Annotated in this window: 52 protein-coding genes (2 of these 52 cut by a window edge); 25 read left to right on the forward strand and 27 right to left on the reverse strand. The window is 64.7% G+C overall.

Translation table 11 applies throughout. The features are described 5' to 3' along the window. The 4 genes in view from ACKWRH_RS01575 to ACKWRH_RS01590 are tightly spaced (at most 8 nt apart) and all read left to right on the forward strand, a layout consistent with a single transcriptional unit that may run on beyond the window. Nucleotides 1-608, forward strand: the 3' portion of a protein-coding gene (locus ACKWRH_RS01575; RefSeq protein ID WP_445219042.1) for an alpha/beta hydrolase family protein. 292 nt of this gene lie to the left of the window's left edge; only the last 608 of its 900 coding nucleotides appear in the window; the start codon falls outside the window, past its left edge; its stop codon occupies nucleotides 606-608. After that, a complete protein-coding gene (locus ACKWRH_RS01580) occupies nucleotides 605-1,072 on the forward strand; it encodes a DUF2269 family protein (RefSeq protein ID WP_445219043.1) in 468 nt (155 codons plus the stop codon). The genes ACKWRH_RS01575 and ACKWRH_RS01580 overlap by 4 nt, the downstream gene beginning before the upstream one ends. 8 nt (nucleotides 1,073-1,080) lie before the next feature. Beyond that, on the forward strand, nucleotides 1,081-2,400 hold the full coding sequence (locus ACKWRH_RS01585; RefSeq protein WP_445219044.1) for an SDR family oxidoreductase: 1,320 nt from the start codon (nucleotides 1,081-1,083) through the stop codon (nucleotides 2,398-2,400). Further along, nucleotides 2,400-2,807 carry a thiol-disulfide oxidoreductase DCC family protein gene (locus tag ACKWRH_RS01590; protein WP_445219045.1) on the forward strand — a complete coding sequence of 136 codons (408 nt, stop codon included), beginning with the start codon at nucleotides 2,400-2,402 and terminating at the stop codon, nucleotides 2,805-2,807. The genes ACKWRH_RS01585 and ACKWRH_RS01590 overlap by 1 nt, the downstream gene beginning before the upstream one ends. Nucleotides 2,808-2,911: 104 nt before the next feature. Here ACKWRH_RS01590 and ACKWRH_RS01595 read toward each other — a convergent pair whose 3' ends face one another. From ACKWRH_RS01595 to ACKWRH_RS01605, 3 genes are all read right to left on the reverse strand, one after another. After that, nucleotides 2,912-4,159: a flavin monoamine oxidase family protein gene (locus tag ACKWRH_RS01595; protein WP_445219046.1), complete on the reverse strand. Its 1,248-nt coding sequence runs from the start codon at nucleotides 4,157-4,159 to the stop codon at nucleotides 2,912-2,914. Between the two features lie 172 nt (nucleotides 4,160-4,331). Further along, nucleotides 4,332-6,158, reverse strand: a complete 1,827-nt coding sequence (gene typA / locus ACKWRH_RS01600; protein WP_282521818.1) for a translational GTPase TypA — start codon at nucleotides 6,156-6,158, stop codon at nucleotides 4,332-4,334. A gap of 288 nt (nucleotides 6,159-6,446) precedes the next feature. Next, complete coding sequence (locus tag ACKWRH_RS01605; RefSeq protein WP_445219047.1) at nucleotides 6,447-7,223, reverse strand: Crp/Fnr family transcriptional regulator; 777 nt, start codon at nucleotides 7,221-7,223, stop codon at nucleotides 6,447-6,449. A 136-nt stretch (nucleotides 7,224-7,359) separates the two neighbouring features. On the opposite strand from ACKWRH_RS01605, the gene ACKWRH_RS01610 reads away from it, so the two are divergent. Beyond that, complete coding sequence (locus tag ACKWRH_RS01610) at nucleotides 7,360-7,794, forward strand: response regulator (protein WP_445219048.1); 435 nt, start codon at nucleotides 7,360-7,362, stop codon at nucleotides 7,792-7,794. A 24-nt stretch (nucleotides 7,795-7,818) separates the two neighbouring features. Here the strand turns inward: ACKWRH_RS01610 and ACKWRH_RS01615 are convergent, their stop codons facing one another. Continuing rightward, nucleotides 7,819-9,360: an alkaline phosphatase D family protein gene (locus ACKWRH_RS01615; protein WP_445219049.1), complete on the reverse strand. Its 1,542-nt coding sequence runs from the start codon at nucleotides 9,358-9,360 to the stop codon at nucleotides 7,819-7,821. Nucleotides 9,361-9,525: 165 nt separating this feature from the next. Next, a complete protein-coding gene (locus ACKWRH_RS01620; protein WP_445219050.1) occupies nucleotides 9,526-10,971 on the reverse strand; it encodes a TAXI family TRAP transporter solute-binding subunit in 1,446 nt (481 codons plus the stop codon). 151 nt (nucleotides 10,972-11,122) lie between these two features. Between ACKWRH_RS01620 and ACKWRH_RS01625 the strand changes: the two genes are divergently transcribed. Continuing rightward, nucleotides 11,123-11,425, forward strand: coding sequence for a 4a-hydroxytetrahydrobiopterin dehydratase (locus ACKWRH_RS01625; protein WP_445219051.1), 303 nt, complete (start codon nucleotides 11,123-11,125; stop codon nucleotides 11,423-11,425). Between the two features lie 91 nt (nucleotides 11,426-11,516). Continuing rightward, entirely contained in the window at nucleotides 11,517-11,888 is a 372-nt protein-coding gene (locus ACKWRH_RS01630; protein ID WP_445219052.1) for a YkvA family protein, read from the forward strand. Between the two features lie 221 nt (nucleotides 11,889-12,109). On the opposite strand, the gene ACKWRH_RS01635 is transcribed toward ACKWRH_RS01630, so the two are convergent. The 3 genes from ACKWRH_RS01635 to ACKWRH_RS01645 all read right to left on the reverse strand — a co-directional run bounded on the left by ACKWRH_RS01635 (nucleotide 12,110) and on the right by ACKWRH_RS01645 (nucleotide 15,519). Next, nucleotides 12,110-13,276 carry a TAXI family TRAP transporter solute-binding subunit gene (locus ACKWRH_RS01635; protein ID WP_445219053.1) on the reverse strand — a complete coding sequence of 389 codons (1,167 nt, stop codon included), beginning with the start codon at nucleotides 13,274-13,276 and terminating at the stop codon, nucleotides 12,110-12,112. 18 nt (nucleotides 13,277-13,294) lie between these two features. Beyond that, nucleotides 13,295-14,149, reverse strand: coding sequence for a hypothetical protein (locus ACKWRH_RS01640; protein ID WP_445219054.1), 855 nt, complete (start codon nucleotides 14,147-14,149; stop codon nucleotides 13,295-13,297). Nucleotides 14,150-14,544: 395 nt separating this feature from the next. Next, on the reverse strand, nucleotides 14,545-15,519 hold the full coding sequence (locus ACKWRH_RS01645) for an NADPH:quinone oxidoreductase family protein (protein WP_354241370.1): 975 nt from the start codon (nucleotides 15,517-15,519) through the stop codon (nucleotides 14,545-14,547). A gap of 241 nt (nucleotides 15,520-15,760) precedes the next feature. Here ACKWRH_RS01645 and ACKWRH_RS01650 point away from each other — a divergent pair, with 241 nt between their 5' ends. The 8 genes from ACKWRH_RS01650 to ACKWRH_RS01685 all read left to right on the forward strand — a co-directional run bounded on the left by ACKWRH_RS01650 (nucleotide 15,761) and on the right by ACKWRH_RS01685 (nucleotide 24,651). Then, nucleotides 15,761-16,600, forward strand: a complete 840-nt coding sequence (locus ACKWRH_RS01650) for an SDR family oxidoreductase (protein ID WP_445219055.1) — start codon at nucleotides 15,761-15,763, stop codon at nucleotides 16,598-16,600. Between the two features lie 105 nt (nucleotides 16,601-16,705). Further along, nucleotides 16,706-17,353, forward strand: a complete 648-nt coding sequence (locus tag ACKWRH_RS01655; RefSeq protein ID WP_445219056.1) for an invasion associated locus B family protein — start codon at nucleotides 16,706-16,708, stop codon at nucleotides 17,351-17,353. Nucleotides 17,354-17,571: 218 nt separating this feature from the next. After that, the gene (rlmN, locus tag ACKWRH_RS01660; protein ID WP_071908693.1) at nucleotides 17,572-18,774 is read left to right on the forward strand and encodes a 23S rRNA (adenine(2503)-C(2))-methyltransferase RlmN; all 1,203 of its coding nucleotides are present in this window, start codon (nucleotides 17,572-17,574) and stop codon (nucleotides 18,772-18,774) included. Nucleotides 18,775-18,908: 134 nt separating this feature from the next. Next, entirely contained in the window at nucleotides 18,909-19,403 is a 495-nt protein-coding gene (locus ACKWRH_RS01665) for a hypothetical protein (protein WP_445219057.1), read from the forward strand. A gap of 54 nt (nucleotides 19,404-19,457) precedes the next feature. Next, on the forward strand, nucleotides 19,458-20,234 hold the full coding sequence (locus tag ACKWRH_RS01670) for a phosphatase PAP2 family protein (protein WP_445219058.1): 777 nt from the start codon (nucleotides 19,458-19,460) through the stop codon (nucleotides 20,232-20,234). Between the two features lie 94 nt (nucleotides 20,235-20,328). Then, nucleotides 20,329-21,666 (forward strand): argininosuccinate synthase, encoded by a 1,338-nt coding sequence (argG, locus tag ACKWRH_RS01675; RefSeq protein WP_445219059.1) that lies wholly within the window; start codon nucleotides 20,329-20,331, stop codon nucleotides 21,664-21,666. 166 nt (nucleotides 21,667-21,832) lie between these two features. Further along, nucleotides 21,833-23,590: an alkaline phosphatase gene (locus ACKWRH_RS01680; protein WP_445219060.1), complete on the forward strand. Its 1,758-nt coding sequence runs from the start codon at nucleotides 21,833-21,835 to the stop codon at nucleotides 23,588-23,590. A gap of 104 nt (nucleotides 23,591-23,694) precedes the next feature. Continuing rightward, nucleotides 23,695-24,651: a homocysteine S-methyltransferase family protein gene (locus tag ACKWRH_RS01685; RefSeq protein WP_445219061.1), complete on the forward strand. Its 957-nt coding sequence runs from the start codon at nucleotides 23,695-23,697 to the stop codon at nucleotides 24,649-24,651. Between the two features lie 54 nt (nucleotides 24,652-24,705). On the opposite strand, the gene ACKWRH_RS01690 is transcribed toward ACKWRH_RS01685, so the two are convergent. From ACKWRH_RS01690 to sdhC, 10 genes are all read right to left on the reverse strand, one after another. After that, nucleotides 24,706-26,865 carry an OmpA family protein gene (locus tag ACKWRH_RS01690; protein ID WP_445219062.1) on the reverse strand — a complete coding sequence of 720 codons (2,160 nt, stop codon included), beginning with the start codon at nucleotides 26,863-26,865 and terminating at the stop codon, nucleotides 24,706-24,708. A 186-nt stretch (nucleotides 26,866-27,051) separates the two neighbouring features. After that, entirely contained in the window at nucleotides 27,052-27,294 is a 243-nt protein-coding gene (locus ACKWRH_RS01695; RefSeq protein ID WP_445219063.1) for a hypothetical protein, read from the reverse strand. Between the two features lie 84 nt (nucleotides 27,295-27,378). Continuing rightward, entirely contained in the window at nucleotides 27,379-27,765 is a 387-nt protein-coding gene (locus ACKWRH_RS01700) for a VOC family protein (protein ID WP_445219064.1), read from the reverse strand. Nucleotides 27,766-27,788: 23 nt separating this feature from the next. Further along, nucleotides 27,789-28,613, reverse strand: a complete 825-nt coding sequence (locus tag ACKWRH_RS01705) for an FkbM family methyltransferase (protein ID WP_445219065.1) — start codon at nucleotides 28,611-28,613, stop codon at nucleotides 27,789-27,791. Between the two features lie 228 nt (nucleotides 28,614-28,841). Then, on the reverse strand, nucleotides 28,842-30,797 hold the full coding sequence (locus ACKWRH_RS01710) for an ABC transporter ATP-binding protein/permease (protein WP_445219066.1): 1,956 nt from the start codon (nucleotides 30,795-30,797) through the stop codon (nucleotides 28,842-28,844). A gap of 51 nt (nucleotides 30,798-30,848) precedes the next feature. Then, on the reverse strand, nucleotides 30,849-33,005 hold the full coding sequence (locus ACKWRH_RS01715) for an ATP-binding protein (protein ID WP_445219067.1): 2,157 nt from the start codon (nucleotides 33,003-33,005) through the stop codon (nucleotides 30,849-30,851). A gap of 193 nt (nucleotides 33,006-33,198) precedes the next feature. After that, a complete protein-coding gene (locus ACKWRH_RS01720; protein WP_014490683.1) occupies nucleotides 33,199-33,981 on the reverse strand; it encodes a succinate dehydrogenase iron-sulfur subunit in 783 nt (260 codons plus the stop codon). Between the two features lie 43 nt (nucleotides 33,982-34,024). Then, a complete protein-coding gene (sdhA, locus tag ACKWRH_RS01725) occupies nucleotides 34,025-35,860 on the reverse strand; it encodes a succinate dehydrogenase flavoprotein subunit (protein WP_445219068.1) in 1,836 nt (611 codons plus the stop codon). Between the two features lie 3 nt (nucleotides 35,861-35,863). Continuing rightward, nucleotides 35,864-36,268, reverse strand: coding sequence for a succinate dehydrogenase, hydrophobic membrane anchor protein (gene sdhD / locus ACKWRH_RS01730; protein WP_014490681.1), 405 nt, complete (start codon nucleotides 36,266-36,268; stop codon nucleotides 35,864-35,866). After that, nucleotides 36,265-36,663: a succinate dehydrogenase, cytochrome b556 subunit gene (gene sdhC, locus ACKWRH_RS01735; protein ID WP_014490680.1), complete on the reverse strand. Its 399-nt coding sequence runs from the start codon at nucleotides 36,661-36,663 to the stop codon at nucleotides 36,265-36,267. The genes sdhD and sdhC overlap by 4 nt, the downstream gene beginning before the upstream one ends. 508 nt (nucleotides 36,664-37,171) lie before the next feature. On the opposite strand from sdhC, the gene ACKWRH_RS01740 reads away from it, so the two are divergent. Next, nucleotides 37,172-38,032 (forward strand): sulfite exporter TauE/SafE family protein, encoded by an 861-nt coding sequence (locus ACKWRH_RS01740; protein ID WP_445219069.1) that lies wholly within the window; start codon nucleotides 37,172-37,174, stop codon nucleotides 38,030-38,032. Nucleotides 38,033-38,148: 116 nt separating this feature from the next. On the opposite strand, the gene ACKWRH_RS01745 is transcribed toward ACKWRH_RS01740, so the two are convergent. Continuing rightward, complete coding sequence (locus tag ACKWRH_RS01745) at nucleotides 38,149-39,678, reverse strand: malonate--CoA ligase (protein WP_445219070.1); 1,530 nt, start codon at nucleotides 39,676-39,678, stop codon at nucleotides 38,149-38,151. Nucleotides 39,679-39,773: 95 nt separating this feature from the next. Here ACKWRH_RS01745 and ACKWRH_RS01750 point away from each other — a divergent pair, with 95 nt between their 5' ends. The 4 genes from ACKWRH_RS01750 (at nucleotide 39,774) to ACKWRH_RS01765 (ending at nucleotide 42,999) form a co-directional block, all read left to right on the forward strand. Continuing rightward, entirely contained in the window at nucleotides 39,774-40,535 is a 762-nt protein-coding gene (locus ACKWRH_RS01750; RefSeq protein ID WP_445219071.1) for an SDR family oxidoreductase, read from the forward strand. Nucleotides 40,536-40,836: 301 nt separating this feature from the next. Further along, nucleotides 40,837-41,391, forward strand: a complete 555-nt coding sequence (locus ACKWRH_RS01755; RefSeq protein WP_014490676.1) for a fasciclin domain-containing protein — start codon at nucleotides 40,837-40,839, stop codon at nucleotides 41,389-41,391. 181 nt (nucleotides 41,392-41,572) lie between these two features. Next, nucleotides 41,573-42,202: a cytochrome b/b6 domain-containing protein gene (locus ACKWRH_RS01760; RefSeq protein WP_445219072.1), complete on the forward strand. Its 630-nt coding sequence runs from the start codon at nucleotides 41,573-41,575 to the stop codon at nucleotides 42,200-42,202. A 14-nt stretch (nucleotides 42,203-42,216) separates the two neighbouring features. Further along, complete coding sequence (locus ACKWRH_RS01765) at nucleotides 42,217-42,999, forward strand: molybdopterin-dependent oxidoreductase (protein ID WP_445219073.1); 783 nt, start codon at nucleotides 42,217-42,219, stop codon at nucleotides 42,997-42,999. A gap of 121 nt (nucleotides 43,000-43,120) precedes the next feature. Here ACKWRH_RS01765 and ACKWRH_RS01770 read toward each other — a convergent pair whose 3' ends face one another. Beyond that, nucleotides 43,121-44,341, reverse strand: a complete 1,221-nt coding sequence (locus ACKWRH_RS01770; RefSeq protein ID WP_445219074.1) for a YbfB/YjiJ family MFS transporter — start codon at nucleotides 44,339-44,341, stop codon at nucleotides 43,121-43,123. A gap of 131 nt (nucleotides 44,342-44,472) precedes the next feature. Between ACKWRH_RS01770 and leuB the strand changes: the two genes are divergently transcribed. After that, complete coding sequence (leuB, locus tag ACKWRH_RS01775) at nucleotides 44,473-45,585, forward strand: 3-isopropylmalate dehydrogenase (protein WP_445219075.1); 1,113 nt, start codon at nucleotides 44,473-44,475, stop codon at nucleotides 45,583-45,585. A 133-nt stretch (nucleotides 45,586-45,718) separates the two neighbouring features. Further along, complete coding sequence (locus tag ACKWRH_RS01780) at nucleotides 45,719-46,357, forward strand: DapH/DapD/GlmU-related protein (RefSeq protein WP_445219076.1); 639 nt, start codon at nucleotides 45,719-45,721, stop codon at nucleotides 46,355-46,357. Between the two features lie 73 nt (nucleotides 46,358-46,430). Here the strand turns inward: ACKWRH_RS01780 and ACKWRH_RS01785 are convergent, their stop codons facing one another. Then, on the reverse strand, nucleotides 46,431-46,817 hold the full coding sequence (locus ACKWRH_RS01785) for a hypothetical protein (protein ID WP_028158592.1): 387 nt from the start codon (nucleotides 46,815-46,817) through the stop codon (nucleotides 46,431-46,433). Between the two features lie 157 nt (nucleotides 46,818-46,974). Then, nucleotides 46,975-47,763, reverse strand: a complete 789-nt coding sequence (locus tag ACKWRH_RS01790; protein ID WP_445219077.1) for a hypothetical protein — start codon at nucleotides 47,761-47,763, stop codon at nucleotides 46,975-46,977. Between the two features lie 116 nt (nucleotides 47,764-47,879). On the opposite strand from ACKWRH_RS01790, the gene ACKWRH_RS01795 reads away from it, so the two are divergent. Next, nucleotides 47,880-48,914 carry an aspartate-semialdehyde dehydrogenase gene (locus ACKWRH_RS01795; protein WP_445219078.1) on the forward strand — a complete coding sequence of 345 codons (1,035 nt, stop codon included), beginning with the start codon at nucleotides 47,880-47,882 and terminating at the stop codon, nucleotides 48,912-48,914. A 109-nt stretch (nucleotides 48,915-49,023) separates the two neighbouring features. Here ACKWRH_RS01795 and ACKWRH_RS01800 read toward each other — a convergent pair whose 3' ends face one another. Then, a complete protein-coding gene (locus ACKWRH_RS01800; protein WP_445219079.1) occupies nucleotides 49,024-49,668 on the reverse strand; it encodes a carbonic anhydrase in 645 nt (214 codons plus the stop codon). Nucleotides 49,669-49,837: 169 nt separating this feature from the next. Here ACKWRH_RS01800 and ACKWRH_RS01805 point away from each other — a divergent pair, with 169 nt between their 5' ends. After that, nucleotides 49,838-50,719: an HpcH/HpaI aldolase/citrate lyase family protein gene (locus tag ACKWRH_RS01805; RefSeq protein ID WP_445219080.1), complete on the forward strand. Its 882-nt coding sequence runs from the start codon at nucleotides 49,838-49,840 to the stop codon at nucleotides 50,717-50,719. Between the two features lie 115 nt (nucleotides 50,720-50,834). Here the strand turns inward: ACKWRH_RS01805 and ACKWRH_RS01810 are convergent, their stop codons facing one another. Further along, complete coding sequence (locus tag ACKWRH_RS01810) at nucleotides 50,835-51,695, reverse strand: Crp/Fnr family transcriptional regulator (RefSeq protein WP_445219081.1); 861 nt, start codon at nucleotides 51,693-51,695, stop codon at nucleotides 50,835-50,837. 368 nt (nucleotides 51,696-52,063) lie between these two features. Here ACKWRH_RS01810 and ACKWRH_RS01815 point away from each other — a divergent pair, with 368 nt between their 5' ends. Continuing rightward, complete coding sequence (locus ACKWRH_RS01815; RefSeq protein ID WP_445219082.1) at nucleotides 52,064-53,755, forward strand: caspase family protein; 1,692 nt, start codon at nucleotides 52,064-52,066, stop codon at nucleotides 53,753-53,755. A gap of 62 nt (nucleotides 53,756-53,817) precedes the next feature. Here ACKWRH_RS01815 and ACKWRH_RS01820 read toward each other — a convergent pair whose 3' ends face one another. The 3 genes from ACKWRH_RS01820 to leuD form a co-directional block, all read right to left on the reverse strand. Beyond that, the gene (locus tag ACKWRH_RS01820) at nucleotides 53,818-54,237 is read right to left on the reverse strand and encodes a hypothetical protein (protein WP_445219083.1); all 420 of its coding nucleotides are present in this window, start codon (nucleotides 54,235-54,237) and stop codon (nucleotides 53,818-53,820) included. 291 nt (nucleotides 54,238-54,528) lie between these two features. Next, the gene (locus tag ACKWRH_RS01825) at nucleotides 54,529-55,314 is read right to left on the reverse strand and encodes a hypothetical protein (RefSeq protein ID WP_445219084.1); all 786 of its coding nucleotides are present in this window, start codon (nucleotides 55,312-55,314) and stop codon (nucleotides 54,529-54,531) included. Between the two features lie 80 nt (nucleotides 55,315-55,394). After that, nucleotides 55,395-55,681, reverse strand: partial view of a 3-isopropylmalate dehydratase small subunit gene (leuD, locus tag ACKWRH_RS01830; protein WP_106945535.1) — the final stretch only. The gene runs 319 nt beyond the window's last position; the window shows 287 of its 606 coding nt (coding positions 320-606); the start codon falls outside the window, past its right edge; it ends in the stop codon at nucleotides 55,395-55,397.

Below are 55,681 nucleotides of genomic sequence, written 5' to 3' on the forward strand. Positions count from 1 at the left end.
TCGCACGCGGCTTCGCCGTGCTGGTGCCGGAGCGGCTCGGCCATGGAGCGACCGGCGGCCGCTATGTCGAGGACCAGGGCGGCTGCGACGAGGCGGATTACGCGCGTTCAGGTCGCACGACGGCCGCCGAAATTTCGCTCGCGCTGGATTTTTTGCGAAAGCAGGATTTTGTTCGTCAAGACACGGCGGTCGTGCTCGGCCATTCCGCCGGCGGTTGGGGGGCGTTGGCGCTCGCGAACGCCGATCCGAACGCGATCTCCGCGATCATTGCGCTTGCGCCGGGGCGCGGTGGCCACGCCAATGATGAACCGAACCGGATCTGCGCGCCGCAGACGCTTCTCGCCGCGGCGGTCGAGTTCGGAAAGGCGGCGCGCATTCCCGTCACATGGCTCGTGGCGACCAATGACAGCTATTTCGCGCCGGCGTTCTCGCGGCAATTGGCCGATGCGTTTCGCGGCGGAGGCGGCAAGGTGGACTTCCGCACCTTGCCGGCCGTCGGCAGCGAGGGACATTGGATGATCGAGAGCGAAGCCGGCGTCAAAGCCGCCAGCCGCGAACTCGGGCTTGCGCTGAACCAGTCCAAACCGGCGGCGGCCAAGAAGCCATGACGCTGTATCTCCTGGTCAAATACCTCCATGTGCTGGGCGCCATCGTCATTCTCGGCACCGGCACCGGCATCGCCTTCTTCATGCTGATGGCGCATCGCACGAACGACGCCGAATTCATCGCGCGCACCGCTTCGGTGGTGGTGATTGCGGACGCGATCTTCACGCTGTCGGCCGTGATCCTGCAGCCGGTGACGGGCGGCCTGCTGATGATGCTTTCGGCCATGCCGATCACGGAACGCTGGCTGCTGGCCTCGCTTGGGCTCTACGTCTTTGCGGGCCTGTTCTGGGTCCCCGTCGTCTTCATGCAGATCGAGATGCGCGATCTCGCGCGCAAGGCGGCCGAGCACCGCCGCGCTCTGCCTGAACGCTACTACGTGCTCTACCGCCGCTGGTTCGCGTTCGGTTTCCCCGGCTTCGGCGCGACGATGTTGATCCTGTGGCTGATGATCGCGAAACCGTTTTGAGAGATGCGATGACCCAGCGAACCGTTTTGGTGCTCGGCGCCTCCGGCCTGATCGGGCGCTTCGTCACCGACGATCTGCGCGTGCGGGGATTTCGCGTGGTCGGCGTTGCACGCAGCCTGTCGCCCGCACAGAAGATGAGCGCGCTGGACATCGAGCAGCCGATCCTGTCGCTCGATGCAGCCGCGCTGATGCGCCTCTTCAGCGAGCACGCCGTCGACGTCGTCGTGAACTGTCTCGGCGTGCTGCAGGACGGTCCCGGCAGCGACACGAGCGCGGTGCATCGCGATTTCGTCGCGCGTCTGCTTCAGGCGATCGCCGACAGCGGCCGCGCGATCCGGCTGGTGCACATCTCGATCCCCGGGACCGCGGAGGCGGATCGCACCGCCTTCGCGACGACCAAGCGCGAGGCCGAACGCCTGATTGCGGCCTCCGGCATTCCCCACGCGATTCTGCGGCCCGGCTTCGTCGTCGCTCCGTCAGCCTATGGCGGCAGCGCCATGCTGCGTGCGCTCGCCGCCTTCCCGCTCGACCTGCCGCAGAAGGCGATGTCGACGCCATTCCAGTCCGTCGCAGTCGACGACATTTCGGCCACCATCGCCTGGCTTGCCGCGCGCGATATCGACGACGCCTCAGTCAAAGCCGTGACGTGGGACCTGATGCAGGCCGAGGCAGTCACCATGGCTGGCGTCATCAAACAGTTCCGCCACGCCTTCGGCACGGCCGGCTGGCCGCGCCTCGTGATGCCATCCATCATGCTCGATCTCGGCGCGAAGATCGGCGATCTCGCCAATTATCTCGGCTGGATGCCGCCGATGCGTTCCACCGCCATCGCCGAGCTGCGCCGCGGCGTGACCGGCGATCCCTCGCCGTGGGTCGCCGCCACGGGCATCGCGCCGAAGACGTTGGCTGATGCGATCGGGCGCCATCCCGCCACCATCCAGGACAAATGGTTCGCGCGGCTGTTCCTGATCAAGGCGCTGATTTTCGCCAGCCTGGTCGCGTTCTGGTTCGTCTCCGGCCTCATCGCACTGTTCGTCTCCTACCGCGCCGCCGCCGGAATTTTGAGTGCGCACAACTTCCCGTCCGCGCTGGTCGATCCAATCACCATCGGCACCAGCCTGATGGACATGAGCATCGGCATGCTGATCGCCTTCCGCCGCACCGCGCCGATCGGGCTTATTGCAGGCATCATTGCCTCGCTCGGCTATATGCTCGGCGCAGCGATCCTGACGCCAGATCTCTGGATCGAGCCGCTCGGCGCGCTGGTGAAGACCGGGCCTGCGATCGTGCTAATGCTGGTAGCATTGCTCATGCTGGATAACCGCTGATGCCCAAATGGCCCGACGACGACGTGATCCTGTTCGACGGCGTCTGCATCTTCTGCTCGCGCTGGGTCCGCTTCGTGGCCGCGCGCGACACGGCGAAGCGGTTTCGCTTCACGCCGATCCAGTCGGATTATGGGGCGCGGCTTGCACGTACGTTTGGCATCGATCCGGACGATCCCGACACCAATGCCGTGGTCCATGACGGCGAGGTCTTTATGAAGTCCGACGCCGCGCTGACCGTGCTGTCGCATCTACCGGGATGGAGTTGGGTGCGCGCGTTGTTCGCCGTGCCAAAGCCGCTGCGGGACCCCGTCTACAGCCTCATCGCGCGCAACCGCTATCGCATCTTCGGGAAGTATGACGCCTGCTTTGTACCCGATGCCGATTTGCGGGCGCGGGTGATCGAGTAGCTTCTCTCGTCATTGCGAGGAGCTAAGCGATGAAGCAATCCAGACTGCCTCCACGGAAAGATTCTGGATTGCTTCGCTGCGCTCGCAATGACGGAGTTTGCGGTTTACGGCTTGCCTGAAGCCGCCAGCACTTCGTCTGCCGCGCGCTCCCCGCTGTCCCTGGCGCCATGCGCCGTCGTGAAGAAGCTTGGTGACGTCGCTTCGCCCGCGAAGAACAGCCGTCCATCCACCGGTGCTGCGAGCACTGCGCGGTCTCCAGCGTGCCCCGGCAGTGCGTGTGAATACGATCCTCTCGCGAAGGGGTCGTGCGCCCAGCGCGACTCGTACAGCGGCTTCAGCTTGCGCCTGATGTCGTTGCCGAGAAAGCCTGCGATCTCGTCGATGCTGTGCGCGGCGATGGCGCCGTCGCCGGCGTCTTCCAGCCCGCGAGCAAAGCTGCCGCCGAAAAAGCCTTCGATGCAGGGCTGGCCGAACGGGCGGATGTGGTAGGTGCCCATCTCGGTGCGCATGGTGGCGCCGCGCAGATTGCCCTCTTTCGGGAAGGCCTCTGCATCGTCGAGCGCCAGCGTCACCTTGTCGTCGACGCCGAGCGGCAGGCCGGCCGCCGCATCGACCTTGGCGGGCAGCGGCGGTGTGAAGCGGATCGCCTCATCGGCGATGAGATTGGTCGGAACGGTGACGATCGCCTTGTCGGCGGTCAGCGTACCCTGCGACGTCTCGATGCGGAGGCGCTGGCCGGAATGATCGATCAGCGTGACATTGCAGCCCAGGGCCACCGGGCAGGGGGCGCCATAGGCCGTGATCAATGCGCCATAGCCACGGCGGACGCGCCAGTTGAGGTCGCTGTCCTCATAGGCGTCCCAATCCAGTGTCGACATGTCCTTCAGTTCGCACCCGTTGATGTAGGTCGAGACCGCGTCGATCATGGGATTCCAGCGATTGCCCGGATCGAGGCTCAGGCTCGCGGGTTCGTCCTTGCCCTTTTGCGCGGCCTGCCACAGCCGTTCGTAGAATGCGTCCATCGCGCGCATGAAATCGTCGCGCAGACCTTGTGGAAACGCGTTGCCGAAGGCGCGCTCGCGCCAGGGCGGCAGGTCCTTGTTGACCTCGAAGCCGAGCTGCTTGGCGATTTTGACGAAGGAATTCTTGTCGGCCGAGTGCAGCCAGCCGCAGCCGACGTCGAAGGTCACCTCAGGCGAGGCCTGCACGGTCCAGGCGCGTCCGCCGATCCGGTCGCGCGCCTCCAGCACGATCACGGAGAGGCCGGAGCCAGCCAGCGCATGCGCCGCGCCGAGGCCGGCTGCGCCGGCGCCGATGATCGCGACGTTGACGGAGGAGGGCAGGGAAGTCATGAGCGGGCTCTAGCACGTTCGCGAAGAGCGCTGAAGCCGCCACGCGCACAGCTGTCATCACCCGCGAAGGCGGGTGATCCAGTATCCCAGAGGCAGATATTATGGAGCCGAGAAGCTGCGGCGTACTGGATGCCCCGCCTTCGCGGGGCATGATAGTGAGCAAGAGCGTAGCTTACGCCACCGCTTCCTTGGACTTTTCCGCGCGCTTGCGCTCGTTCGGGTCGAGATGCTTCTTGCGCAGGCGGATCGACTTCGGGGTGACCTCGACGAGCTCGTCGTCCTCGATATAGGCGAGCGCCTTTTCCAGCGTCATGCGGATCGGCGGGGTCAGGCGCACCGCTTCGTCCTTCGACGTCGTGCGGATGTTGGTGAGCTGCTTGCCCTTGAGCACGTTGATCTCGAGATCGTTGTCGCGGGTGTGCTCGCCGACGATCATGCCCTTGTAGACCTTCCAGCCCGGCTCGATCATCATCGGGCCGCGATCCTCCAGCTTGAACATCGCGTAGGCCACCGCGTCGCCCTGGTCGTTGGAGATCAAGACGCCGTTGCGGCGGCCCTGGATCTCGCCCTTGTACGGGGCATAGCCGTGGAACAGGCGGTTCATGATCGCTGTGCCGCGGGTGTCGGTGAGCAGTTCGCCCTGATAGCCGATCAGGCCGCGGGTCGGCGCGTAGAACACCAGGCGCTGGCGGTTACCGCCCGAGGGCTTCATCTCGATCAGCTCGGACTTGCGCTCGCTCATCTTCTGCACGACGACGCCGGAATGCTCCTCGTCGACGTCGATCACGACTTCCTCGATCGGCTCCATGGTGGCGCCGGTCGCTTCATCCTTCTGGAACACGACGCGCGGGCGCGACACCGAGAGCTCAAAGCCTTCGCGGCGCATGGTCTCGATCAGGATCGCGAGCTGCAATTCGCCGCGGCCGGACACTTCCATCGCATCCTTGTCGGCGGCCTCGACGACGCGCAGCGCGACGTTGCCTTCGGCCTCGCGCAGCAGACGGTCGCGGATCATCCGGCTCGTCACCTTGTCGCCTTCAGTGCCGGCGAGCGGGGAGTTGTTGACGATGAACGACATCGACACGGTCGGCGGGTCGATCGGCTGCGCCGGCAGCGGCACCTCGACGGTCGGATCGCAGAAGGTGTCGGCGACGGTGCCCTTGGTCAGGCCGGCAATGGCGACGATGTCGCCGGCTTCGGCTTCATCGAGCGGCGTGCGCTCGAGACCACGGAATGCCAGGATCTTGGTGATGCGCCCGGACTCGACCAGCTTGCCGTCGGCATGCAGCACCTTGACCTGCTGGTTCGGCTTGAGCACGCCGGACGAGATGCGGCCGGTGATGATGCGGCCGAGATAGGGGTTGGCCTCCAGGATGGTACCGATCATCCGGAACGGCCCTTCCTCGACCGTCGGCGGCGCGACGTGGCGCAGGATCAGGTCGAACAGCGGCTCCATGCCCTTGTCCTGCGGACCTTCGGGGCTTTCGGCCATCCAGCCCTGCTTGGCCGACCCGTACAGGATCGGGAAGTCGAGCTGCTCCTCGCTGGCGTCGAGCGCCGCGAACAGGTCGAACACCTCGTTGATGACTTCGGTCGGGCGCGCGTCGGGGCGGTCGACCTTGTTGATGACGACGATCGGCTTGAGGCCGACCTTGAGCGCCTTGGAGACCACGAATTTGGTCTGCGGCAGCGGGCCTTCGGCGGCGTCGACCAGCACCAGGGCCCCGTCCACCATGTTCAGGATGCGCTCGACCTCACCACCGAAATCGGCATGGCCGGGGGTATCGACGATGTTGACGCGGGTGTCCTTCCACTGCACCGAGGCCGCCTTGGCCAGGATGGTGATGCCGCGCTCACGCTCCAGATCGTTGGAGTCCATGGCGCGATCCGTCACCTTCTGGTTCTCGCGGAACGTACCGGATTGCTGGAGGAGTTTGTCGACCAGGGTCGTCTTGCCGTGGTCGACGTGGGCGATGATGGCGACGTTACGAAGGTTCATGAGTGAGCTTCTTTGCGGTCGGACAATGGGTTAAGCGCGATCTCGCCGGTCGGACCGGGACCTCTTCTCGAAACAACGCTGGAAGACTGGAAACGGGCGCTTTCCGCCCAAAAAGGGCCGCCCGGCCATCTCGACCAGGCACCCTACGCGTTGCGGCGCAATATATGCAAAAACCGCCAAAAAACAATGTGTTCTTTGCTGGTTGGTTGACTGAATTTTGTCCGGGAATCTCCGGGGGTTAGGTAAATCCAGTACCAAACCGGCCTTTGCTCGGGGACGGGGCCTCGATCAGCCCTGCGCCGATCCGGGGCTGGTCTCCTCGGTCGGATAGACCCCGCGCAGCACCTCCTCGAAGTGCATCTTCACCGCGTCGTTGCACAGGCAGGCGCGCAGGCGCAAGCCGTCGAGATTGCGGACCAGGATCGCGCCGCGCCGGGTATCGAGCACGCCCTCGGCCTTGAACGACTGGAGCACGCGGCTCGCATAGCTGCGGCCGACCCCGAGCAGCGTCGCGAGCTGCTCATGCGTCAGCGGCACGCTGCTCTCGTCGCCGGTCCGCTCCATCGCCGCAATGATCCATTTTGCCGTCCGCTGTTCGATGGAGTGGATGGCGTTGCAGGCGGTGGACTGGAAGATCTGCGCCAGCATGCAATCGGCATAGCGGGCGAAGATGTTGCGCAGCGAGGCCGAGCGCATCTTGGCAGCTTCCAGCTTGGCGACGTGAATGCGCGCAAATGGTCCGCCGAATTTTACGCAGATACGGGTATAGGCCGGCAAAAATCCCTCGCTGACGATGCCGCCCACTGCGCCTTCGCGGCCGACCAGGATGGTCTCGACGTCGCGGCCGTCCTCATTGGGAACGAGAAATGTCGCGAGCGACGGCCCGCAGGGGAAGTGCACGACCTGGACATCGTCGCCGGGACTGTAGAGCAGCTCGTTGGCCCCGGCGGTGTCCAGGGTGACGTGCGGTGCGAGCAGCGCGTAGTCGGCCGGACTCAAGCGTCGCAACAGATTGTTGGCCGGTCGGCTACCGACTTCGGTTGTCTTGCTGATACGCGCGTCCATCGTAAATCCCCTGCTCTCCTTTCAACACTAGCGAGGTCCGATCATGGGCTATGTGCACAAGTGGACAGACGTGAAAACTGTTCTGTGGTGAGTTTCGTTCCTGGAACCCTCCGATGCGCTGGGCGCAGGCGTCGGGATGAGGCTGTCCTCGATCGGTAAGAACATGCAGCCCTCGATATCCAACATCATGATACCTGCTCCCTCGGACGGCTCGACCGGCATGCCCGCCGATGTTCTGATCGTTGAGGACGATCCGATCATTGCGATCGATTTCGAGGATCGCCTGCTCGGATTTGGCGTGAGGAGCGTGCGCACCGTGGGGTCGGTGGCGCAGGCGCTGGCGGCGATCGCAGCGCGCGCGCCGAATTTCGCGCTGCTCGACGTCGAGCTCGGCCGCGAGAAAAGCTTTGCCGTCGCCGACCGGCTGGCGGCTGCGCAGATTCCCTTTGTCTTCGTGACGGGCTACGGTGCCGAGGCTCGGATCGCTCCCGAATTCAAGGCGCGGCCGCGGCTGCAAAAGCCCTGCTCGAGCGAAGCGCTGGAGGCCGCGCTGCGCTCGCGCGGCGCCTGATCGCCCGTCTGCGTTCTCCCGGCTTCAGGCAAATTTCGGATCGAGCGTGGTCGACCACAGCGCGACGTCGGCGCGGTCGCGCAAGGTCACCGTCATCTGGCCGGATGCGCCGTCGATCTTGACATGACCAAAGAATTGCATGCCCGCGGACGGCGGCAGGTTCTGGTTATCCTTGCCCGGCGCTTTGACGAAACGCACCTCGGGCCCAAAGGTGTTGTCAAGGGCGTTCGGACCGAAGGTGCCCGCATGCAGCGGGCCCGAGACGAATTCCCAGAACGGCTCGAACTCCTGGAATTGCGCCTTGTTCGGATCGTAATAATGCGCGGCGGCGTAGTGCACATCCGCGGTCAGCCACACCGTGTTGTTGATCGGCGCCATCTTGATGAAGCGCAGGATGTCGGCGATCTCGAACTCGCGGCCGCGCACCGGGCCGTCGCCCTGCGCAATGGCTTCCGATCCGCCCTTCGGCGTGTCCGAGACGACGAGGCTGAGCGGCATGTCGGAGGCGATCACTTTCCATGTGGCGCGCGAGTTGAGGAGGCCGCGCTTGAGCCAGGCGATCTGGTCCGGGCCGAGGAAGTAGCTGGCGGGCCCGTAAGCGGTTTCGAGATTGGCGCCGTTCGGGCCGCGATAGCTGCGCTCGTCGAGCACGAACACGTCGAGATGCGGGCCGTAGGAGATCTGGCGATAGACGCGGCCCGGCTCAACGATGCTCTCCCGCATCGGATACATCTCGTGAAAGGCGCGGCCGGCGCGGGCTGCCAGCAGCGAGATGTCGCGCACCTTGTAGGACGCCGGCAACTCCTTCGACAGCGACCAATTGTTGGTCACTTCATGGTCGTCCCACTGCACGAAGATCGGCACTTCGGCATTGAAGGCGCGGACGTTGTCGTCGGTGAGATTGTATTTGTGCGCGGCGCGGTACTCGTCCAGCGTCTCCGCGACCTTGGCCTTCTCGGCGATGGTGACGTTCTTCCAGGTCTTGCCGTCGGCGAGCTTCACCTCGGATTCGATCGGACCGTCGGCATAGATCGTGTCGCCGGAATGTAGGAAGAAATCCGGGCGATGCTTGCGCATCGCGGAGAAGGTGAACTTGCCGCCATCATCGGGATTGATGCCCCAGCCCTGCCCTGCGACATCGCCGCCCCAGACGAAGCTGACGTCGCGCCGGTCGGCCGGCGCGGTGCGGAAGCGGCCGATGACAGCTTCGCCCTCGATCGCGCTGTGCGAGAGGTCGCGGAAGCGGACGCGATAGAAGATGTCCTGTCCGCCCGGCAGGTTCTCGATCAGCATCTTCGCGGTGAAGTCGCTCTCCGGCAGCGCCGCGATCGGCGGCAGCGCGCGGGCGTCCTTGAAGGACTCGGTCGTGGCCACCTCGACCAGCATCTGCGATGGCCGGTCAGTGCGCGCCCAGACCACGCCACCGTCGACCGTGACGTCGCCGGACTGCACGCCATGCGTAACCGCCGGCCGGTCGGCCGCGCGCGAGAGATGGGGCATCGCGATCGCGCCGAGCGCACCGGCGCTGGTGGTAAGGAAGCGGCGGCGGGAGAATTTGATGTTCATGGCGGCTTCGCTTTTTGTCTCGTGCGCATCTCGCGTCGTTATTCCGGGACGGTCCGAAGGACCGGACCCGGAATCTCGAGATTCCGGACTCGCGCTGCGCGCGCTCCGGAATGACGGCGAAAGCTATACTGAGACAGTATGACGCAGCAATAACGCGGCAAGCGTTTAAGCGTTGCCGGCGGCCCTGAATTGCGCGCCTGCGCGCTGCAGGCTTTGCGGTATGGCAAACAGCACGGCCTTGCGGTCGGCGACGGCGGCGTGGAACTGGTCGAGCACGATGTTGATGGCGGTGAGCCCGCCCTCCTCGATCGCGCCGTGATCGAAGCAGCGCAACGTATCGCGCAGGATTTCGTCAGCCTCGGTTTGCATCTGGTCGAGCTCTTCGGTCGTCTCGCTCTTGCGCGCCGCCGCGATCATGTCGAACAGGCGGTCGCGCAAATGGCTGTTGTTGTCGCGCTCGTCCTTCTTGAGGTAGCCCGCGAACCAGGCGCCGATCGAGCCCATCGCCGAGAGCGCCATCAGGGTCCACCAGATGTAATCGCTGTATTTGTCGAGGAAGGTCTTTTCCTCGCCGTCGACGAAGGCGGCGGCGCCCGGATGCACGGGGATCACCGCATCCTTGTCGGTGTCGGGCGTCTCGATCTTCGCGACCATCGGGAATTCCGTCACCAGTTGCTGGCGCACGGCGAAGAGTTGGCGCGTGAACGCCGCGATGGTGGTATCGGACACACCTTTGCGCGCCACGATGTGGTGCGAGAAGCTGATGGTCTTGACCTCGTCATCGGGGCGATCGGGCGAGCCGCCATAGGTGCCGGCGGGAATCTCCGATGCTTCGTAGACGGGATGGTTTTGCGCGATCGCGTCCGCGGAATCGATCGCTAGGAAGGTCGGCGTGCCGCTGTCCTTGGCGGAAGCCGCGATCGCATCCGACGTGATCTTGCTGTTGACGGGACCGGCTGCGAGATAGGCATCGGCCTTCTGGGCCTTGATCGCCTCGGCGGCTTCATTGGCCGGGAACTGTATGACCTCGACCTTGGCGGGATCGACGCCGTATTGCTGGAGGATCACCTTGAGCAAATTGACGTTGGCCTGGGTTCGGCCGATCACCCCGACGCGATGGCCGGCGAGCTGCGCGATCTTGGTGATCTTCGCGCCCTTCTTCTTGCCCTTACCGGGCACGGACCACAGCACCACGACGTTCTTGCGCAGGGTCGCGACGGCTTGCGCGTTCTTCGGCACGTCGACGTCGCCCCGCACGATGGCGAGATCGACCTTGTTTTCCGCGAGCGCATCGGCGCTGGCGGTGGCGCCGTCGGTCTGGATCGGGCGTAGCCGCACATAGCTCTTGTGCTGCGCGAAAGCCTGCGTTAGCGCCTGCACCACCTTGAGGTCGTCGCTATTGGCCGGACCGACCGCGATCTTCAACGTCACCGGCCGCATCGCGAAATAGTAGCCGCCGACGAGCGCGCCGATGATCGCAAGCACCAGCGCCAGAGACACGAGCGCCGTCCTCCGCGCCGTTGATCGCGGCGAAGGCGGGGTGGGCGCTTCGGCCAGGTCCAATCCCCCGGTCATCGATCTCCCAAACAGGCGCTTGAGGCTCAGTTTCATCTTGGCCGGCGATTTACGCCCGCAATTGTAGCAAATTTCTTGTCCCGCGGGGTTACATCTCCGTCATGGTTAGCGGATGGACGAAATCCGGTTTGAACCAGGGCCATATGCACGATGTTAGGGTAAAGTTCCCCTGAAAATGGAGGCGATCATGGCAGAGCGGCTGACGGCGGAGGCACGCAAGCAGGCACTGGGCGCCATACCGGGCTGGACCGAGGTTCAGGGCCGCGACGCCATCGGGAAGACATTTGTCTTCAAGGATTTCAACGAGGCGTTCGGGTTCATGACCCGCGCGGCGCTGGTTGCCGAAAAAATGGATCACCACCCCGAATGGCGCAACGTCTACAAGACGGTGGAGGTGGTGCTGTCGACCCATGACGCCGGCGGCGTCACCAAGCTCGACATCGAGCTCGCCAGGACGATGAACACGATCGCCAAGCTGACAGCTACCTGACACCTTGCGAGGATCGGCTGCATCCCCATGTTGTGGTCAGCAGGAGATGCGGCCATCTGCCGCCCCTGGCTGAACGGGGAGTTTGTCGAACATGGCTGCCGAACACAGCGTCGGCTTCGAGCCGGCCGATCGGCTCGCGGAGGATCATGAGAGCGTGCGCCGCCGTTTCTGGCGCAAGCTGAAGCGTGTCGCCGTGCAATTGCCGTTCGCGGAAGACCTGCTCGCGGCTTATTACTGTGCGTTCGACCGGCAGACGCCGCGCCATGTCCAGGCGTCGCTGCTCGGGGCGATCGCCTATTTCATCCTGCCGTTCGATTTCGTCCCCGACGTGATGCCGATCCTCGGCTTCACCGATGATGCCGCCGTGCTCGCCACCGCCATCCGCATGGTCGCCGGTCATATCACGACGGAGCACCGCGAAGCCGCCCGCGCCGTGCTGAAGCGCGGGGTGGATGAGGCGTAGGAGCGTAGGCCAAGCGTGCCGCTGTCATTCCCCGCGACCCGAATACGCCAAGGCTTCGCCGGGGTTGCGGTCCAGGGCCGCCGAAGCTTTAGCGTAGGCGGCAGGCGGGGAATCCAGTGCGCCGCAGCTTCTCCCTTCAATCACTGCTGACTCTGGAATACTGGATCGCCCGGTCAAGCCGGGCGATTACTGTTGAGTGTGTGGACAGCAACCGCGCTCCGCTACTTCTTCGCCGGCCCCGCCTGCGCCCGTGCGTTCTCCGCGTCCCACGCCTGGAATTGCTTGAACAGCGTTTCCTTGTCCGCGTCGGAGACCTTCTGGGCCGCGGGGTTCTGCTTGAGGAACGCCTCGAAGCGCTGCCGCGTCACCGGCTCGATGCCATGTTTATCGAGCCATTGCTGCGCCACCGGCAATCTGTTCCAGCCCGTCAGAGGTGCCGGAAGCGAGACCTCCTTCCACTTCGGATGGAAGGGCGGGTTCTGGAGCGCCGGGAACTTCGTGAAGAACGCATCCACGAACAGCGCAATCTTGCGGTAGCGCTCGGTGTTGGGCGCCCAGTTGTAGGCCGCGAGCACCGCCGGCACCGCGATGGTGTCCACGTTCTCGCCCTCCTTGATCAGGTTCGGATAGTCCTTGGCGGTCAGCGTCGCCGGCAGGTAGTCGCTCTGGAGCGGCTTTTCATAGTCGACCCCCGCAAGATGGAAGCGTCCGTCATTGCCGAAGTTCGAGACCGATTTGTAAGGCTTGCCTCCGACCACGATGACGGCGTCGATCTCGCCGGCCTTCAGCTTCTCCATCGCGATGCGCTGCTCGACATAGACGAATTTCGCCTTGATCCCGAGCCGCTCGAACACGGTGAGCGCGGTGACGAAGGTGCCGCCGTTCGGCAGGTCCACGCTGACAGTCTTGCCTTCGAGGTCCTTGAGCGTCGCGACCGACTTCGGCGCGATCACCTGCATCTCCTCGTTGTAGAGCTTGGTCACATAGGTGAACTGCTTCTTGATGTCCTTGGCAAAGCCCTTGCGTTCGAGATAGTCGAGCGTATCCGCCCGCACGATGCCGAGATCGACACCTTGCAGGAACAGGATGTCGGCGACGCTCTGCACCGAGCCGCGGCCGACGATCGGCAGCACGCGGATCTTGTCGCCGTCGTCGAGCACGGAGGCGAGGTCGGCGCCGAACTGCACATAGGTGCCGCCGATCGTGCCGGTGATCAGCGTGACGGTGTTGGCGTTCAACGACTGTTTGGTCGAGGTCGAGCCGAACTGGAAGATGGCCTTCAGGCTGTCCGAGACCTTGGCCGGATCGTATTCGGTCTGCTCGGCGCGTGCCCCGAAGGCACAGATCGTCATGATGGCGGCAACCGCCATTCCCAAAGCGTTACGCATGGTGTCCTCTAAAAAGCTCTAGTTCCGAAGCTGGGCGAGGCGCTGCCGCGCCTCCGCCGATCCGAGTGCCGCGGCCTTCTGGTACCAGTCGCGCGCGGCGGTCGCGTCGCCGGCGATGCTCCGCGCGTCGCTGGTGCCCAGCACGGCCGGGTCATAGGTCTGCCCCAGCAGCAACGCGGCCGTTGCATCCTGGGCATTGGCCGCGCGTTCGAGCAGCAGGCGGGCTGCAACAATATCGCCGATCCTCAACAGGCTCTGCGCGCGCGTCATCAGCCCGGCCAGCGTATCGGCGTCGAGCGTCTTGGCGACCGTCTTGGCGGGCGGAGGGGGGGCAGGCGGCGCCGCGACGGGTACTGGCGCGGGTGCCTGGGCTTGCAGCGCCGTCTGATAGGCGGTCGCGATCGCTTCGCGGCTCGGCGTTGACCGTGCAGGGAGATCCTGCGTGTCGGCGCTCGCCTGCCTCGTGTTGGTCGCGCGGTCCGAATCCTTCAGTGAGCTCTGCGTCATGGCCGGCGTGTTGGCCGACGCCATGGCCTGCTCCGGCGCGATGCCCATCCAGCTAACGGCATTGGCGGCGAAGAGGCCGCGAAAGTCGGACTGATACAGTGTGACCAGAACTGCCAAGGTGGATGCCGTCAGAACGGCCGCGAGAACACGCGGGACAATTCTGGAGCGCACCTCAATGGGCGTATATTCGCCTGGGTCCGGCGCACCGAGCGGATCGGACAGGAAGAGTGGAATTGGATCGTCCTGCGAAAGATCGGCCCGCGCGGCGCGCGCACGGATAAAGGACGCGGTCGGCGGATGTGATGTGGCTCGATCGGAGTCGAATGCCCTCGACTCCTTCGACGGGCGATGTGCCGTCGTCTCCATGGTCATGCTCCCCATTACTAACGCAACGCAGGGGCAATTCGGCTTCAGTCTTCTTGCTTTTGTCCAAAGTGTCCCGCAAATGGAACCGGTAAGACGCCGCTGGAATCAGCCCAAAAAACGACGACGGTTTGCGCGAATCAGGAAATATTTGGGTTTGATTGAGGCGGAGCGAAGGAATGCACCACGATTTTGGCGGTGATGGTTGAGGAAGGTTTTCCCAGACTCCGCTGGCTTTGACCCCGGGGCATCCGGCGGGCCGCGGCGTCTCGGCTGAAATCTCTGGCGTCTCTGAAATCTGGACCGCCCGCCTCAGTACGCAATTGCGCAGAAGGCGGGCGACGACGGTCGCATATGTGGCGAGTGCGTGTGGCAGGCAAGCGCTGCGGCTCACACCATCACGGATGCAGGATCACCTTGCCCATGGCCTGGCGTCCCGCCAGGACCTTCAGTGCGTCGGCGGTTTGTGCCAGCGGGAAGGTACGGTCGACATGCGAGGAAATCTTTCCTTCCGCGGTCCACTTCACGAGCTTCTCGAGATTGGCGCGGTTCTTGGCCGGGTTGAGCCGGGTCCACGCGCCCCAGAACACGCCGCGGATATCGCAGCCCTTCAGCAGCGCGAGGTTCAGCGGCATCTTCGGAATGTCGCCGGCGGCAAAACCGATCACCAGGAAGCGGCCTTCCCAGGCGATCGAGCGCAGTGCCTGCTCGGCATAGGCGCCACCAACGGGATCGAAGATGATGTCGACACCCTTGCCGCCGGTGAGTTTGCGCAGGCCTTCCTTCAGATCTTCCTTGCCGTAGTTGAGCGTCAGCTCGGCGCCATGCGCTTTCGCGAATTCGAGCTTCTCGTCCGACGAGGCGCAGGCGATCACCTTGAGGCCCATCAGCTTGCCGAGCTCGCAGGCAGCCAGGCCGGTGCCGCCGGCTGCGCCCAGCACCGCGAGCGTCTCGCCCGGCTTCGGGCTCGCGCGGTCTTCCAGCGCATGCAGCGCAGTGCCGTAGATGATGATGATGCCGGCCGCGCGGTCATAGTCGAGATTGTCGGGAATCTTCACGATCGATGCCGCCGGCAGCGCGATCTTTTCGCGCGCGCCGTTGTGGCCGCAGGACGCAACGACGCGATCGCCGACCTTCAGATCGGTCACGCCGGGGCCGATGCTCTCGATCACGCCGGCAACTTCGGCAGCGGGCGAGAACGGGAACGGCGGCTTGATCTGGTACTTGCCCTGAATCATCAGGATGTCGAAGAAGTTCAGCGCCGCCGCCTTGATCGCGATCACCGCTTCGCCGGGAGCCGCCACCGGATCCGGCACGTCGGCAAGCACGAGATCGTCGGGCTGGCAATATTGCGAGCAGAGGATGGCTTTCATGGCGGCACCTTCTTCAGAAGTAAGCACTGGGCGTTTCGAGCGGAATTATAGGTGATTGGGTTTTGCCGGATTTAGGCACGGGCGACAATCCGGATTCTTTGTCTGAGGCTACGCGCCGGCTTATCCTCGTCATTGCGAGCGAAGCGAAGCAATCCAAGAGTCCGTCCCGCGGAAATAGTCTGGATTGCTTCGTCGCTTCGCTCCGCGCAATGACGGCTTACGTGGAAAGAGGATTCAAACGATGTTTGAAACAGGTCTGCTCAGGGATAAGCGCATTCTCGTCACCGGCGGCGGCTCCGGCCTCGGCGCCGCGATGGGATACCGCTTCCTCGCGCTCGGCGCCGAGCTCGTGATCTGCGGCCGCAAGCTCGACCGGCTGGAAGCAACGGCGAGCGAGATGTGCGCGCAGACCGGCGGCAAGGTCACCACGATCGCCTGCGACATCCGCGACGGTGGCGCCGTCGACGATATGATGGACGCGATCTGGCGCGAGGCACCGCTCGATATTCTCGTCAACAACGCTGCCGCAACCTTCATCGCGCAGAGCGAGCATCTCTCTTTCCGCGCTGCGGACGCGATCCTCGCGCCGACGCTGCATGGCGCGATGTATTGCACGCTCGCCGCCGGCAAGCGCTGGATCGATGGCAAGCACAATGGCGTCGTGCTCTCGATCCTCTCGACCTCCACCATCACCGGCCGTGCCTTCACCGTTCCCTCGGCGATGGCGAAGTCGGCGGTGCTGGCGATGACCAGGAGCCTCGCGGTCGAGTGGGGCCCGAAGGGCATCCGCACCGTCGCGATCGCCCCGGGTCCGTTCCCGACCGCAGGCGCCTCGGGACAGCTCCGTCCCGAGGGCCGCGACGAAGGCTGGACCGCCCGCAACCCGATGGGGCGCACCGGCGAACATAGCGAGCTCGCCGACCTCGCCAGCTTCCTGGTCTCGGACCGGGCCGGTTACATCAATGGCGAGATGGTCGTGATCGACGGCGGCGCGCATTTGCGCAGTTCCGGCGCCGAGGATTTGTTGCGCTGGACCGACGCGCAATGGATCGAGCAGCGCGCTGCTCGATCCAAAGGCTAAGCCGCTAACTGCCTTCCCAAATTGGACTTTCCCGGTTATCCCTGCCGGGGGACAAAGCGCGGCCGGGCCATCTTCCAGTCACAATATTGAGGGAACCACTCCAGCATGTGGCGGGTGCTGATTTTAGCTTTGATGATGGGCGTTACGGCCGTGGGAATCACCGATTCCGCGCGGGCGCAGACGGCGCAACCGGCGCCCAAAGCCGCACCAAAGGCGGCTGCACCGGCGGCCAATCCGGCTGCAAAGACAGCAGCAAAGCCCGAGAGCAAGCCGGTGGCTCCCGCCGCCGCGGTTGCGGGCGGCGCGGAGCCGACCCTGATCGGCCAGTTCGGCACCTGGGGCGCCTATTCGGCCACACCCAGCGGCAAGAAGGTCTGCTTCGCGCTGGCCAAGCCCTCGTCGTCGAAGACCAACCCGCCGAACCGCCCGCGCGATCCGGCCTATGCCTTCGTCTCGACCCGGCCGGCAGAAAAGGTGAACAACGAAGTCTCGGTCATGATCGGCTATGCGCTGAAGCCGGGCTCGGAATCCTCGGTCGAGGTCGGCGGCGCCGCTTTCGCGATGTACACGCAGGGCGACGGCCTCTGGATCAAGAACGCGGCCGAGGAAGAGCGGATGGTCGAGGCCATGCGCAAATCCGCCGATCTCGTGGTCAAGGGTGTCTCGGCCAAGGGAACGGAGACGACCGATACGTTTTCGCTGAAGGGCCTCGCCCAGGCGCTCGACCGGATCGCCCAGGATTGCAGGCGGTAGGACTGCCGGCGTTAAGCCTGAGGGCGGTATCACGGTCGCAATCGGCGGTTCCGGTTGCTATATAAGGGTATCCCAAAGGTGTAGCCGTCATGGCCGGGCTAAAGCGCGAAGCGCGTCTTCGCACCAGATGTCCCGGCCATCCACGCGCTAGCAACGGGCGGAACAGAACGTGGATGCCCGGGACAAGCCCGGGCACGACGAGAGATATCAGGCAACCGATGCAACCGACGACCGAGCCGCACAACGCAATACTGGTGGAGAAGACTCCGCTCGAAACCTATGTGCCGCCGGCCAGGCCCTCGCTGATCGGCCTGTCGCGCAGCGAGCTTGCCGACCGCCTCGGCGAGATCGGCGTTGCGCCCGCGCAGCGCAAGATGCGCGTGCAGCAGCTGTGGCACTGGCTCTATTTCCGCGGCGCCCAAAGCTTCGACGATATGACGTCGATCTCGAAGGGCATTCGCGCCGAGCTCGCGCAGCATTTCACCGTCGACCGTCCCGAAGTCGTGGCCGAGCAGATCTCCAACGACGGCACCCGCAAATGGCTGCTGCGGCTGCCGAGCGGCGACAATGTCGAGCGTGCGCATGAGGTCGAGTGCGTCTACATCCCCGAGACCGATCGCGGCACGCTTTGCGTCTCCTCCCAGGTCGGCTGCACGCTGAACTGCTCCTTCTGTCACACCGGCACGCAGCGGCTGGTGCGCAACCTCACCGCCGGCGAGATCGTCGGACAGGTGATGGTCGCGCGCGACCGCCTCAATGACTGGGCCGATCGCGAGGACGGCACGCGTCGCGTCACCAACATCGTGATGATGGGCATGGGCGAGCCGCTTTACAATTTCGACGCGGTGCGCGACGCGCTGCTCATCGTCGGCGACAATGAAGGCATCGGCATCTCCCGTCGCCGCATCACGCTGTCGACCTCGGGCGTGGTGCCGAACATCGTGCGCGCCGGCGACGAGATCGGCGTGATGCTTGCGATCTCGCTGCATGCGGTGCGCGACGAGCTGCGCAACGAGCTCGTGCCGCTCAACCGCAAATACCCGATCAAGGAGCTATTGCAGGCCTGCCGCGACTATCCCGGCGCCTCGAATGCACGCCGCATCACCTTCGAATATGTGATGCTCAAGGGCGTCAACGATTCGCTCGACGATGCGAAGCTACTGGTGAAGCTGCTCAAGGGCATCCACGCCAAGATCAACCTGATCCCGTTCAATCCCTGGCCCGGCACGGCCTATGAATGTTCGGACTGGGACCAGATCGAGAAATTCTCCGAATACATCTTCAACGCCGGCTATTCCTCGCCGGTGCGCACCCCGCGCGGCCGCGACATCCTCGCCGCCTGCGGCCAGCTCAAGTCGGAAACCGAGAAGCTCTCGGCCCGCGAACGTCAGGCGCTGCGCGCCATGGCGATGACGGATTAGCTTGTTATGTGGGCGCTGTCGCAACCTCGTCATTGCGAGCGAAGCGAAGCAATCCAGAATGTTTCCGCGGCGACAGTCTGGATTGCTTCGTCGCTGCGCTCCTCGCAATGACGGCTGAGTTGGCATTTTTTGGCATGTCCCTGATCGGCCGCCTCATCGTCATCTTCATCGGCTTTCTCGCCGCCTGTTTCGTCGGCGGGATGATCGTGGTCGTCGCGCTGCTGTTTCCGGAGTTCGCCGATCTCGGCGCCGGTCCCGTCGATCAGGGCACGATCGACATCCTGCTCGGCTTCGGCTTCATCTTCGTCTCGGGCTTTGCGCTGGTTCCGGCCGCGGTGATCGTCGCGATCACCGAAGCGCTCTACATCCGCAGCCCACTGGCCTATGCGGTCGGCGGCGGCCTGGTCGGTCTCGCCTGCTATCTCGGCCTCATTCCCTTTCACTCCGATACCCTCCAGTTCGAAGGCATCGTGCGGCGGCATCTGGAGATCATGACCGGCGCGGGCATCGTCTCCGGCGTGGTCTACTGGCTGATTGCCGGCCGCAACGCCGGCGCCTGGCGCAATCCGCCGCCCCCGCACAAGCCGCCTCCGCCGTTGCCGTCGCAGTCGCGGCCGGATGCGCGATGAGTCGCGCCGCTTCCGGGGTTTTCATCTCCTCCCCACTCCGCTAAACCGCGCGCCATGAACCGGACTGGACTCTTTATCGGCCTGGCGCTGTGGCTCGTGATCGGCGTCGTATTCGGCCTCTATCCCGAGCTCGATCTCAAGCTCGCCGCACTGTTCTTCGACCCCGAGACGAAGACGTTTCCGCTCAAGCTGGTCGGCTGGGCCGGCGTTGCGCGTGACGCCGCAATGTGGATCGCCTGGGCATTCGCGCTGCCGTCGCTCGTGGCGCTCGTGGCCAAGATGGTCCGGCCTGACCGGCCGCTGATGGTGTCGGGGCGCGCGATCATCTTCCTGCTGGTGACATTGACGCTGTCGGCGGGCATCCTCACCAATCTCACCTTCAAGACCTATTGGGGCCGGCCGCGTCCGGTGGTGGTGACTGAGTTTGCCGGCGACCAGCAATTCGTGCCGTGGTGGGATCCGCGCGGCGATTGCGCGCGCAACTGCTCGTTCTTCTCGGGCGAGGGCGCGACCGCGTTCTGGACGCTGGCGCCGGCCGCGCTGGCCCCGCCTGCGTGGCGCCCGCTCGCCTATGCCGGCGCGGTCGTCTTCGGCGCGGTCACCAGCGGGCTGCGGATGGCCTTCGGCGGCCACTTCTTCACCGATGTCTCGATTGCCGGCCTCGTCACCTTCGTCGTGATCTGGTTCGCCTACGCGCTGATTTACCGCTGGCCGCGGACCCGGTTCTCGGACGAGGCGGTCGATGCCGCCCTGACCCGGCTGAACATGCCCGCCTACCGGCTCCGCCGGCGCCTGTTCGGCCGCAGGACAGGCCCCGAGCCGTCGATTTGAGCCATTAAATGCGTGCCGAGGCGTGCGAAATTTGATATTCGCGCGGTCAACCCACAAAACGCTATCAGCCCCTTGAGACCCGATTGGAAGCCCCATGACCACGATCCTGAAAAGCCTGCCCAAGGGTGAGAAAGTCGGCATCGCTTTTTCAGGCGGTCTCGATACCAGTGCGGCGCTGCTCTGGATGAAGCAGAAGGGCGCGCGCTGCTACGCCTACACGGCCAACCTCGGCCAGCCCGATGAAGCCGACTACAACGAGATCCCGCGCAAGGCCGAGGCGTTCGGTGCCGAGAAGGCCGTGCTCGTCGACTGCCGCACGCAGCTCGTCCACGAAGGCATCGCCGCGATCCAGTCCGGCGCTTTCCACATCTCGACCGGCGGCATCACCTATTTCAACACCACGCCGCTCGGGCGCGCCGTCACCGGCACGATGCTGGTCGCGGCGATGAAGGAGGACGGCGTCAACATCTGGGGCGACGGCTCGACCTTCAAGGGCAACGACATCGAACGTTTCTATCGCTACGGCCTGCTGACCAATCCATCCTTGCGCATCTACAAGCCCTGGCTCGACCAGCAGTTCATCGACGAGCTCGGCGGTCGCGCCGAAATGTCGGCATTCATGACCGCGCAGGGCTTTGCCTACAAGATGAGCGCGGAGAAGGCGTATTCGACCGACAGCAACCTGCTCGGCGCCACGCACGAAGCGAAGGATCTCGAAAGCCTCGACAGCGGCATCAAGATCGTCAACCCGATCATGGGCGTGCCGTTCTGGCGTGACGACTGCAACGTCAAGGCCGAGAAGGTCGTGGTGTGTTTCGAGGAAGGCCAGCCTACGGCGCTGAATGGCCAGACCTTCAGCGACCCCGTCGCGTTGTTCCTCGAAGCCAATGCGATCGGCGGCCGCCACGGACTCGGCATGAGCGACCAGATCGAGAACCGCATCATCGAGGCGAAGAGCCGCGGCATCTATGAAGCGCCCGGCATGGCGCTGCTGCACATCGTCTATGAGCGCCTCGTCACCGGCATCCACAACGAGGACACCATCGAGCAGTACCGCATCAGCGGCATGCGCCTCGGCCGCCTGCTGTATCAGGGACGCTGGTTCGATTCGCAAGCCCTGATGCTGCGCGAGACCGCGCAGCGCTGGGTCGCGCGCGCCGTCACCGGCGAGGTGACGCTGGAGCTGCGCCGCGGCAACGACTATTCGATCCTCAACACCGAGAGCCCGAACCTGACCTATGCGCCGGAACGGCTCAGCATGGAGAAGGTGGAAGATGCCGCATTCACGCCGGCCGATCGTATCGGCCAGCTCACCATGCGCAATCTCGACATCGCCGACACGCGCACCAAGCTCGGTCTTTATTCGAAGACCGGCCTCTTGTCGGGCAGCGAAGGCTCGCAGATCTTCCGGCTCGAGAGCGACAAGGGCTGAGGCTTCCGTAGCCCGGATGGAGCGCAGCGAAATCGGGGACTTCCTCACCGAGCGGATGGATCCCGGATTGCGCTTCGCTCCATCCGGGCTACGAGCTTAATGACGCTGTCATTCTCGATCGCTAGGCTTCCCGCTCTGTCCGAAACCGAATTGCGGAGCATCGAGCATGGTCAAGGGATCGGCACTCGCCTCACTCATTGTCCTCTGTTGGACAACGTCGCTGTCGGCGCAGACGATCTATCCGATCGATCGTGCCGAGATCCTGGCCGGCGCCCGGTTCGACTTCAAGGTCGAGTTTCCCGGGCCGGTCGATCCGGCCAGGCTGAAGGTGACCGTGAACGGCGCGGACTATGCTGCCGCGTTCGGACGTAGCGGGACCTTCATCGATCGCGAGGACGGCAAGGACCAGTCGGCGCTGATTTTGCGCGACGTCACGCTGGCCAAGCCCGGCACCGTCACGGTGGATGTGAGCGACGGCACGCAGCAGCGCAGCGTCGCATGGACGGTCTACGATACGAGTCCGCGCAAGGCGAAGAACGTCATCCTGTTCATCGGCGACGGCATGTCGCCGGCGCATCGGGTCGCAGCGCGAATCCTGTCCAAGGGGATTGCGGAAGGCAAGAGCCGCGGCAAGCTCGCGATCGACGACATGCCCCATATGGCGCTGGTGGCGACTGCCGGGTCGGACTCGATCATCACGGACTCCGCGAACTCGGCCAGCGCCTATGCGACTGGGCACAAGAGCGCCGTCAATGCCCTGGGCGTCTATGCGGACCGCACCGCAAGCCCGTTCGACGATCCTCGCGTCGAGACCGTCACGAGTCTTGCCAGGCGGCGGCACGGCATGGCGATCGGTGTCGTCACCAACACCGAGATCGAAGACGCGACGCCGGCCGCGATGGTTGCGCACACCCGCCGGCGCGCCGCCTATGACGAGATCGTCGAGCAGTTCTTCGCGGCGAAGCCGGATGTGCTGATGGGCGGCGGCAGTGCGAATTTTCTGCCGAAGTCCGCGGCCGGCTCCAAACGCAAGGACGAAGCCGACTACATCGCGAAGTTCCGCGACGCAGGCTATCAGGTCGCGACGACTGCGAGCGAGCTCGGCGCTTCTGCCGCAAAGCCGGAGACAAGCAAGCTGCTCGGCCTGTTCGCCACCGGCAACATGGATGGCGTGCTCGACCGCAAATTCCTCAAAGGCGGCGGCGTCAAGAAATTCCCTGAACAGCCTGATCTGACCGATCAGGTGCAGGCAGCGCTGAACATCCTCTCCAAGAACGAGACCGGCTTCTTCCTGATGGTCGAATCCGGATTGATCGACAAATATGCGCATGTCCTCGACATGGAGCGCGCCGTCTACGATACGATCATGCTCGACAACGCAGTGCGCCAGACGCGCGAATGGGCACGGGCGCGCGGCGACGACACCCTCATCCTGGTCTTGGCGGACCACAATCATCCCAACAGCCTTGTCGGCACGGTGAATGACGACATGGGCACGACGCCCAACGTGCCGCTGCGCGAGCGCGTCGGCGTCTACGAGCAGGCCGGATTTCCCAATTATCCGGCGCCGGATGCGGAGGGTTATCCGTCACGCGTCGATGTGAGCCGCCGGCTCGCCATCTTCTCGGCCAGCCTGCCGGACCACTACGAGACGTTCCGCCCGAAGCTCGACAATCCCAACGAGCCGACCGTCAAGGCCGGCGACGACGGGACCTTCAAGGCCAACGACAAGTACAAGGACGTCCCCGGCGCGGTGCTGCGCCCGGGCAATCTGTCGGCAATGATCGGCGCCAGCGTGCATTCGGGCGAAGACGTCATCCTGACGGCCACTGGCCCGGGCAGCGAGCGCGTGCACGGCTCGATGGACAACACCGAAGTGTTTCGCGTGATGGTCGATGCGCTTGGGCTCGCCGCAGGGCAGTAGGAGCAGTCGCGTACCGCGCGACATTATGCGGCACCATCTCGCATGAGACCGGAAGGAGGTTGAAACGACCGAATGAGTGGGGCCTCGCCGCGACGGAGCGACCAATGGCGAAGTACAGAGACAATCTGCCTCAGCGCCGCGGCGGCATCTTCCTGACCGACGGCGGCATGGAAACCACCTTGATCTTTCACAAAGGTCTGGAGCTTCCTCACTTCGCTGCCTTCGTGTTGCTCGAGAGCGAGGCCGGCCGCTCGCATCTGAGGCAGTATTACGAGGCCTATCTTGCGATCGCGCGTCAGCATGGGCTCGGCTTCGTGCTCGACAGTCCGACCTGGCGCGCCAATCCTGATTGGGGTGTCAAGCTCGGCTACGATATGGACGCGCTCACGGTGATCAACATGCGGGCAATTCGTTTTCTTGAGGAATTGCGCGGCACATGGGAGACCTCCGGCCTGCCCTGTGTGATCAACGGCGCGATCGGTCCGCGGGGCGACGGCTATAAGGCCGGCAACATGGATGCGACGGAGGCGATGGACTATCATTCGTCCCAGATCGCCGCCTTCGCCGAGGCCGGCGCCGACATGGTGACCGCGTTCACGCTGAACAGCGTCAATGAAGCCATCGGCGTGGTGCGTGCGGCAAAGATGCACGCGATCCCGGTTGCGATCTCCTTCACGGTCGAAACTGACGGTTGCCTGGTCAGGGGAGAGACCCTGCGGGAGGCGATCGAAGCCGTCGATCGTGCAACGGAAAGTGCTTGCGAATATTTCCTGATCAACTGCGCTCATCCGACCCATTTCGAGAGTGCCCTCCAAGCCGGCGAGCCATGGGTCGAACGCATTCATGGCGTCAGGGCTAATGCGTCGGCCAAGAGTCATGCCGAGCTCGATGAGTCCGAGGTGCTCGACAGCGGCGATCCTGCCGATCTCGGCCGCCGTTATATGGCGCTCAGGCGGGCATTCCCGCGGATGCAACTGCTCGGCGGCTGCTGCGGCACCGATCACAGGCATGTCGCAGCCATCTGCGCTGCCTGCGTGCCGCCTCAGGCCGCGGGTGCCTGATTCCAACAAAAATGGCCGGGATTGCTCCCGGCCATTTTGCATTTGTGCTTCGCCTCAGCGCGGCGGCGCGGTGCCGGGCGGGGGCGGCGGCAGCGAGGCCTGGCCACCGTTGAGCAGCGGCGTGATGTTGCGGACGGTGACGCGCCGGTTGATCAGGCTCGGTCCTTGCGTCTGCTCCTTCAGATACTGCTCGCCATAGCCCTGCGACGTCAGGTTCTCCGCGGGCACGGCGAACTGCTGGGTCAGCAACTCGGCCGCGGACTGCGCACGGCGGTCCGACAGCGACAGATTGTCGACCTCGTTGCCGACCGCGTCGGTGTGTCCCTCGATCAGGAACACCGCGCGTGGGTTGCGCTGGATCGCACGGTTGAGACCGTCGGCGATCCCCTGCAGCCGGGCCGCCTGGTCCGGCGGGATGGTCCAGGAGCCCGTCTCGAAGGTGATCGTGTTGACGTCGATGCTCGGCATCTGCATGCGAACATTGGGGCTGTAGCGGATCTCGTCGAGCGTGTAACGCCGATCGATCCGCTGTACCGGCGGTGCCTCCATGGTCTGGTAGATCACGTCCGGCGATGCCTCCTGAGCGTCGACGATGTAGCGATCGTAGGGCATGTTGACCACCGGCGGCGGCACGTCGACATAGAAGCCGCCGACCGACCGCGGATCGCGGTAGCTGTTGTCGATGATGACGAGCTCGCGCCCGCCGGGGTCCCTGCGGATTCGCCGCAGCAACGAACCGTCGGGACCGACCACGGTGATGACCTCGCTGCCATCAGGACGGATCACGACCGTGCGGGTTTCGCCGCCGACGGTGTCGGTGCGGATGTCGCGGGCGCCATAGCGGAAGCGATAGAGGTCGTTGCCGCGGACGTAGGCCTGCCCGCCCGGATCGCGGATGATGATGCGATCCGGCTCGGTGTAGACGGTGCGGCCGCCTTCGACGGCCTCGCGTCGCTGGTTGTGCAGGTCGGCAATGGTGGCTCCGATCACGGCGCCGGCCACCACGCCCGCACCGATCGCGAGCGGTGTCAGGTCACGCTGCGGCGGGCGCGGCGGAGGCGGCAGCGGTGCCACGACTGTCGGCCTGGCCTGGAAGGCAGGCGTAACCGTCGGCGGAGCGAATTGCGCGCGGTTGGGCGGCGGCGTTGCGGCCGCCGAGCCCGGGACTGTGCTCGGCGCTGCGGCACCGGCGGGCGCCGCGGGCCGCGGCGGCAGGCCGCCGGCCTGGGGCGGCGCAGCCGGAGTTCCGGCTGCGGGCGCGCCAGCAGGAGGTGTTCCACCCTGCTGACCAGGGGTCGGCGTCGCCGCCGGAACTGTGCCGGGGGCGGGCGTCGGCCCTGCGCCGGGACGGCCGGGCGGGGGCGTCGGAGCGCCACCGGGGGCTGGCGTGGCCGTTGGAGCGGGCGCGGCACCGGGAGCCGGTGTCGGTGATCCTGCAGCCGGAGGCGTGCCGGGACGTCCGCCGGGCGGCGGGGCGCCCGGGCGTCCAGTCGGCGGTGCGCCGGGCGTGGCGCCCGGTGCCGGTGTTGCAGTCGGCGCAGGTGTCGCCGTCGGAGCAGGCGTGGCGGTCGGTGCAGCCGCGCCAGGGCGGGCCGCAGGCGCGGCCGGTGAAGGCGACGGCGTAGCCGCAGGTGCCGGACGTGCGGGTGCTGCTGCGGGCGGCGTTGCTGCTGCCGGCGGAGTCGGAGTGGGACGCGCGGCAGGCGGAGCTGCGGCGGGAGGCGGCGTCGGCGTGTGCTGCTGCGCGGCCGGGGGCGGCGGAGTTGGCGCAGGCGCATGCTGCTGGGGTGCCGCAGCCGGAGGCGGCGACGGCTGCTTGGGAGCGGCCGGCGGTGGGGGTGGCGGCGGAGGCGGAGGTGCCGGACGTGCCGCAGGCGGAGCAGGCGGTGGTGGGGTCGGGCGCGACGGCGCGGCAGCCGGCGGCGGCGGCGCGGGAGGATGCGGAGGTGCAGCCGCGGGCGGCGGCGCCGTGGGGCGCGCAGGAGCTGCGGGCGGTGCCGCGGCAGGAGGAGGTGGTGCGGCAGGACGTGCGCCAGGCGGCGGTCCCTTCGGTGCTTCCTTCGGAGGCTGCTTCGATTTGTCGGTCTCTGGTGGTTGTGTCTGCGCCTGCGCGACCACAAGCGGCGGCGCGCTCTGCGCATGCGATGCGGAGCTTGCGAATTGCATCGCGGTCAGAGCCGTCGTTGCAAGCAGCACGAAACGAAGGTTGGTCATGATGGTGAACTTCCCCGGAAGGTTCTTTGACGAAGTGTCGGGATGAACGGCTACGCGTTAGGCCGCAATGTGGCGGGCGAAGAGGTCGCGGCCCGATTTATTTCTGCACGCAAATCACCTCACTATGGTGACGTTCATTGCGCATTCAGACGCAGGTTGCAATTGCCTCACATGTGATGCTTCGCCTCAAATGTGATCGCGCCGCGAACTTGCATCCGTCGCGGGATTCGGCGTGAGCGGTCCGTTCGGTCCGCGTGATGGAATCTCTTCCGGCGCGTGGCCCGGCAATTCGTCGGGCCGCGGTGATTCGCCGGGCTCGCGCACCGGCGGCGTGATTTCAGGCTGCGGATTGCCCGGCGGAATTCCAGGCGGCGGCTCCGTGGGCGTGCCGGGCGTCGACGGTGGAATCTCGGGCGGTTCGATCGGCATCAGCATCATCAAGGTCAGTTGTCGGGAGAACGACAACGATGATGCCGCGCCGATGTTCCCCGTCGCGTCGTGCCTGCACGCGCGCTATTCCGGCGCGTGGCAAACGGCCTCGATGTTGTGGCCATCGGGATCGAGCACGAACGCGCCATAGTAGTTCGCATGATAATGCGGGCGGATGCCGGGCGCGCCGTTGTCGCGGCCACCGGCCGCCAAGGCCGCCTTGTAGAAGGCGTCGACCGTGGCGCGATCCTTTGCAACAATCGCGACATGCACCGGCTTGTTCATGGCGCCTTCGGCCCCGAACCAGAGGTCCGGCTTGCCGTTGGCGCCGAACCCGGCGGCCGGAGCGTGGCCGGTCTGCTCCGCCGTGACCTCCATGATCAGGCTGTAATCGAGCGGCGCAAGCGCTTTGGCATAGAACGCTTTCGCGCGCTCATAGTCGGAGACGGAGAAACCCAAATGGTCGATCATGCAACCTCCGTTGTTGGTCCCGGTCAGCGCGACAGGAACGTATTGCTCCGTGTCTTGCGCGCGATCGCAAAGCCGCGCGCGACCATGTCAGCGATACAATCCTGCTGCCATTCGTTTTGTGACAGATGCTCGATGACCACCGCGCGCGGCCACAGCGATTGCGGCGCGTCGCGGAAGAAGCCGATCAGCACGCGGTCCTCGAAGCCTTCGACGTCGATCTTGAGCGAATCGACTTGGCCGACGCCGGCCTCGTTCAGAATGCGTGTCAGCCGCAGCGACGGCACCTTGATGGCCTCCGCGCTGGCCGTGCCGGTGACGACGTGCGTGGCGCCGAGATTGCCGCCGCCGCTCTCGATCATGAGCTCGCCGTCGCTGTCACCGGCGGCGGCCTGCACCAGGCGCACCTGCGTCGTCTTCGATGCGGCGTGGTTGAACGAAAGCCGTCCAAACGTCATCGGGTGCGGTTCGATCGCGACCACCTTGCCATTGGTGCCGACCTGCTGCGCCATCACCAGGGCAAAGGTGCCGACATTGGCACCGACGTCGACGAACGTGCCGCCTGCCGGGGTGTGCCGGCGCAGGAAGTCGAGCTCGTCGAGATTGTAGTCGGGATTGAACAGCGCGCCGCGCTCGGTCGCGCTGCCCTGGTGATAGAAGCGGAACGAGGCGCCTTGGTACTGCACATCGATCGGCCCGCCGCGCATCAGGTTGACCAGCCGCGACATCCACGGGCGGAACGCACCGCGCTTCAGCCCCGACTGTGTTGCGAGGCGAATGATCGCAGCCTGCGCCGCGTTCGGCGCAAACGCGCCGAACGGCGCGGATGAAGGGGCGTTGTCGGGCGTCAAGCAAGTGGTCCTCGTTGCAGGCGGCGCATGCATAGCCGGTTTTGCCGGGGACTCCAATCGCGCTGTCGTCCCGGGGCGCGAAGCGAGCCCGGGACCCATAACCACAGGGAGGAGTTGTGACGCGAGACACCCACTTCGAGTTTTCGCCAAACTCAATCCTGTGGGTATGGATCCCGGATCGGCGCTCCGCTCCGCTTCGCTTGTCCGGGACGACAGAGAGAGCGAGTGTTACGCCGCCTTTTTTGGCGCGGCCTTGCGCTGCCTCAGGAATCGCCCGAGCAGCTTGCGTTTGCCCTTGCGCGGGATCAGGTCGATATCGCTGACGAGTTTTGCGCCGCCCTTGCGGCGTTCCAGCACGATCTTGCGGCTGTGGAAGGCTTCCAGCTCGACGCGATGGGCGACGCTGACGATGGTCGCCTTCGGCAGCTCGTCGGTGACCATCTGCATCATCTTGTCCTGGCTCTTCTCGTCGAGCGCGGAGGTCGCTTCATCGAGCACGACGATGTCGGGGTTGTGCAGCAGCAGCCGCGCGAAGGCGAGGCGCTGCTTCTCGCCGCCCGACAGCGTCTGGTCCCACGGCCCCTCTTCCTCGATCTTCTCCTTGAGGTGGTCGAGGCCGACCTTGTGCAGGGCTTCACCGATCTCCTCGACGGTCCAGTCGTCCTCCGCGCCGGGATAGGCGACGGCGCGGCGCAAGCTGCCGGACGGCACGTAAGGTCGTTGCGGCAGCATGAACAGCCGCCGGTCGGGATGGAAATTGACGCTGCCGCCGCCCCATGGCCAGAGCCCTGCGATGGCGCGCACCAGCGTGCTCTTGCCGGTGCCGGATTCACCCGCGACCAGCAGCCGCTCGCCCGGCTCGATCACCACCTCGGTCTCGCCGACCACGGCCGTGCCGTCGTCGAGCGTGACGGAGAGATCCTTCATCTCCAGCATGGCCTCGTTGCCGGTCTCGCCGCGCTTGATGCGGCCAAGGCCGTCGCCCTGCTCGGCGCGCTCCAGGCCGTCGAGCGACATCATCAGCGAGGCGATGCGGCGCGCGCAGGCGTTCCAGTCGGCGAGCCGCGGATAATTATCGACCAGCCAGCCGAACGCGCTCTGCACGATGGTGAAGGCGGACGCCGCCTGCATCACCTGTCCGAGCGTCATGCTGCCGTCGAGGAATTTTGGCGCGCAGAGCAGGAGAGGGACCACGGGAGCAACAAGGCTCGAGCCCTGCGACACCAGCGTCGTGCGCATGTGCTGGCCGGCCAAACGCGCCCACTGCCGCAGCACGCTGGTGAAATTGCGGTCGATGCCGCCGCGCTCCTCCTCCTCGCCGCCGAGCAGCGCGATGCTCTCGCCGTTCTCGCGCACGCGCGTCAGCGTGTAGCGGAAATCCGCCTCGGCCTGGTTCTTGTCCTCGGAGATCTGCACGAAGCGCCGGCCGATCACCAGGATCGAACCGGAGGCGATCGCGGCGTAAAGGATCGCGGCGATGACGAGGAAGCCGGGAATGGTGATGGCGGAGCCGCCGAGCGTAACCGTGAGCGCGCCGCCGATGGTCCAAAGCACGATGATGAACGTGACCGCCGACAACAGCGCCGATGTCACGCCGGCGAGGAAATCGACCGGGGAATCGGTCGCCACGCGCAGATCCTCGGCGATGCGATATTCCGGGTTCTTGTGGTCGCCGCCGACCAGGTTGAGCTGATAATAGCGCCCGTTGGCCAGCCAGCGCGTCAGCACGCTTGCCGTGAGCCAGGCGCGCCAGCGGCGCTGAATTCCCATTCGCGCGAACACCTGCGCGACGCCGAGCACGATGCTGCCGATCGCGAGCGGGAAGAACACCGCCGTGAGATGGAAGACGGTGGCCGCCTCGCGCTTCTCGATGGCGTCGAAGATCGCGCGATTCCAGACATTGATGCCGTATTGAAAGCCGACGGTAAGGACGATCAGCACGACGAGGCCGATCGAGTAGAGCCACGCCAGCCGGTCGCCGTTGCGGCCCCAGAAGCCGCGTGCGCTGATCCAGAAGCGCGTCAGCAGATAGTCCTTGCGAACCTGCTCGGCCTCCTCGGGCGAGAGTGCAGGATCGGGCTCAATAACCTCCGGCGGCGGCGCGACCTCATCGCCATTCTCGCCCTCGATCTCGACAATGGGCGGCTTCCTGCCCTGTTCGCGCTTTCCGGCCGGCTCGTGCATGAGCGGATAACGCGAACCAAATCAATCGGTTCCCGTTGGTTCCGCGCCACCTCACTCGGCAGCGCCGTCGCGGACCGGCCGGAGCCTCGCGGCCCGATGGAGAACCCGCGACAATTCCTCGATCGAATAGGGCTTTTGCACGAGATCGAAGCCGGCGGCGCCATCTTGTGACAGGGCCTGACTGTAGCCCGTGGTCAGCACGATCGGCACGCGGATGCCGCGGTCGCGGATCGCCTGCGCCAGATCGAGCCCGGTCATGCCGGGCATCACCACGTCGGAGAACACGACGTCGAAGCGATCTGCGTCGACGGTGAGCTCGGCGAGCGCGTCGGTGGCGTTGTCGACTAAAGTGATGCTGTAACCGAGCTCGGTGAGGCCGTCGGCCGCGAAATTGGCGAGCTCGATATTGTCCTCGACCAACAGCACCGACATGCCGCTGCCAGCCACCGCCGGCGCGGTGTTGGGCGCCTGCCGCTGCGGCAGAAGGTCCGCCGGCACGCGCGGCAGATAGAGCGAGAAAGTGCTGCCCTGGCCGACCTCGCTCTCGACGGTCACCTCGCCGCCGGATTGCCGGGCGAAGCCGAACACCTGCGACAGTCCGAGACCGGTGCCCTGGCCGACCTGCTTGGTGGTGAAGAACGGCTCGAAGATGCGGCCCAATCGTGCGGCGGGAATGCCGATACCGGTGTCGCTGACGGCGACACTCACGAAGCCATCGCCGCCTGCAAGATCATGGCTGCCCGAGACGTGCACCAATGTATCGGGTACGGTCGCCGCCGTTTGCACCGCGAAGGTGATCCTGCCTTTGCCCTGCATGGCGTCGCGCGCATTGGTCGCCATGTTGATCAGAGCCGTCTCGAACTGGCCGGCATCGGCCTTGACGAGGCAGGGCTCGGTCGGCAGCCGGATTCCGATCTCGATCGCCGGCCCGAGCAGCGTGGCGAGCATGTCGTGCAGCGACTGCATCCGCTCCCCGACGTCGAACACTTCCGGTTTCAGGGTCTGGCGCCGCGCGAACGCCAGCAGCTGCGAGGTCAGCTTGGCGGCGCGCGCGACCGCGTCCGCAATGGCGTTGGTGTAGCGCTGCCGCCGCTCCTCGCTCAGCTGCGGCCGGTTCAACAGGTCGACCGAGGCGCGGATCACGGTAAGAAGATTGTTGAAGTCGTGCGCGACACCGCCGGTGAGCTGGCCAAGCGCTTCCAGCCGCTGGCTGTGCTTGAGCGCCTCCTCGGCCTCGCGTCGCGCCGTGGCCTCGGCGTTGAGATGCTGGGTACGCCGGAACGCGAGCGCAAGCAGCAGAAACAGCAGCGCCGTGGCGGGAATGCCGAACACCAGATGCTGGCCCATGGTGGCGAGCCAGCGCGCGCGGATCGCCGAGGTCTCGAGCCCGGCGCTGACATAGATCGGATATTCGGCGACGCGCCTGTAGCCGACGCGCCGCTCGATTCCGTCCGAGGGCCAGGCGATGGTGATGAGGCCGTGCTCGGGGTGAGCGGCGATCTGCCGCCCGACCGGCCCGGTCGGATCGAGCCGGAAGTCGCGGTCGAGCCGGGGGAAATGGGTGAGCACCACGCCGTCCGTGCGTCCCATGGCGAAGAAGCTGCCGGGATCGGAGCCGATCCTGGCATAAAAGCTCTCGAAATATTCCGGCAGGACGGAGGCCTGGATGACGCCGATGAAGGTGCCATCGTCGGCTTCGCGGCGCCGGCTCATGCCGAAGAAGCGTGCTCCCTGATAGGGCGGACGCGGCGTCAGGGCCGCGCCGACGAACGTGCCAATGTTCTGGTCGACATGGGCGTAGAAGTAATCGCGGTCCGCAAAACTCAGATCCTGTGGTGGCGAGGCGAGGCTGTTGACCAGCGATTTCCCGTTCGCGTCGAAGATCCAGGCCGATTTGAGCTGCGGCAACGCATCGGTCAGCCGTTTCAGGCGGCGGTGCAGCGCCGGTTCGCGCGAGCGGATGACCTCGTCGGGAAGGCCGCGCACGACCTCGTTGAGCTCGGCCAGGCTGCGGTCGATGGTCTCGAACACCTTGAGCGCATGCTCATGGGCGACATCGAGCGTGCGCTCGATCTCGCGGTCGGCGATGTCCTTTGTCGATGTGTAGGAGATCGTGGAGGTGAAGACGAACAGTGCAATCGGCAGCGCCAGGGATGCCGCCATCATCCACTGCAACAGTCTCAGCGAGTTGCGTTGCGCACCCTGCACAGTCGCTCCGGTCCCTGACCGGAGAGCTTACTTGAAATTCCCGCTGCGAAGGAAGCGGCTTGTCGATGGAACCGGAGGTTGTAATCCGGACGTTCGCGCGTGGCGCGGGCCGGGAGAAAAATCTCCTTAAATTCGCGGCGGCCGTAGAATGCCCCGGCCGTCGCGACCTGGGGATCAAGGCGACAAAGGCGGGCTAAATCTGGCGCTCGACCATCTTGAGCTTGAGCTCGGCGATGGCTTCCGCCGGATTCAGGCCCTTCGGGCAGGCCTTGGCGCAGTTCATGATGGTATGGCAGCGGTAGAGGCGGAACGGGTCCTCGAGATTGTCGAGCCGCTCGCCGGTCGCCTCGTCGCGGGAGTCGGAGACCCAGCGGTTGGCCTGGAGCAGGGCGGCGGGACCGAGATAGCGATCGCTGTTCCACCAATAGCTCGGGCACGAGGTCGAGCAGCAGGCGCAGAGGATGCACTCGTAGAGGCCGTCGAGCTTTTCGCGGTCCTCATGGCTCTGGCGCCATTCCTTCTGCGGCATCGGCGAGGTCGTCTTCAGCCACGGCTCGATGGAGGCGTACTGCGCGTAGAAATTGGTGAGGTCGGGGACGAGGTCCTTCACGACAGGCTGGTGCGGCAGCGGGTTGATCTTGACCGCGCCGTCCTTGACGTCGTGCATCGAGCGGGTGCAGGCGAGCGTGTTCTGGCCGTCGATGTTCATCGCGCAGGAGCCGCAGACGCCTTCACGGCAGGAGCGGCGGAAGGTCAGCGACGGGTCGATGTTGTTCTTGATCCAGATCAGGCCGTCCAACACCATCGGACCGCAATCATGGGTGTCGACGTAATAGGTGTCGACGCTCGGATTCTTGCCGTCGTCCGGATTCCAGCGATAGACGCGGAATTCGCGAACGTCTGTCGCGCCCGCCGGCTTCGGCCAAGTCTTGCCGCCGGTGATCTTGGAGTTCTTCGGAAGTGCGAATTCAACCATTTCGATTAAGGCCTTCGCTGTTCGATCAGTACACGCGCGTAGCTCAGTAAACGCGAGCTTTGGGCGGGATATACTGCACGTCGTTGGTCATGGTGTAGTCGTGAACGGGGCGGTACTCGATCTTGACCTTGCCCTTGTCGTCGAGCCAGGCCAGCGTGTGCTTCATCCAGTTCTTGTCGTCGCGCGCGGAGAAGTCCTCGCGGGCATGCGCGCCGCGGCTCTCGGTGCGGTTGGCGGCGGAGTCCATCGTCACCACCGCCTGCGAGATCAGATTGTCGAACTCGAGCGTCTCGATCAGGTCGGAATTCCACACCAGTGAGCGATCCGACACGGCGATGTCGGTGATGCCGCTGTGGACCTTCTCGATCAGGTTCTGGCCTTCGCTCAGGATGTCGCCGGTGCGGAACACCGCGCAATTGTTCTGCATCACGTGCTGCATGCCTTCACGCAGCTTCGCAGTCGGCGTGCCGCCGGAGGCGTAGCGGTAATGGTCGAGGCGGCCGAGCGCGAGTTCTGACGAGTTCGCCGGCAGCTCCGGCTGCTTGGCATTGGGCGTGAGCTTTTCGGCAAGACGCAAAGCGGCGGCGCGGCCGAACACGACGAGGTCGATCAGCGAGTTGGAGCCGAGGCGGTTGGCGCCGTGCACGGAAACGCAGGCCGCTTCGCCGATCGCCATCAGGCCGGGGATGATGGCGTTGTCGTCGCCATCCCTCTTGGTCAGCACTTCGCCGTGATAGTTCGTGGGGATGCCGCCCATGTTGTAGTGCACGGTCGGCACGATCGGGATCGGCTCGCGCGTCACGTCGACATTGGCGAAGATCTTTGCGGATTCGGAGATGCCCGGCAGGCGCTCGGCGAGCACCGCGGGATCGAGATGGTCGAGATGCAGGAAGATGTGGTCCTTCTTCTTGCCGACGCCGCGGCCTTCGCGGATCTCGATGGTCATCGCGCGCGAAACGACGTCGCGCGAGGCGAGGTCCTTCGCGGACGGCGCATAGCGCTCCATGAAGCGCTCGCCCTCGGAATTGACGAGATAGCCGCCTTCGCCGCGCGCGCCTTCGGTGACGAGACAGCCCGAACCGTAGATGCCGGTCGGGTGAAACTGCACGAACTCCATGTCCTGCATCGGCAGGCCGGCGCGCAGCACCATGCCGCCGCCGTCGCCGGTGCAGGTGTGTGCCGAGGTGCAGGAGGCGTAGGCGCGGCCGTAGCCGCCGGTTGCCAGGATCACGGTCTGGGCGCGGAAGCGGTGCAGCGTGCCGTCATCCAACTTCAGCGCGATGACGCCGCGGCAGGTGCCCTGGTCGTCCATGATCAGGTCGATGGCGAAGAACTCGATGAAGAACTCGGCCGCGTGGCGCAGTGACTGGCCGTACATCGTGTGCAGCATGGCGTGGCCGGTGCGGTCGGCGGCGGCGCAGGTGCGCTGCGCCTGGCCCTTGCCGTAGTCCATGGTCATGCCGCCGAACGGGCGCTGGTAGATCTTGCCGTCCTCGGTGCGCGAGAACGGCACGCCCCAATGTTCGAGCTCGTAAACGGCCTCGGGCGCGTTGCGCACCATGTATTCGATCGCGTCCTGGTCACCGAGCCAGTCCGACCCCTTCACGGTGTCGTACATGTGCCAGCGCCAGTCGTCCTTGTGCATGTTGCCGAGCGAGGCCGAGATGCCGCCCTGGGCCGCAACCGTGTGCGAGCGGGTCGGAAACACCTTGGTGATGCAGGCGGTGCGAAGGCCGGCTTCGCTGCAGCCGACCACGGCGCGCAGGCCTGCGCCGCCGGCGCCGACCACGACGACGTCATAGGTGTGGTCTTCGATCGGATAGGCTTTGCCGTTGGTGGCGGGAGCGCCGTTGCCCTTGCCATTCGTCGCATTGGCCATGGGTTACACTCCGGATGACAGTTGGAGAATCGCGTAGATCGACGCGAGCGCGACCGCGATCGAGAAGAAATTGTTGAGCATGATCGTCGCGAGCTTCAGCTTCTCGTTGTGGATATAGTCCTCGATCACGACCTGCATGCCGATCTTCATGTGCCAGGCGCTGGCGACGATGAAGAGCACCATGATGATGGCTATCGGCAGCGAGCCGAGGATCTGCTTGGCATAGGCCTGGTTGCGGCCGAGCAGCATCATGATGACGACGATCACGGGGATCATCAGCAGGACCATCGCCACTGCAGTCAAGCGCTGGCGCCAGAAATCGGACGTGCCGGAATGCGCCGCGCCAAGGTTGCGGACGCGTCCGAGCGGGGTGCGCATGCTGCGCTTCGGCGTATCGGCCGTGCTCATCGTCCACCTCCGATCGCGTAGGCAATGATCCAGATCAGCACTGTCAGCGCGATGCCGCCGATCAGTGCGCCCCAGGTCAGCGCTTCGCGCTCATTGGCCTTGAAGCCGTAGCCGAGGTCCCAGACGAAGTGCCGGATACCGCTCAGCATATGGTGCATCAGCGCCCAGGTGTAGCCGAACATGATCAGCCGGCCGATGATGCTGCCGGTGAAGGCCTGGACGTGGGAATAGGCGGCGGGGCCGGAAGCCGCCGCGATCAGCCACCAGGCCAGCAGCAGGGTTCCGACGTAGAGCGCGATACCGGTGGCGCGATGGACGATGGACAGCGCCATCGTCAGCGTCCAGCGGTAGACTTGCATGTGGGGAGAAAGCGGTCGTTCGATCCGTGCGGTCATGGGCTTTTGATGTTTATTGCGGCCCAGCAGGGGGCACGCGGGGATCGCGAAAGGTCGGCTCTATTTACGGAGTCGATTTCGCCTGCGCAATCACCAAATCGCCATAAATCGAACCGTGGTTCAGCTCTAGAGCGTTGATGATGCAAGGCCAATCAGTGGCTTGGTATACCAGCACTTCGGTCCGCCAACGAAGAAAGGAATATTAATTCATTTATTCTGGAGGGACCGATGCGCGTTGAAATTGCTATTGGAACGCCTCTAAACGGACCATGCCGTCCAAACCTGCCAGGGGCCGGTCTTTTGAGCCGCTAGCGCCATTCGAACGGCGCCAACCCGCTCCCGCCCCGGCCCGGTTTGCCCCCTGTCCGGATATGCGCACCTTGCATTCCACCCCAGCCGCAGGACGTGGCGTGTCGACCGCGAGAATCAGATCGCCTAAAGCTCCGCACGCAGCTTTCCGAAGCCATGTTTCGGAGAAGTTGCGACCAGTCGCCGGGGCGGGTCAGGGGTGATTGCAGGTCTTGATATCAAGGAGATCGTCGAGCTCGCGCTGTTGCTGGTCGCAACCGGCGCGCTCTCCGGGTTTTTGGCCGGCGTGTTCGGCATCGGCGGCGGCGCGATTCTCGTGCCGGTGTTTTACGAATGCTTCCGCATCGCCGGCGTGCCGCTCGAAGTGCGCATGCCGCTCTGCATCGGCACCTCGCTCGCGGTGATCATCCCGACCTCGATCCGTTCGTTCCAGGCACATTACAAGCGCGGTGCCGTCGACATGTCGATCCTGCGCGTGTGGTGGCTGCCGATCGTGATCGGCGTCATCGCCGGCAGCGTCATCGCGCGTTACGCGCCCGAGAAGCTGTTCAAGATCGTGTTCGTCTGCGTCGCCTATTCCGCGTCGGCGCGTCTCATCTTCGCGCGCGAGGGCTGGAAGTTCGGCGATGATCTGCCCAAAGGGCCGTTGATGCGCGTCTACGGCTTCTGCGTCGGTATCCTCTCGACGCTGATGGGCATCGGCGGCGGCTTGTTCTCGAACCTGCTGATGACGTTCTACGGCCGTCCCATCCACCAGGCGGTCGCGACCTCGTCGGCGCTCGCGGTGCTGATCTCGATCCCCGGCGCGCTCGGCTACATCTATGCCGGCTGGCCGGCGGCTGCGACCTATCCGGCCGTCGCAGCGCTGCAAATCCCGTTCGCGCTTGGCTACGTCTCGCTGATCGGCGCCGTGCTGGTGATGCCGATGAGCCTCGTGACAGCGCCGCTCGGCGTGAGAGCCGCGCATGCGATGTCGAAGCGCACTCTGGAAGTCGCGTTCGGCTGCTATCTGTTTATCGTCGGCAGTCGGTTTGTGATGAGCTTGGTGGGCGGGCAGTAAGCCTAACTTCGTAGGGTGGATTAGCGCAGCGCAATCCACCACTTCTGTCACCGCGGAGATTAAAGTGGTGGGTTACGCCTTCGGCTAACCCACCCTACGAACTGCGTGCTCCGCCCCTACTTCTTCGCGTAAATATCCTTGTACGTATCGCGCAGCACGTTCTTCTGCACCTTGCCCATGGTGTTGCGCGGCAGCTCGTCGACGACGAAGACGCGCTTGGGCATCTTGAACTTTGCCAGCCTACCGTCGAGCGCCTTCAGCACCGCGGCTTCGGTGACGTCGGCGCCCTTGTTGCAGACCAGAACCGCCGTGACCCCCTCGCCGAAATCGGCATGCGGCACGCCGATCACGGCGGACTCGACCACGCCGGGCATGGCGTCGATCTCGCTCTCGATTTCCTTGGGGTAGACGTTGAAGCCCCCGGAGATCACGAGATCCTTGCCGCGGCCGAGAATGTGGACGTAGCCCTTGTCGTCGATCTTGCCGAGGTCGCCGGTGATAAAGAAGCCGTCGGACCGGAATTCCGACTTGGTCTTCTCCGGCATGCGCCAATAGCCCTTGAAGACGTTCGGGCCCTTCACCTCGATCATGCCGATCTCGTCGCGCGGCAGCTCTTTGCCCGTCTCGGGCTCGGTCACGCGCACGGAGACGCCGGGGAGAGGAAAGCCGACCGCGCCGGGCACGCGCTCGCCGTCATACGGGTTCGACGTGTTCATGTTGGTCTCGGTCATACCGTAGCGCTCGAGCACCGCATGGCCCGTGCGCGCCGACCATTCGCGATGGGTTTCGGCGAGCAGCGGCGCCGAGCCCGAGATGAACAGCCGCATGTGCTTCGTGGTGTCGCGCGACAGCGCGGAGTTCTGGAGCAGACGGGTATAGAACGTCGGCACGCCCATCAGCACCGTGGCGCGCGCCATCAGCTTGATGATCAGGTCCGGGTCGAGCTTCGGCAGGAAGATCATCGACGCCCGCGAAAACAGCGTCACGTTGGTCGCCACGAACAGGCCGTGCGTATGGTAGATCGGCAGCGCGTGGATCAGCACGTCCTTGTCGGTGAAGCGCCAATAGCCGACGAGCGAGAGCGAGTTCGACGCGAGATTGTCGTGCGTCAGCATCGCGCCCTTGGAGCGGCCGGTGGTGCCCGACGTGTAGAGGATGGCGGCGAGATCGTCGTTTGCCCGCGAGACGGTTACGAATTCGCTGCTCGCCTTGTCGGCGGCTTCCGTCAGCGAGCCCTTGCCGTCAGGCCCGAGCGTCTCGACCTTGGCCTTCACCTTGGCGGCGATCGGGGCGAGGCCCTCGGCCTTGGAGGGATCACAGACCACCAGCGACGGCTCGGCATCGCCAATGAAGTAGTCGAGCTCGTTCAGCGTATAGGCCGTGTTCAGCGGCAAATAGACCGCGCCGGCCCGCACGGTGGCGAGATACAGCACGATATTGGCGACCGATTTCTCCACCTGCACTGCGACGCGGTCGCCGGGCTTCACGCCGCGCGCGACCAGCACATTCGCCATCTGCCCGGCCCGCGCGATCAGATCGCCATAGCTGATATGGGCGCCGTCCTGCGTCTCGACCGCGAGGCGTTTGGGATCGTCCAGACCGTCGAACAGGCGGGAAAACAGGTTGGCGTTGGCAGCTTGGTTCATGCAAGATTTCCTCGACCGCAAGGCAAACAAGGCCGGTCAAAACCGAGGGCTGGATTAGCAAAAACCGCCCCAATGAAGCAACGGAGACAGTTTGCATGACCAAAAACGGGAAACGCGTGGCCTGGGTGACGGGCGGTGGCAGCGGGATCGGGGAGGCCGGCGCCGAGGCGCTCGCGGCCGACGGCTGGATAGTCGTGGTCTCGGGCCGCCGCAAGGACGCCCTGGATACCGTGGTTGCCAGGATTGCCAAGGCCGGCGGGGCGGCGGAGGCCATTGCGCTGGATGTGTCCAACGCCACTGAGGCCCAGAAGGCGGCCGACCACATCGTCGCGAAGCACGGCCGGATCGACTTGCTCGTGAACAATGCCGGCATCAATGTCCCCAAGCGGAGCTGGAAGGACATGGAACTGGGGGGCTGGGACAAGCTCGTCCAGGTCAATCTCAACGGCGTGCTGTATTGCATGCGCGCGGTGTTGCCGACGATGCGCAAGCAGCAGGATGGCTCGATCATCAACGTCTCGTCCTGGGCCGGCCGCCACGTCTCGAAAATGCCGGGCCCGGCCTACACCACCACCAAGCATGCGGTGTTGGCGCTGACTCATTCCTTCAACATGGACGAATGCGTTAACGGCCTGCGCGCCTGTTGCCTGATGCCGGGCGAGGTAGCTACTCCCATCCTGAAGCTGCGCCCGGTGGTGCCGAGCGAGGAGGAGCAGGCGAAGATGCTGCAATCCGAAGATCTCGGGCGCACCATCGCGTTCATCGCCAGCATGCCGCCGCGCGTCTGCATCAACGAGCTGCTGATCAGCCCGACGCATAATCGCGGATTCATTCAGACGCCGAACAACAGGGATTGAAACGCGGTCGGAGCCACGAGTTCGTCATTGCGAGCGGAGCGAAGCAATCCAGAAATGTATCCGCGGAGGCAGTCTGGATTGCTTCGTCGCAAGTGCTCCTCGCAATGACGGTGGATCGACCACACGGACGCGGGGCCGCTTAGTTTCACGCATCACGATAAATTATTTCCCGAAACCACTTCGCGAACCCTCCCGTAGTTCGGTCCAACGACGCGCTACTGCTTCACGTCAAACTGTCGCAGCCGCCGTTGTTGCCCAACGCAAACGCCGGCCATTGCCGGTCACAATCGGGAGACTCTCCATGTCGAAGCGTATTGCCTATCTCGCTGCCGCCGCCTTCAGCGCCCTGGCCATCACCGCGACCGTCGTCGCGCCTGTCCGCGCCGAGGAGAAGACCGTCATGGTCGGCGGCGCCGCGATGTTCCCGTCCAAGAACATCGTCCAGAATGCGGTCAACTCCAAGGATCACACCACGCTGGTGGCGGCGGTGAAGGCGGCCGGCCTGGTGCCGACGCTGGAAAGCAAGGGCCCGTTCACGGTGTTCGCGCCTACCAACGCCGCCTTCGGCAAGCTGCCGGCCGGCACCGTCGACAATCTGGTCAAGCCCGAGAACAAGGCGACCTTGACCAAGATCCTCACCTACCATGTCGTGCCCGGCAAGCTCGAGGCCTCCGACCTCACCGACGGCAAGAAGATGAAGACCGCCGAAGGCGAGGAGCTGACCGTGAAGAAGCAGGACGGCAAGGTCTGGATCGTCGATGCCAAGGGCGGCACCTCGATGGTGACGATCTCCAACGTCAACCAGTCGAACGGCGTGATCCATGTGGTCGATACCGTGCTGATGCCCGCGACGTAACACCGCGCCCTCCTGTTTCATCCCCGACAGGGTGCTTTGAGACGGCGAGCCGGGGGTACCCGGCTCGCTTTATTGTGACCACGGCCGCCCGCAGACTCGATTCGCCGTCGTGCGGGGGCGTAACGAAAGCGGAAGTATCGGCGTATATTCGGTGTCAGACGACCTTCAGGACGGAACCATCATGTCGAGCCTCACAGTCAGCGACGAGCAGGTCAGGGCCACCCCCGCCAAGGTGATCCAGCCGGCCTGGGTCCGGGTCATGCACTGGATCAATGCGCTCGCCATGGTCCTGATGATCCTGTCGGGCTGGCAGATCTACAACGCCTCGCCGCTGTTCGGCTTCAGTTTTCCGCGCGAATACACGCTTGGCGGCTGGCTCGGCGGCGGCCTGCTCTGGCACTTTGCGGCGATGTGGCTGCTCATGGTCAACGGCCTCGCCTATCTCGTCACCGGCTTCGCCACTGGCCGCTTCCGCAAGAAACTGCTGCCGATCACGCCATCCGGCGTGCTCCAGGACGTCAGGGCGGCGCTGACCTTCAAGCTCGGCCACGACGATCTCACCGTCTACAATTACGTGCAGCGCGCACTCTATGCCGGCATCATCGTGGTCGGCGTGCTGATCGTGCTGTCGGGCCTGTCGATGTGGAAGCCGGTGCAGCTCTATTATCTCGTGATGCTGTTCGGCGACTATCCGACCGCGCGCTACGTCCACTTCTTCTGTATGGCCGCGATCTGCGCCTTCCTCGTCATTCACGTCTTGCTCGCGCTGCTGGTGCCGAAGAGCCTGCGCGCGATGATCATCGGTCGCTGATTCGGAGACCCGTTATGGCCAAGCGCTCATTCCTTATCCCCGGCGTCGACAAGCGATTGCTGATCAAGGACTCCATCAAGGCGATGCCCGACGTCAGCCGCCGCCGCTTCATTGCGGGCGGCGCCAGCCTCGGTGCGCTGACGCTGCTCACCGGCTGCGACGTGATCGACTCGTCCTCGGCCGAGGACATGCTGAAACAAGTTTCGAAATTCAACGACGCCGTCCAGGCCTTCATCTTCAATCCCGACGCACTGGCACCGACCTTCCCCGAGAGCGCGATTACGAAGCCGTTCCCGTTCAACGCCTATTACGATCTCGACGACGCGCCCGATGTCGACGGCGCCGACTGGAAGCTCGAGGTGCGCGGTCTCGTCGACAACAAGAAGTCCTGGACCCTGGACGAGCTCTACAAGCTGCCGCAGGTCACGCAGATCACCCGCCACATCTGCGTCGAGGGCTGGAGCGCGATCGGAAGCTGGACCGGCACGCCGCTGCGCGATTTCCTCAAGCTGATCGGCGCCGACACGCGCGCGAAATATGTCTGGTTCCAATGCGCCGACAAGGACGGCTACAACTCGCCCCTGGACATGCGCAGTGCGCTGCATCCGCAGACCCAGATGACGTTCAAATACGCGAACGAGATTTTGCCGCGCGCCTACGGCTTCCCGATGAAGATCCGCGTGCCGACGAAACTCGGCTTCAAGAACCCGAAATATGTGGTCTCGATGGAAGTCACCAACGACTACAAGGGCGGCTATTGGGAAGACCAGGGGTACAATTCATTCAGCGGGAGCTAGCTCCGCTGCCGTAGGGTGGATTAGCCCCGCGGCTGCGCGAAGCGCGGTCGCACGGCGTAATCCACCATGCTTCCGCGTTTGCCGAACGAAGTTGGTGGGTTACGCCTTCGGCTAACCCACCCTACGGCACCGATGATTTGGCCGGCCCCACCTTGCGCTGGCACAACGCGGCCACCGCCCCCAGCGCCAGCAGCGCCGCCGACACATTCAGCGCGTAACTCAGACTCCCCAGCGCGTCCGTGATCGCACCGACCACGATCGGGCCGAGCGTCTGGCCGACGCCGAACGAGATCGTCATCGCAGCGATCGCGGTGGGCCACGCCTCCGGCGGGTAGTTGAAGCGCACGAAGGCCGTGGTCGAGCCGACAACGGCGAAGAAGGCGACGCCGAACACCACCGCCGAGACCGCAAGCCACGCCGGCGAATGCCCCAGCATCGGCAAGGCCGCGCCGAGCGCGTTGGTGCCGAGGATGATCGCGGTGGCAAGTCCGCCGCGGTCGAGCGCCAGCACGCCGCGCCAGACCCAGGGCGTGACGAAGGCGCTGAGGCCGATCAGGCTCCAGAACGCGGCCTGCGCCGCGGCCCCGCCGCCGCCGTCGCGCACATAGGCGATCATGAAGGTCATGTAGGCGATGTATCCGGCGCCAAACAGGAAGTAGCCGGCGAGATAGATCAGCACCGGAAGAATCGCGAAGGCGGCGTGGCTGCCTTCCGAGAAACGCACCCCGCTCTCGATGCGGATCAGGAACAGCGGCACGGTCATCACGACGGACAGCAGCGTCAGCGCCCACCACACCAGCCACCACGAGCCCGGCCCGAAATATTGCAGCGTGAACGGGGCGATCAGCCCCGAGGCGAGAATCCCGATGCCGGGCCCGGCATAGAACAGGCTGAGCAGGAAATTGGCCCGTTCCGGGCGCGACTGCGCGATAGCCGCGGCCAGCGCGCCGCCGGCGACGAAGCCGGCCGCGGCCCCTAAGCCCAGCACGAGGCGTGCGAGGCTCAGCGCAACGAAATTGCCGGTCAGCGCGCAGGTGGCGAGCGCGGCGACGCAGGCGAGGGTTCCGCCGCGGATCGCCGCCGACCAGCCGACGCGCTGGATTAGCCGGGACGCGACAAGCGCGCCCACGAGGTAGCCGACGGCATTGATGGTGTTCATGAAACCGGCCGCCGAGTAGGACCAGCCGAGGTCCTCCCGCATATCGGGCAGCACCAGCGCATAGGCAAAGCGGCCGATGCCGAGCCCGACCGTCGCCGCCAGCGACAGGGTCAGGATCAGCCGCGCGGGGTGTGCGTCGGGCGGGGGACGACGGTCTTGAGCAAAGCAGTCTTGGGCGCGCAAGGGATACTCCGGCGCGTCGAGTGTGGCAGGCCCTGCGGGCCTTGCACAGCCGCGAGGCGGCAATGGTGTCTTGCCAAGCGCGCAACGCCGCTCTAGCACTCCGGCCGAATTCGATCTCAGAGGAAACGACCATGGCGACCCACAAATTGCTGCTGCTCCCCGGCGACGGTATCGGCCCCGAGGTGATGGGCGAGGTGAAGCGGCTGATCGACTGGCTCAATTCGGCAGGGATCGCCAAATTCGAGACCGATACCGGCCTCGTCGGCGGCTCCGCCTACGACGCGCACAAGGTGTCGATCTCCGAGGGCGACATGGCCAAGGCCAAGGATGCCGACGCGATCATCTTCGGTGCGGTCGGCGGTCCCAAGTGGGATGCGGTGCCCTATGAGGTTCGTCCCGAAGCCGGCCTGCTGCGCCTGCGCAAGGATCTCGGCCTGTTCGCCAACCTCCGCCCCGCGGTGTGCTATCCGGCGCTGGCCGATGCCTCGAGCCTGAAGCGCGAGGCGGTCGAGGGCCTCGACATCGTCATCGTGCGCGAGCTCACCGGCGGCGTCTATTTCGGCGAGCCCAAGACCATCACCGATCTCGGCAACGGCCAGAAGCGCGCCATCGATACCCAGGTCTACGACACCTATGAGATCGAGCGCATCGGCCGCGTCGCCTTCGAGCTTGCGAGGAAGCGCAAGAACAAGGTGACGTCGATGGAGAAGCGCAACGTCATGAAGTCGGGCGTGCTCTGGAACGAGGTCATGACCCAGGTCCACAAGCGCGAGTACCCCGATGTCACGCTTGAGCATCAGCTCGCCGATTCCGGCGGCATGATGCTGGTGAAGTGGCCGAAGCAGTTCGACGTCATCGTCACAGACAACCTGTTCGGCGACATGCTGTCCGACATCGCGGCGATGCTGACCGGTTCGCTCGGCATGCTGCCCTCGGCCTCGCTGGGCGAAGTTGATGTGAAGAGCAAGAAGCGCAAGGCACTGTACGAGCCCGTGCACGGTTCGGCGCCCGATATCGCAGGCCAAGGCCTCGCGAATCCCATCGCGATGATCTCGTCCTTCGGCATGGCGCTGCGCTATTCCTTCGACATGGGCGATCTCGCCGACAAGGTCGATGCCGCGATCGCCGCCGTGCTGGCCAGCGGCCTGCGCACCGCCGACATCAAGTCGGAAGGCACCACGGCCGCCTCGACCACGCAGATGGGCGAAGCGATTTTGAAGGAATTGCAGAAGCTGCACGCGTAGCGGCAAACACCGCAATCGTAGGGTGGGCAGCGTGCCCACCATTTCGATCGCGATTGCCGCGAGATGGTGGGCACGGCGCTTCGCGCCTTTGCCCACCCTACGGCTCTGCTGACGACCACAGGGAAGCCACCTCATGGATGCCTCGCCCCGCCCCAAGATCGCGGAAACCATCATCCATGAAACGGTGCGCCAGCGCGAAGCACGGATCGGGCGCCGCTGCGAAATCCTCGCCAACACCCGCATCGAATATTCCTCGCTCGGCGACTACTCCTATCTCGGCGAGAACTGTGAGGTCGCCGACGCGGTGATCGGAAAATTCACCGCGATCGCCAACTCGGTGCGGATCGGCGCGCCCAATCATCCGATGGGCCGTCCGTCCCAGCATCGCTTCACCTATTGCCCTGAATATTACGAGGCGACCGCGAGTCGTGACCGCGACTTCTTCGCGGATCGCCGCAGCGATCGCGTCATCGTCGGCAATGATGTCTGGATCGGGCACGCCGCGATCCTGCTGCCGGGCGTGAGCGTCGGCGACGGCGCGGTGATCGCCGCGGGCGCGGTCGTCAGCCGCGATGTCGAGCCCTACACGATCGTCGGCGGCGTTCCCGCGCGTGCGATCCGCAAGCGCTTTGACGATTCGGTCGCCGAAAGCCTGCGCCGCATTGCCTGGTGGGATTGGCCGGACGAGCTGATCTTCGAGCGCCTGGGCGATTTCCGCTCCGAGGCGATCGAAGAATTTTGCAGGCGCTACGACCCGGCAGCCAACGCCTGAAGCGGACGTATCTCTCACAAACAAAAATGGCCGGGCGCGGGCCCGGCCATTTTGATTCGGTCGATAATTCCGCTCAGTACAGCGGGAAATTCCGTGGGTAGCCGCCGACGTCGGCGGGCGTGCTCAGCGGCTGGCGATCGATCGGGCGGTTGTTGTTCTCGCGGGCGAAGGTCGGATAGCCGATCGCCGGCGGGAAAGCGTAGTCGGAGAACTTGCGGTCGCCCGGATTGACCTCGGTGCCGCCGTCGAGCCAGGAGCGCTTGCTCACATAAAGGCGGGTGCGACCCTGCTGATAGACCGCGTTGGGACCGCTCGGGCCGTAATAGGGACGGCTGTTGTCATAACGCTGCTTCTTGGTGTCGGCCGAGGCCGGTGTCGCGAGGGCTGAGGACATGGCAACCACGGCGCCGGCCGCAAGCCACATCGCCAGTTTGTTCGCGGCGGAGAAATTCGAGCTCATCACGTCCCCTTCAGGCGGCAAGCCGCCAATCGATTTCATCCCCATACTAGCCCGGCAAGGGTGGCCGCAACTAGGTCAATTGGGTCACACCAGCCCGGAATAATCGTGCGCGCCGGCAAAAGTTGCATCAATACCAGCCACTTGAGCTTGATGCCGGTCAAAGCGCCCCGCGCAATTGCGCGTTCGCCGCGCCCAGCAGCCAGTCGGACGAACCCTGGGGAGCGCAGGAGCGGCGCTTCAGCTCCGCATGGGCGAACAATTCCGCCAGCTTCGGCTCGTTGCCCGAGGTCAGGAGCGTCAGCCGGTTCAGCGTGCAGGCGATCGCCGCGCGCCGGGCGGGCAGGGTGTCGCCCTGGCAGGAGAAGCCGGAGATCTGGAGCGCCGGCTCCTCACTGCGCTTGAGGTAGCCGAGGCACGCCCGCGCGCCCTCCGCCGTGCCGGTGGGCCGGAACAGGGCGACGGGACCGAATTTTGTGTCGATCAGGCCGGCTTGCTCGAGCGGCGTTGCGTCACCCAGGCCCATGTGGACGGCCAGGTCCGCTGTCGCCGGGCGGGTCACGTCGAATTCGCCGCCTTCGCGGTAAATCTCGAGCTCCGCCACGGGCTTGTCCGCCTCGCCGGTCCAGCGCATCACGTCCCGGCGGCCGCCTTCGGGATGCCTGAGAATGACGTAAGAGGCTGTTTTTTCTGATGAATCGAGCCGGCTGAGGGCGAAGGCCGGTTGCGAGCGGTCGGCCACGCTCCACCCCGGCTTCTCCGCGGGCTCATCGTCGCGCAGGCTCGGCAGCTGGTCGAGCGCGGCGAGGGCGAGGATGGCAAACAGGACCAGCGCCCCCACATAGGCGAACAGGCGCGCCAGCGTGCCGACGACTTCGTCGGCGAGGGCTGCGAGCGCCAGATGGATCTGGGTAGGGGTTGCGGCCGTGCTGGCCTCTGGCGACTGCATCCACGGCCTTCAGGCATGGTCCAACGTTGTCTTGAGGCCGGTTCTCGCATAGAAGCGCTGCTCTTCCTGTTTAAGCGTCAGCTTCAGGAACGGGCTTTTTCATCGGAGAGTGAACGATGGGTTACAAAGTCGCAGTCGTCGGCGCGACCGGCAATGTCGGACGGGAAATGCTCAACATCCTCGATGAGCGCAAATTCCCCGCGGACGAGGTCGTGGCCCTGGCGTCACGCCGCAGCGTCGGCGTCGAGGTCTCCTATGGCGACCGCACCCTGAAGGTCAAAGCGCTCGAGCACTATGACTTCTCCGATGTCGATATCTGCCTGATGTCGGCGGGCGGTTCGGTGTCGAAGGAATGGTCGCCGAAGATCGGCGCCGCCGGCACGGTCGTGATCGACAACTCGTCCGCCTGGCGCATGGATCCGGACGTGCCGCTGATCGTGCCCGAGGTGAACGCGGACGCGACGGCGGGCTTCACGAAGAAGAACATCATCGCCAATCCGAACTGCTCGACCGCGCAGCTCGTGGTCGCGCTGAAGCCGTTGCACGACAAGGCGACGATCAAGCGCGTCGTCGTCTCGACCTATCAATCGGTCTCGGGCGCCGGCAAGGATGCGATGGACGAATTGTTCTCGCAGACCAAGGCCGTCTACACCAATGACGAGCTGATCGCGAATAAATTCCCCAAGCGCATCGCCTTCAATGTCATCCCCCACATCGACGTCTTCATGGAGGACGGCTACACCAAGGAAGAGTGGAAGATGATGGCGGAGACCAAGAAGATTCTTGATCCCAAGATCAAGCTCTCCGCGACCTGCGTGCGCGTGCCGGTGTTCGTCGGCCACTCCGAGGCCGTCAACATCGAGTTCGAGAACCCGATCACGGCGGATGAGGCACGCGACATCCTGCGCAAGGCGCCCGGCTGCCTCGTCATCGACAAGCAGGAGCCCGGTGGCTACGCCACGCCGTATGAAGCCGCCGGCGAGGACGCCACCTATATCAGCCGCATCCGCGAGGACGCGACGGTGGAGAACGGCCTCGTGCTGTGGTGCGTGTCCGACAATCTGCGCAAGGGCGCGGCGCTCAACGCCATCCAGATCGCGGAAGTCCTGATCAACCGCAAGCTGATCAGCGCGAAGAAGAAGGCGGCGTAACGAGCGGGATCTCGTAGGGTGGGCAAAGCGAAGCGTGCCCACCAAGGTCTCAATCGGGAAAGTTGGTGGGCACGGCGCGTTGCGCCTTTGCCCACCCTACAAGAGCGACTTACGCCGCGCCTCGCGCGTTCTTGAATTCCTTCGCGACCTTGTCCAATACGAACAGCGATCCCTCCGCGACGCCGAAATAGGCGCCGTGGGTCTGCATCTGGCCTGAATCCACCGCCTTCTGCACGAACGGAAACGTCATCAGGTTTTCCAGGCTGCGGAACACCGCGGCCTTCTCGATGCGCTCGACGAACTGCGCCATGGTCTCGTGGTCGCGCTGCTCGACCACTTCGCCCGGCTTGATGAACATCTGCATCCATTTGCCGATGAAGTCGCCCGGCGTGAGCGGCTCGATCTTGTCGACGAAGGCGCGGATGCCCCCGCACTGCGCGTGCCCGAGCACGACGATGTGCTTCACCTTCAGCACCGTCACGGCATATTCCAGCGCCGCGGAGACGCCGTGCGCATTGCCGTCGGGCTGATACACCGGCACCAGGTTGGCGATGTTGCGGACGACGAACAGTTCGCCCGGGCCGACGTCGAAGATCACCTCGGGCGAGACGCGGCTGTCGCAGCAGCCGATCACCATCACTTCCGGGAACTGCCCCTTCACCGACAGCTCGCGATAGCGGCTCTGCTCGGTCGGCAGCCGCTGGGTGGCGAAGGCCTTGTAGCCTTCCAGCAAATGCTCTGGGAACGTCATCATGACCTATGCCTAACCATAGACCAGAGGGGCGAACAAGCCTTTCGAATAGGCAGGCCAGATGCTATCGGCTTGGCTTGTTGTTTGAGCATGATCCTTTCGGAAAACCGCCGCACACTTTTCCGGGATCATGCTTCAGAATACACCTGAGGAAACTGGAAGGAATGCTCGCATGACCCGCCCGCGCCGCAGCCATCTGTTCATGCCCGGCTCCAACCCCCGCGCGCTGGAAAAGGCGCGAAATCTCGCCGCCGACGGCCTGATCCTCGATCTGGAAGATTCCGTCGCCCCCGATCTCAAAGGGGTGGCGCGTGACGGCATCGCCGCTGCGATCGCGGACAAGGGGTTCGGCAAGCGCGAGATTTTGATCCGGACCAACGGCCTCGACACGCCCTGGTGGGCCGATGACGTCGCGATGGCCGCCAAGGCCTCGCCTGATGGTATCCTGGTTCCAAAAGTTTCAAGCATCGAGGATCTCCAGGCGATCGGCGCTTGCCTTGCCGAGCTCGGCGCCGCGCCGACGGTGAAAGTCTGGGCGATGATCGAGACCGCGCGCGCCGTGCTTCATGCCGAGGAGTTGGCCGCCGCGGGCCGCGATCCCAAGACGCGCCTCTCCGGTTTCGTGTTCGGCCCGAACGACATCTCGCGCGAGACGCGCATCAAGATGTTGCCGGGCCGCGCGGCGATGATCCCGATGATCACCCATTGCATCCTGGCGACGCGTGCGCACGGCCTCGAAATCCTCGACGGCCCCTATAGCGACATCGCCAATTCCGACGGTTTTGCCACCGAATGCGCACAGGGCCGCGACCTCGGCTTCGACGGCAAGACGCTGATCCATCCGTCGCAGATCGAGGCCTGCAACGCGATCTTCACGCCGCCCGAAGAGGAAGTCGCGCGCGCGCGAAAGATCATCGCGGCGTTCGAGCTGCCTGAGAACGTCTCGCGCGGCGCGATCCGGCTCGATGGCGCAATGGTGGAGCGTCTGCACGCCGACATGGCGCGGCGCACGATCGAAATCGCGGACGCGATCGCAGCGATGGGCAAGGGCTGAGGCGTCAACTCGAAGAAGCGATATCCGCTTGTCCCCGCCAGGCGGAATCTTCTCGACGTCAAGCGGGCTGCCGCTTGTGACCCAGGCGGTCATCGCGACGGTCAGTCCCGATCGCCTATTTTCCCGCCCGCGAAGCAGCTCTGGATTCGCCACCCGCGACGATGGTGCTTTCGCGGCACGGCGCATCGACAGGCTGCGGCGCCGCCAATTCCTGGCAATACATCTGATCGATCTTGCGCTGCATGAGCGCATAGCAATCGCATGCGACCTTCTCGAGCCGCGCCCGATGGATCTCGACGAACCCGCGCCGGTCGGACGGGACGGCGCCCGCCTCGCGCAGCTTGCTCATCGTCAGGGTCACTGTCGTCCGTCTCACCCCAAGCAATTGCGCAAGCGCCTCGTGCGTCACCGGAAGCCGGTCATCGGGAACGCGGTCGTGAAGCTGCAGGAGCCACCGCGCCATGCGGCCATCCACCCGGTGCAGCGCGTTGCAGGCGGCGACGTGCTGGAGCTGCAACAACACCGCGCGGGCGTGGACTTGCACGACGTTCCTGATGGCGGCGCTTTGCGCAAAGGCCGCGCGAAATTTGGCGGCGGAAATCAGCGATGCCGTGCCGGCGATGCGAGCAATCGCGGTCACCGATGAATGCGACGGGCCGAGCACGGAGAACGAGGCCAAGGCGCCTTCCCGTCCCATCAACGTGGTTGCGACCGTTTGCCCGTCCGGCATATCGAGCATGAAGGCGATGGCGCCGCTATGGGGAAAATAAACCGGGTCGAGTTCATCGCCCGACCGCACCAGGATGGCATCGGGTTCGAACGAGACCTTCTGGAAGTAGGGCGTGAGCAAACCGAGATCCGCCGGCGGCAACGCTGCCAGTAGTCGATTCCCGATGCCCGCGCGGTGGACGGTCACGGCGCTTTCCTGTGAACGGGCACCCAACGAACGACGGTAACCATCTTTTTCGTCTGCCATGCATATCCGAAATACGAACTGCCGAAGGGCAACCATCCAAACAGAGCCATTCGTCGAGATCAAGCGCGGACAATTGCGGAGACCTTGCCGGCATCCTCGCCGCGCAAGCAGGGCCTTGCATACATCATACTATTGACGCCCCTTGCTACTCGGCGAGGTGCCACACGTGGTGATCCACCAGTGATTGTTGCGGCAGCGCGCGAGTCTGGCCCTGGGGGCCCCGGCCCTTCCGCGCCGATGCCGAGCTGTGCCGGCATCGTCGGCAACTCGTCGTCGGCTCGTCCCGACAACGGCCGTTTCGCCGAAATCCACGATCTCGGCTTTTCCCGTTGCGGTAGTGAACAGGGGTGCTACCCTCGAAGCCATTGGTGGGGCTGGGCAATCTATTGATGCGTGTTTTTGGGGCAGCTGTCTTTCTCGTCACGTCGCTTTTGTCCGCTCAGCCCGCCCTTGCGCAGGCGCGGGTTGCGCTTGTCATCGGCAATGGCGCCTACGAGAAGGTGCCCGAGTTGCCGAACCCGACTCGCGACGCGGCCAACATCGGCCGCGCGCTGGAGCGACTGGATTTCAAGGTCACTCAAGTCAAGAACGCCACCGCGCAAGAGATGAGGAAGACCGTCGTCGAGTTCGGCCGATCCGCCGAAATGTCTGACATCGCCATCGTGTTCTACGCCGGGCACGGCATGGAAATCGGCGGCGAGAATTGGCTGATTCCGGTCAGCGCAGAGCTGCGCAGCGATACCGACACCGAGAGCGAGGCGATCAGCCTGCGTTCGGTGAGCCTTCAGGTTTCGAAGGCACGGAAGTTGGGCCTCGTGATACTTGACGCGTGCCGCAATAACCCTTTTGCCGCGAAGATGAAGCGCGCGTTGAGCACCCGGGCCGTGGCTCGCGGGCTCGCGCCGACGGAGCCGTCCGACAACGTCCTGATCGCGTATGCCGCCCGGGACGGCACCACGGCAAGCGACGGCGATGGCCGGAATAGCCCGTTCACGACGTCGCTGCTTCGCCACATCGAAACACCCGGCCTGGAGATTTCGTTTCTGTTTCGCCGGGTTCGGGACGACGTGATGGCGGCAACCAGGCGCGAACAGCAGCCTTTCGTGTATGGCTCCTTGTCGAAGGAAGAGATTTACCTCAAGGCCCCTGCCGTCGCCGCTCAGGCGCCAGCTGCACCAAATCCGGCGCCTGCAGCTTCCGCGGAAGACGAGAAATTCTGGCAGGCTGTCCGGACGTCGACGGTGGCAGCTCTCTTTGAGGAATTTCTCGCCAGATACCCCCGCAGCGACCACGCTGCCGAAGCCCGCCAACGAATCAAGGATCTCAAGGCCAGCGAAGTTGCGGCGCTATCATCTCTGGCTGCTGCTCCGAAATCGGATGCGAGCGGACGCCAGGATGCTGATGCCAGGCGCGTCGCGCGAAATCCATTTACGCCCGACGACAACAAAAAGATCTCTGTCATCGCGGCAGCTCAGCAACTCGAATTGCCGAGCTTCACCATCTCGTCCGATCAGAACGATCCACTCAACGCCAATTCCAGGTTTGTCGGCGTGTGGTCCAACAAACGCGGGTGGACCAATGGCAAGGGACGCTACGCCATGCTGATCATCACGGAGGTCTCCGCGACGGGCTTGGCCAAGGGATACTACCTCTGGGGGCCGCCCACGAAACAATCATGGGTGAAGGATGTGGCGGGATACAAATCGTTCGCCGAGTACATTACGAACGATAAATTCTCCATCAATGGAACGCCTGTCACGGCCAAGCTGGACAAGAACGTCCTTGCCTTGACTTCCGTCAATAAGGAGAATCCGTCGGAGACCGCGAATATCGAGCTTCGTCCAGTCTGGCAGCTTGTGCCGGTGCCCGAGGATGCCGAACCTCCGACCAAACGCGATAAAACGTCGCGAGCTCATGCCGTCAAGAAAGAGAGCGCGGCCGAACCTGGCCCTCCAGGCCATGCCGGCGGAGCGAGTATGGAAGAGCGCTATCGAGCGTGCAGAAAGCTCGTGAAGGGATTTGCCCAGCGCGACGCTTGCGCGCGAAACGGCGCGATCTAGGACCAGGTGACATTCCGCCGGCCGAACTGATCTTTCGATCCAGACGCGATCCAGACGGTGCGTCAGCGCGGGGCGACGTCGGCCCGATCGAGCGACTCCAGCGTCGACGCATTGGCACAATAGCCGTGGTAGTTCTCCGCGGCGGTGCCATCGGCGAGATCGCGGTCGCATTGTCCCTTGTGATTGCAGAGCGAGCAGACGCGCTCCATGTCGCGAAGCAGCAGCGGCTGCGCACGACCGAGCCTGTCTGCGCTGATGCCGAGCTGTTCGAGCATCTTCGGCAGCTCGTCGGCAGCGTGTCTGCCGTGACGGACCAGCTCCTCCAGATCGTCAGGCGCGATCCTGAGATCTTGCGCGATCCGATCGAAATCGGCGCGATCGAGCTGCCGCATCTCGTTCATCTCGCGGCGATGCTTCAGCCAGGCGGCAAAGGACTCGATGAGGTCCTGAACGATGGGATAAGGCCTGCTTGCGGTGCTCATGGAAAGCTCCATTCGGTCGGCGGAATTGGAGCGAGATTAGGCACAATGGTGCAGAGGCGCGTTGCGCTGGATCAAATTTGGAAGCGTTGGAGTGTGGCGCGTTGGTGGTTGATTTCGTGTCCCGGACGCGGTGCGGCGCAAAGTGCTGCTCCGCAGAGCCGGGACCCATCTCGCCGCATCTCTGGGCCCCGGCTCAGCAGCGCATCACCATAGCGCGTCGAAGACGCGCGTGAACGCGCTTATGGCGCTGCGCTGCGTTCGGGGCACGAGAGCGCCGCGTAGCGGACTGAGTTACGCGAACCGCTCCGTCGCCCACGCATACAGGCTGCCCGGGATCGGCTTTTCGCCGCCGCGGCCCTTGGGCGAGATGTGCAGGCCGATGATCTCGGGGTCGGTGACGAGGCCGAGATAGCTCGAGGGATCGAAGAACAGTTTTGGTTCGGCGTGCACGGCGTAGAACGATTGCTTCGGCAGTGCGTTCTGTAATTCACCGGTGCGGCGCGCGAGCGCGGTCAGCGCCGCCGGCCCGAAGATCGCGACGCGAATGTCCGAGAGACGGTTCGAGCCCCCGCGCAGGCGACGCATCATGAAGGTGACGCGATGGCGCACCGACAGCCAGTTCGGCGTCAGCTCCTCCTGCTCCATCAGCTCCTCGAAGGCGGCAACGATGCCGTGCTCCGCCGGCAGATAGATCACGGAATTGCCGAGCTGGCGCGGCCGCTCCCAGGCGAAATAGGGTTTTGCCGGGTTGATCTCGACGGGTTTCAGCAGCAGCACGTCGGCATCGAGCCAGAGGCCGAGGTTCTTCGCCATCAGCTTCATGCGGAAGAAGTCGCTGAACTGAAGCGTGGTCCAGTCGCGCCAGCTGCCGTCCGGCTGCGGCGGCCGCAATCGTTCGGAGAACGCGTGCGGCAGGATCGCCTCGGCATCCGCGTTCCCGATGCCCGCGGGCAGGCCGGGAATGGTGTCGAAACTGTAGACCGTGACCCTGTGGCCGGCAGCTAGCTGCGAGCGCAGACAGGTCTGGCGCAGTGCGTCCATCGGGCCGTGCCAGAAGGTGACGATGTCGGGTAGCATGGGCGTCAATTTAGGGGTTAATCAGGACAAAGAAAAAGCCCCGGCGCTCGTCGCACCGGGGCTCGAACTGGAGCTCGATCTCAGGCCCAGGCGCGCTCGCGCTTGAGCTTTTCCTCGTAGGTGTCGATCGAGGCCTTCTTCTCCATCGTCAGGCCGATGTCGTCGAGGCCGTTGATCAGGCAGTGCTTGCGGAACGGATCGATCTCGAACTTGACCTTGCCGCCGTCGGGGCCGCGGATCTCCTGGTTCGGCAGGTCGATCGTCAGCGTCGCATTGGCGCCGCGCTCGGCGTCGTCGAACAGCTTGTCGAGGTCTTCCTGCGACACGCGGATCGGCAGAATCCCGTTCTTGAAGCAGTTGTTGTAGA

The sequence above is a fragment of the Bradyrhizobium sp. Pa8 genome, assembly GCF_052588265.1.

Coding starts and splice junctions, on each gene's coding strand:
- typA (WP_282521818.1), bottom strand. CDS start 6,158: ATGAACCTTCGTAACGTCGCCATCATCGCCCACGTCGACCACGGCAAG.
- ACKWRH_RS01630 (WP_445219052.1), top strand. CDS start 11,517: ATGGCTGCCGAACACAGCGTCGGCTTCGAGCCGGCCGATCGGCTCGCG.
- ACKWRH_RS01580 (WP_445219043.1), top strand. CDS start 605: ATGACGCTGTATCTCCTGGTCAAATACCTCCATGTGCTGGGCGCCATC.
- ACKWRH_RS01655 (WP_445219056.1), top strand. CDS start 16,706: ATGTGGCGGGTGCTGATTTTAGCTTTGATGATGGGCGTTACGGCCGTG.
- ACKWRH_RS01800 (WP_445219079.1), bottom strand. CDS start 49,668: ATGATGACGTTCCCAGAGCATTTGCTGGAAGGCTACAAGGCCTTCGCC.
- sdhA (WP_445219068.1), bottom strand. CDS start 35,860: ATGGCCAATGCGACGAATGGCAAGGGCAACGGCGCTCCCGCCACCAAC.
- ACKWRH_RS01790 (WP_445219077.1), bottom strand. CDS start 47,763: ATGCAGTCGCCAGAGGCCAGCACGGCCGCAACCCCTACCCAGATCCAT.
- ACKWRH_RS01820 (WP_445219083.1), bottom strand. CDS start 54,237: ATGAGCACCGCAAGCAGGCCTTATCCCATCGTTCAGGACCTCATCGAG.
- ACKWRH_RS01750 (WP_445219071.1), top strand. CDS start 39,774: ATGACCAAAAACGGGAAACGCGTGGCCTGGGTGACGGGCGGTGGCAGC.
- ACKWRH_RS01670 (WP_445219058.1), top strand. CDS start 19,458: ATGAACCGGACTGGACTCTTTATCGGCCTGGCGCTGTGGCTCGTGATC.
- leuB (WP_445219075.1), top strand. CDS start 44,473: ATGGCGACCCACAAATTGCTGCTGCTCCCCGGCGACGGTATCGGCCCC.
- ACKWRH_RS01635 (WP_445219053.1), bottom strand. CDS start 13,276: ATGCGTAACGCTTTGGGAATGGCGGTTGCCGCCATCATGACGATCTGT.
- ACKWRH_RS01610 (WP_445219048.1), top strand. CDS start 7,360: ATGAGGCTGTCCTCGATCGGTAAGAACATGCAGCCCTCGATATCCAAC.
- ACKWRH_RS01795 (WP_445219078.1), top strand. CDS start 47,880: ATGGGTTACAAAGTCGCAGTCGTCGGCGCGACCGGCAATGTCGGACGG.
- sdhC (WP_014490680.1), bottom strand. CDS start 36,663: ATGACCGCACGGATCGAACGACCGCTTTCTCCCCACATGCAAGTCTAC.
- sdhD (WP_014490681.1), bottom strand. CDS start 36,268: ATGAGCACGGCCGATACGCCGAAGCGCAGCATGCGCACCCCGCTCGGA.
- ACKWRH_RS01640 (WP_445219054.1), bottom strand. CDS start 14,149: ATGGAGACGACGGCACATCGCCCGTCGAAGGAGTCGAGGGCATTCGAC.
- ACKWRH_RS01810 (WP_445219081.1), bottom strand. CDS start 51,695: ATGGCAGACGAAAAAGATGGTTACCGTCGTTCGTTGGGTGCCCGTTCA.
- ACKWRH_RS01615 (WP_445219049.1), bottom strand. CDS start 9,360: ATGAACATCAAATTCTCCCGCCGCCGCTTCCTTACCACCAGCGCCGGT.
- ACKWRH_RS01605 (WP_445219047.1), bottom strand. CDS start 7,223: ATGGACGCGCGTATCAGCAAGACAACCGAAGTCGGTAGCCGACCGGCC.
- ACKWRH_RS01595 (WP_445219046.1), bottom strand. CDS start 4,159: ATGACTTCCCTGCCCTCCTCCGTCAACGTCGCGATCATCGGCGCCGGC.
- ACKWRH_RS01690 (WP_445219062.1), bottom strand. CDS start 26,865: ATGACCAACCTTCGTTTCGTGCTGCTTGCAACGACGGCTCTGACCGCG.
- ACKWRH_RS01695 (WP_445219063.1), bottom strand. CDS start 27,294: ATGCCGATCGAACCGCCCGAGATTCCACCGTCGACGCCCGGCACGCCC.
- ACKWRH_RS01765 (WP_445219073.1), top strand. CDS start 42,217: ATGGCCAAGCGCTCATTCCTTATCCCCGGCGTCGACAAGCGATTGCTG.
- ACKWRH_RS01805 (WP_445219080.1), top strand. CDS start 49,838: ATGACCCGCCCGCGCCGCAGCCATCTGTTCATGCCCGGCTCCAACCCC.
- ACKWRH_RS01785 (WP_028158592.1), bottom strand. CDS start 46,817: ATGAGCTCGAATTTCTCCGCCGCGAACAAACTGGCGATGTGGCTTGCG.
- rlmN (WP_071908693.1), top strand. CDS start 17,572: ATGCAACCGACGACCGAGCCGCACAACGCAATACTGGTGGAGAAGACT.
- ACKWRH_RS01585 (WP_445219044.1), top strand. CDS start 1,081: ATGACCCAGCGAACCGTTTTGGTGCTCGGCGCCTCCGGCCTGATCGGG.
- ACKWRH_RS01755 (WP_014490676.1), top strand. CDS start 40,837: ATGTCGAAGCGTATTGCCTATCTCGCTGCCGCCGCCTTCAGCGCCCTG.
- ACKWRH_RS01710 (WP_445219066.1), bottom strand. CDS start 30,797: ATGCACGAGCCGGCCGGAAAGCGCGAACAGGGCAGGAAGCCGCCCATT.
- ACKWRH_RS01825 (WP_445219084.1), bottom strand. CDS start 55,314: ATGCTACCCGACATCGTCACCTTCTGGCACGGCCCGATGGACGCACTG.
- ACKWRH_RS01760 (WP_445219072.1), top strand. CDS start 41,573: ATGTCGAGCCTCACAGTCAGCGACGAGCAGGTCAGGGCCACCCCCGCC.
- ACKWRH_RS01700 (WP_445219064.1), bottom strand. CDS start 27,765: ATGATCGACCATTTGGGTTTCTCCGTCTCCGACTATGAGCGCGCGAAA.
- ACKWRH_RS01665 (WP_445219057.1), top strand. CDS start 18,909: ATGTCCCTGATCGGCCGCCTCATCGTCATCTTCATCGGCTTTCTCGCC.
- ACKWRH_RS01650 (WP_445219055.1), top strand. CDS start 15,761: ATGTTTGAAACAGGTCTGCTCAGGGATAAGCGCATTCTCGTCACCGGC.
- ACKWRH_RS01745 (WP_445219070.1), bottom strand. CDS start 39,678: ATGAACCAAGCTGCCAACGCCAACCTGTTTTCCCGCCTGTTCGACGGT.
- ACKWRH_RS01590 (WP_445219045.1), top strand. CDS start 2,400: ATGCCCAAATGGCCCGACGACGACGTGATCCTGTTCGACGGCGTCTGC.
- ACKWRH_RS01685 (WP_445219061.1), top strand. CDS start 23,695: ATGGCGAAGTACAGAGACAATCTGCCTCAGCGCCGCGGCGGCATCTTC.
- ACKWRH_RS01680 (WP_445219060.1), top strand. CDS start 21,833: ATGGTCAAGGGATCGGCACTCGCCTCACTCATTGTCCTCTGTTGGACA.
- ACKWRH_RS01620 (WP_445219050.1), bottom strand. CDS start 10,971: ATGAAACTGAGCCTCAAGCGCCTGTTTGGGAGATCGATGACCGGGGGA.
- argG (WP_445219059.1), top strand. CDS start 20,329: ATGACCACGATCCTGAAAAGCCTGCCCAAGGGTGAGAAAGTCGGCATC.
- ACKWRH_RS01720 (WP_014490683.1), bottom strand. CDS start 33,981: ATGGTTGAATTCGCACTTCCGAAGAACTCCAAGATCACCGGCGGCAAG.
- ACKWRH_RS01780 (WP_445219076.1), top strand. CDS start 45,719: ATGGATGCCTCGCCCCGCCCCAAGATCGCGGAAACCATCATCCATGAA.
- ACKWRH_RS01645 (WP_354241370.1), bottom strand. CDS start 15,519: ATGAAAGCCATCCTCTGCTCGCAATATTGCCAGCCCGACGATCTCGTG.
- ACKWRH_RS01625 (WP_445219051.1), top strand. CDS start 11,123: ATGGCAGAGCGGCTGACGGCGGAGGCACGCAAGCAGGCACTGGGCGCC.